Here is a 57,671-nt window from a genome sequence, read left to right on the forward strand (position 1 = left end):
CTGCTGCCTTGGTCCAATAACCTCTCTATAATTTCTCTCTTCTCTCGGTTAAGCTGTTTGTGTCCCATGTGGTGTTGTCCCTCCGTTGTGGAGTTTTAGTGATAGGACAACATTTTCATGGGACATTCATTTTGGGAACTCCCCCCCCGAAAGTGTTAAGTTTGAGATTACAATCTGCGGGGGCAAAAAAAGGGCCGAAAAAAAGCCCCTTACGGTGTTTTTCCGCCCGAAGATTGGGGGCAAGAATCTGATCCAATCGATTCGGCTCCACCCTGCCAAAAGTATCATGTGCGCCTCTCTTGAGAGGGATCAGTTTCTGATAAATTTCCCGATCCCCTTATGAGAGTCGCCTCTTCGATTGGTCAGCTTCTACGCTCCCAATCAAGGGCTGGTGGTCGTCTTCGCTTGAATGGAAGAAAAGGGTCCGTCTTCGGAGGAAGAGCGGTGTTGGGGTACGGTGCACCCCAAAGCCCTTTTGGGTGAGCGGAAAGCCGAAGAATGGGGAGACCATGACGGTGATTTACACGAAGCAGGGATAGACAGACCGCATTGAGATGTTTATCTTAAAGTACAGCGTAACCAAATGGAGGGAAAATATGAGCGACAATACCAATGCCTGCAAGCAATGGCTAAACGAAGTCAACTGGGACATGATCCACGAAGATGCCGTCACCCTGTATCTGGAATGGGGAAACAACAACTACCGTGACGCCATGCGGTCACCCGTGACCACCAGCGGCGAATATTCCATCTACTTTGCCATCGATACCTGGGAAGCTCCCAAGATCGTCCTGATGAAAATGGACAATTATGGTTCGACCATTCTCTGTTCAAAAAAACTTCCCGAGGACCTGGCCAAAGAACTCCTTGACGATATCCAAAACATCAAGGGTATCCTTGAATTGACACCACCCATCAAGGAATGGCTCATGAAAGAGCTTGACGCATAACGCGAAACCCCTTTCACCAATAAAAAGACGGCCCGACGCATCTGCTGCATCGGGCCGTCTTCATATCCATCGGAAAAAGCTATTCCATACCTTCGTCTACCCAAAGGTCACCGCCGGACGCAGCGTTGCGAGCAAGATCATCGACCCGTTCATTGAACATGTGACCGGAATGGCCCTTGACCCACTTGAACGTGACGTCATGCGTCTCGATCAACGGCATGAGCCGTCGCCACAAATCCTGATTCTTGACCGGCTTCTTGGCCGCAGTCTTCCAGCCGTTGCGCTGCCAATTGGTGAGCCAGCCCTTGGTGATGGCCTGCTGCACATATTTGGAATCCGTCCACAACTGGACAGAACTGGAGCGTTTCAACGCATCAAGCCCCACGATGACAGCCAACAACTCCATACGATTGTTGGTCGTCCGTTTGTAGCCCTGGGCGAACTCTTTATAGTTGTCCGCTCCCTGACCTTTATATTCGCCATATATCATCACCGCGCCATATCCGCCGGGACCGGGATTGCCCAGGCAGGAGCCATCGGTATACATGGTGACACGCTCATTCACGGGCGTTCTCCTCTGTGTTCAATTGTTCAAGTTTTCGATAAATCTCAATGAGCACTTCCTGAATGGCCATGGGCCAATCGCCCTCGGTAAAGGACGGCACAAGGAACGTCGTCTTGAGCGACTCGATAAAATCCACGCCAAGCGCTTTTCGCATCAACGGGGGAAAACGCAATTCCACCTCCCCGATCGCCGGAGCCAACCCCATGTACATGGTCTTGCCATCCAGTTCGGGAAGCACGAAATCACCACCAAAAATCTGAATCTTGCAATCCAGACCAAATTCTTCACGCAAGGATCGGGTGAACGAAACAATGAATTTCTTCTGACTTGCATCCAGGATGCCTGTCTCGTCATAGACCGCACCGTCCTGATTCAAAACCTCCACCACATGCTTGTTGTTCATGTAGAAGGCCCAGATAACCGCAGCAAAGACCACAATCAGGGCAACTGATCGAATGGCCTTTTCCTTCGGAGATTCTCCGTGGACTCTGGGGATCGTGATTCTCATGAGACGTCTCTACCGTGCGGTCGGTTTTCATGCAAGTACGGACAGCCTAGCCCTCGCCCCGGAGCGCTTGAATCGGATCAAGCCCGGCCGCCTGTCTCGCGGGTTTCAAACCAAAAATCAATCCAATAGCCTGAGAACCGGCCAAGGCCATGAGAAATGCCTTCCACGAGAACTGAATTGTCAGGATATCCAACCGTGAAAGGAATTGTCCCAATCCCAAGCCGAGGAAAAGGCCAAGTATCCCTCCGAGTAACGTCAGGGCGCAGGCTTCGACCAGGAACTGCCCCATGATCGCGGCATTTCGCGCTCCCATCGCTTTTTTCAAACCGATCTCTTCGGCCCGCTCACTGACGGAAATCGAAAAGAGATTAGCCAACACGAATCCGCCAACCAGCATGGCAATCCCGGCAGTCACCCCGAGGAAAATACTGAGTCCGCCCTTGAACATCGACAGGAATTGCAAAACTTCGTTGGCAGTCAGAATGGAAAAATCGTCATCATCCTCGGGAGCAAGCTGGTGCAGATGCCGCAAAAGCGACCGCAAATTTTCCGTATGTGCCTCCATATAATCCGGTTCATAAAATTTTACTCGGAGCGCACGAAAATACTTTCTATCCATATTGTATCGCTGCACCAATGTGGCCAGCGGGACAATAATACGGTTGTCGATGTCTCCGCCACCGCCAGAGGTGAATCCGCGATAGGAAAGCTTGCCCACCACCTGAAACGGAATGTCGCTGATGTAAATAACCTTGCCCACGGGTGATTCGTTGCCAAACAACTCCCGGGAAACCTTGTCGCCCAAAAGCGCGATCTTGGCACCATTGGTATCATCTTCAAGCGTGATGTCCCGGCCCTCGGACAATGGCCAGTTCCATGCCGTAGCATAATTCTCCGAAGTGCCGATGATACGAACATTCTGATAGTTCTTGTTGCCCACCTTGACGGTCTGACCAAACTTGGCCCGCATGGGCACGACCAGATATGTTCCAGGCAGGGATTCCCGAATGCGCTGCGCATCCTCACGACTCAGGGTCAATGTCCGCATTCCCACGGCGCGCTGCTTGAAATTGCCGCCAAAGACCAATGCCGAATCCGGACCAAACATCTCGACGATTTCCACGGCTTTTCTATTCGCACCGTCAACCGCAGTGACGATCAACGTCAAACTGGCGATGCCGAATGCGACACCTAGGATCACGAAAAAAGAACGCAGTTTGAACGCCCAGACCGCTTCAAACCCCATGCTCGCTATTCGTGCAATGCGTCGTATCATGAAAAATGCCTCCAGCCTCTCAAACTCGTCTGTCCTCCCAACATCAGGTGATTCCGCATCAGAATTCACCGACTCTCCCGGTCTGAGCAAAACGCTCGACACAACCGGCACACCACCATTCGAACACGTCTCCTAACCGGACACGTCCTCGACAATACACCCATCGTGCAACCGGATGATTCGCCCGGCCTCTTTGGCCACTTCCTCATCATGGGTAACCAGAACAATGGTCTGCCCGGCGTCATGCACCGCATGAAAGAGCTTCATGATCTCGGAGGATGTGGCGGAATCGAGCTGTCCCGTGGGTTCGTCGGCAAGAATGATCTGTGGTTTGTTCAGCAAGGCACGGGCCATGGCCACGCGCTGTTGCTGCCCTCCGGACAACCGGGATGGCTTGAAATTCATGCGATCCGCCAGCCCGACCTGTTCCATCAGGCTTTCTGCCCGGGCGATCAATTCGGACCGAGGTCTGCCGGAATACAACCCCGGCAAAATGACATTTTCCAAAGCCGAGGCATACGGGATAAGGTAAAAGGACTGAAAGACGAATCCCAGGGACAGATTACGCAAATCCGATTGAGCATCGTCATCCAGCGACGCGGCATCCCTGCCAAGCAGGGTATACGTCCCGGAAGTGGGACGATCGAGCAAACCAATAATATGCAATAACGTGGACTTTCCAGACCCGGACGTCCCCTGAAGCGCGATGAATTCACCGGATTCGACATCAAGAGAAATGGACTTGAGAACCTCGATACCTAACGCATCACCGCCATTCCCGCTCTCACCCTGCGGGAAAAAGGTCTTGTTGATCGCCTCCAGGCGGATCGCTAATTGATCCATGGCTACAGCCCCTTCTTGCCGACCTTGGCGCCGGGCAGGACCAACTGGGTGGCCACGGTATCGCCTTCGGACAGGCCTTCAAGAATTTCACTGGTCTGCAATCCCACCAACCCGAGTTTTGGCGCGACTTCCACCGGCTCGGTCGCCGGCCCGTCCACCCTGAAACAGACCTGTCGATTTCTGACCCACTTGAGCGCGGTGTTGGGCACTGTCAGCACATCCTTCTTGGTCTGGACGATGATCTTACACTGGGTCGTCATTTCTGGCCGCAACCATTTGGATTCTTCCGGAGAAACCGTCACAAGTGTCCGATAATATACAATATTGTCACGAATTTCCGGTTCAGGATAAATTCGATCAACCGTGCCTTTGAAAACCCGGTTGCGGAAGGCATCGACGGTATACAGGACAGGCAATCCGTCTTTGACCCGACCGACATCGGTTTCATCCACGTAAATCCACATTTCCAATTTGGTGGGATCGAGAACCGTGATCAGATTGGAAACAGACAGACCGGAAACAATGGTTTCGCCCTCTTGGGCCGCGACTTGACTGACCACCCCGTCGATGGGGGAATGAATTTTGGTGTAGGAAAGCTGCACTTCGAGAATTCGCAGTTTGGCCCGGGATGATGCGACAGTATGTCGAGCGATTTCAGCATCCTGATAGGCCACATCCAATGCGTCCTGCGCTTCAAGCTTTTGCGTGACCAAGGACCGCTTTCTCGGCAAATTCTTTTCCATATATTCGAGCTTGGCCTGAGCTAATCGCAAATTGGCCCGCCCCTCGGCGATACGAGCACGCAATTCCCGCGAATCGATTTCTGCAATGAGATCACCCTTCTTGACCCGATCACCGACCTTCACGGGAACGGATTCAAGGACACCCGTGGCCTGGGCACCGATCTTGACCTGCGCACCGACCTGGGCTTTCACAATACCCGTGGCTTCCAAGACCTTTGAAACATCCCCACGCTGGACGACAGACGTCTTGATGACCTTGATCTTCCCCGTGGATTGACCTGCATTGAAATACCAGACGCCTCCTCCGGTCAAGAGAACGGCGATGAGAATGAAGATGATTTTTTTCATAAAGTCCGCTTATCCTTGTCCTGTTCAATCTGTCCACGCAACACGTCGGCAAATTTGGGTTTTCTCCACGATTTACGACGCATGAAAACATCGCGAAAGGTCACTGCTTGAAATGAAAAGCCACAGTCGTCACGCAACCATCCGCCGTGGTAATATAGCGACTTGGTCGGATAATTACTACACAAAGCAGGACGAGATTCATACTCTGTGCAAATATTGTCCTTCCCGAGCCTGGCACATTCGAACAGCAAAAAGCCGGACGGATTTCGTCCCATGATCCGAAAACGAACGAGGAGCGGGTCTGCCTGACACAATTCAGTAAATTCCGTCTCCTTTTTCAGCCAATGGTCGTCACTTTTCAACAGAATTTTCCTGCAACATCTGCCACACATCCGACAGTGTCCAACAATTTCGACATCCCGGCCCAGAACGATAGCCCTGAAACGGCGAAAAGCACCTTTCAATCGATGAAATTCCGACATCCATTACACTCCCGCGACATGAAACAAGACACCCGGTTCAAAACTCATATTACATCCGACGCAAAATCAATCGATTTTGACCGGACCTCCTTGACCTGCTCTCTCAATACGCTTATTCGTAAAGTATTATGAATTGGGATTGGGAAAAATTACAAAAACAACAACAGGGGCGCCCTGGTGGGAAACCACCGAACTTTGATGACTTTCAGGAACAGTTTGATAAATTCAAAAAATTCAAACTGCCCGGTTGGAAACTCATCATACCAATTTTAATCGTCCTCTGGATTGCCAGCGGCTTCTACATTGTAGAACCCGATGAAGTGGGCGTGGTAAAACAATTTGGACAATTTAACCGCATTACGACTGCGGGTCCGAATTATCACGTTCCATTTCCTGTGGAAAGCGTGTTGACGCCCAAGGTCACCCAGATCAGACGCATTGAATTCGGTTTTCGCTCCGTGGGCACGGCGCGTAGCACCTTACAACAAAGTGTCAGCCGCGAGGTCACGGAAGAATCCCTGATGCTCACCGGCGACGAAAACATCGTGTCTGTTCAATTCATTGTTCAGTACATGATAAAAGACGCTGAAGAGTATCTCTTCAATGTCAATGATCCGGAAAAGACCTTGGCCCACGCCAGTGAAGCCGCCATGCGCGAAATCATCGGCAAAGGCAAAATTGACGATGCCCTGACCACCGGCAAACAGGAAATTCAGGCAGAAACCCGCGTCTTGATGCAGAACATCCTGGATCTCTATGAAACAGGTTTGTCCATCGTGGCCGTGCAAATGCAAAATGTCCATCCGCCGGCGGAAGTTGTGGACGCGTTCAAGGACGTGGCCAGTGCCCGCGAAGACAAAAGCCGCTTCATCAATGAAGCCGAAGCCTATCAGCGGGACATCCTGCCAAAGGCCCGAGGAGAAGCCGCGCATATTGTCAATACAGCTCAGGCATACAAGGAAGGAAAGATTCGCCAGGCACAGGGTGACGCTGCCCGGTTCCTGTCCGTCCTGACCGAATACAACAAAGCCAAGGACATCACGCGCAAGCGCATGTACCTTGAAACCGTTGAATCGATCCTGACCAACCCGGGAGTGGAAAAACTGATCATGTCCAACGAGGCACTCAAGCAATCCGTCCCCTACCTGCCCCTGGAGAGAATGCCGAAAAGGCAAGCCGCTCCCAAGGCACAGAATTAAGGCAGGTCCACCATGAAAAAAACTACGATTCTTTTCAGCATATTGATTATTGTCGGCGCCTTTGTTGTCACGTCAGCCGCCTTTACTGTTGACCAGACGCAAACCGCCATCGTCATTCAACTCGGCCGGCCGGTGGGCGATCAGGCCCTGGGACCCGGACTGCACTTCAAGATGCCCGTTGTCCAAAACGTGGTATTCTTTGACGCTCGGATTCTTGATTTCGACGCCAGACCCGAAGAAATCACCACGACCGACAAGAAGTACATGAATGTTGACTCCTACACCAAATGGCGCATCAGCGATCCGCTGACCTTCTATACCAAGGTCCGCACCATTCAGGGCGCACGAGCCAGGCTGGACGATATCGTCCGCTCTCAACTGCGTGTTGCCTTGGGACGCTACACGCTCATTGAAGTCGTTTCCCATAAACGTCAGGAAATCATGGCGGCCGTGACAAAAAGTTCCAAGGAACTGCTCACGCCGTATGGCATCGAAGTTCTTGATGTACGGATTAAACGGACTGACCTCCCGGCAGAAAACGCCCGTTCCATCTTCGGCAGAATGAAAGCTGAACGTGAACGTCAGGCCAAACAATACCGTTCGGAAGGGCAGGAAGCGTCGGCCAGGATCAAGGCTGAGGCTGACAAAGACCGGGCAATCATTCTGGCCGATGCGGACAAGCAAGCGGAAATAACTCGGGGTAAAGGTGACGCACAGGCAACGAAGATCTACGCCGATGCCTTGAGCCAGTCTCCCGACTTCTACGAGTTCGTCAGAAGCATGGAAGCATACCGAAAAAGTTTTACAAAAAACTCTCGGTTTATTTTAACACCAGAAAGTCCATTTTTGAAATACATTCAATAACCCACTGTTTTAGTCAATAATTTGAGAAGGAATGGTCATCAAAATGACCGTTCCTTCTCTTTTTTTGTCGAGAAACCATATAACACGGGGCTTGACAAAACCGGGACTTTCTCCCAATGTCTGCACGTATTTTTTGTTTAAAACAGTTAAGATATTGATTTTAAAGAAAAAGATAAAATGATGACACCAGGACGGATAATAGAGCACTCTATTTTCCGTTGATTATTGTTACCTAAACTGGTAGAAAAATACCATAAAATAGACGAGAAGGAGCTTTTATGCCCAAAAAGAAAAGGAGATGCGATGAGGCGCAGCTCAAATGGTTCGAGGAAGCCCTCGAACGCATTAAAAAGGCGACCGGCGCCCGCACTCAGGTGCAATTAGCTGAAGTCCTCGACGTTCGCCAATCCAGCATCTCGGATGCAAAACGTCGGTGTTCCATTCCGGCTGACTGGTTCCTCAAACTGTATCGCAGCCATGGTCTCGACCCTGACTGGTTGTCCGAAGGTGTGGAACCTGTCTACATCAATGCGGACAAGGCCAAAGTGCCGGCAGACACCCTGCTTCGAGAGACTCCGACCCCGTATGGTCGCATGAACTCCCGTGGCCGTGTCGTGCCTGTTTCCACCATGGCCGGTGCGGACAAGGAAGCCCCCGAATGGGAACCCAAGCCAATTGAAGAGCTGTCTGTTCCCGAATCGTATTGCCGCCCCAAACTTTTGGTGGTCAAAGTGGATTCGGCCAGCATGGAGCCGGTCATCGCACGCGGTGGTTTTGTTGGTATTGATCGCGACCAGAAGGAACATCCTGATGGTGATTTGTGCGCGGTTTACTTCCCGCATCAGGGCCTGACCATCCGCCGGGTTTTCCATCAGGGAGACTCTTTCCTGCTCAAGGCAGACAATGAGAAATATTCCGATCTGACCATTCCGGCATCCGAAATGAACGATCGTACCGTCGGACGAGTCATCTGGGTTCTTCAGAATCTCGCCCCAATGTAAAGAGCGGCACAACGCAGTTGAAAAGCCGATCAGGGACACCTGATCGGCTTTTTGTGTAAAAAAATAATGGCAACAGGCCATCGATGTTGTATCGTCTGAGGTATGGATAAAAGATTTAACGCCACCAGACCCGACGGAGACACACCGAAAATCCTCCTTGTCGAAGACAGCCAATTTTTCGCATCTATAGTGCTGCGAAGGATACAAGAGGATCTTGGTTTCCAGGTTGACTGGGAAAAAACGTATGCCGAAGCAACCGCTGCAATCGACTGCTGCAAACAATCCTACCTGCTCGCCCTGCTCGATCTGAATCTGCCCGATGCCCCCAACGGGGAAATCATTCAGTACGCCACCACCCACGCGATCCCCAGTCTCATCTTCACCGCCGGGATAGATAATGATTTTCGCTCCAACCTCATCACCTGGAGCGTGGCTGACTATGTTCTCAAAGACTCAGAAGACTGTGTGGATACCCTGCTACAGATCATCCGACGCATTGAAAAAAATCGCCACATCAAGGTGCTGGTCGCCGAGGATTCCAAATCCATGCGGCATGCTGTCGTCCGGCTTCTCGAAACACAACTCTTTCAGGTGTTCACCGCCAAAGACGGCATTGAAGCTCTTAAAACCCTCACCCAATATCCAGACATCAAACTCGTCATCACGGATTATGACATGCCCAGAATGGGAGGATTCGAACTCATCCAGACCCTCCGAAAGAGCCATTCGAAAAACGACCTGGGCGTCATCGCCATATCAGCCAGTGACGACCCGCTGCTTTCGGCCAAACTCATCAAAAGCGGAGCGGACGACTTCATCCCCAAACCCTTCCAGGTCGAAGAATTCCACTACCGAGTCCGGCATGTCGTTGAAATGCTGGAACACATCGAACTGATTCGCGACCTTTCATACAAAGACCCGTTGACCAAACTCTCCAACCGTCGATTCTTTTTTGAAAACGCGGATCAATTTGTTGATGAAGCTCGGCAAAAAGGGCTGGCGGTCACCGTGGCAATGCTCGATATCGACTTTTTCAAGCGGGTCAACGATACCTATGGGCATCACGGTGGCGATGTGGTTCTCCAACATCTTTCGGCCATGATTCGGGCAGAATTTGCCCACAACGCCCTGACATCCCGCTTTGGGGGCGAAGAATTCTGCATTCTGCTCTCTCACACCAAGGATGAAGATATCGGCACCCGGTTTGACGCATTCCGACTCGCTGTCGAGACAACGATGATTCAAGTTGACTCCCAAACGGTTCAAATCACGATTTCGACAGGACTCAGCTCTGAATCGGAAACAGTGGAGACCATGCTCAAACTTGCAGACACCCGGCTTTATACCGCCAAGGAAACCGGACGGAATCGTGTGATTGGCAAACCGCCATCAGCAAACGTGCGCGATTAGCATCCCTTTCCTCGGACATCCGCTTGACTCCCCGGTCAGGCATCAATACTCTTTCGACCATGACTGATACCAAAAAGAGAACTTCCGTGGATAAGGCCGCTCCCGTCACTGTTCCTGGTATCCAGGCAATGAAGGGGACCCGCAAAATATGTTGCATAACCGCCTATGATTACTCATCAGGCATCATCGCGGACACAGCCGGTATGGACCTCATACTGGTGGGCGATTCGCTGGCCATGGTCGTCCTTGGCCATGAAGACACCCTGTCCGTGACCGTTGATGAAATGATCCACCATATCCGGGCGACCAGCCGAGGTGCCAAACGCGCACTGGTGGTGGGTGACATGCCCTTCATGTCGTATTGCACAGTAGACCGCGCCCTTGAAACCGGCAGACGATTCATTGCCGAAGGTCATGCCCGGGCCGTCAAACTCGAAGGCGGCGCACCGGTTGCCCCACAGATCAAGGCCCTCACTGAGGCAGGCATACCGGTCATGGCCCATGTCGGCTTGACCCCGCAACACATCGCCAAATTCGGTGGTTTCAAGGCCCAGGGCAAATCGGCCGAAGCAACAAAAACACTCATTAAAGACGCCCAGGCAGTGGAAGCCGCTGGTGCGTTCTGCGTTGTGCTTGAAGCCATCCCAGTGGAAGCCGCTGAACTCATCACTGAAGCTGTCTCAATTCCCACCATCGGCATCGGAGCGGGCAATGTGACGGACGGACAAATCCTTGTCTACCACGACACACTGGGCCTGTTTGACCGATTCACCCCCAAATTCGTCCGCCGCTTTGCCGAACTCGGTGAAGCCGCAGGCTCCGCGTTGACCCGATATTGTGAAGACGTGCGACGAGGCACCTTTCCGGGGGACAAAAACACTCTGTACATGCCTGACGATCAATTAACCCAACTGCGTAAAATAAAAATAAAACACAAGAAGAAGTAAATGGAACTCGACATCTCGTGGCCCGTTCTCTGGAACGGGCTTTTTTGGCCTCTCATCAGACTGACCTTTTTCATTTCAGTCGGCCTGCTTGTGGGCAATCTCATCGAATCATTGAAATGGACCAGATATGCGGCCAAGCTCGCTGCTCCCCTGGCACGTCGGGCACGATTGCGCGATGTTTCGGCTGCCAGCTTCACCATGGCCTTTTTCTCCGGGGTAACGGCCAATACCATGCTCTCGGAAGCCCATGAAAAAGGAGAAATATCCGACCGGGAATTGGTGCTGTCCAACCTGTTCAACTCCCTGCCGACCTATTTTCTCCATTTGCCAACCCTTTTCTTCATCGCCGCGCCCTTTATCGGCTCAGCCGCCACGGTGTACGTAGCACTCACTGCCCTGGCCGCAATCATACGAACCATGGGGATCGTCTTTTCCGGCAAATTCCTGCTCCCTCCAATCGAGGAAGGCTGTCTTCCGTGTCGATTGGATGAAATGAAAGCGAAACAGGACACGAGTTCGGCCCTCCACAAAACCTGGGCCAGATTCAAAAAACGGCTACCAAAAGTCCTCTATCTCACCTGCCCGATCTACACCCTCTTCTTTGTACTGAAACAATTCGGCATGTTTGCCTGGCTTCAGGGATTTCTGTCCGAAGGCTCCTCCTTTTTCACCTTTCTGCCCCCGGAAGCCTTGGGTATCGTCGCCTTTCACATGGCAGCCGAATTCACTGCCGGACTGGCGGCCGCTGGTGCCATGATCGCTGACACCAGCCTCACGCAAACACAGGTTGTCCTGGCCCTGATGCTCGGGAATGTCCTGTCCTCGCCCATGCGCGCATTCCGCCATCAATTCCCGTACTACGCCGGCATCTTCAAACCACGCATGGCATTCAAACTGATTCTCTGTAATCAGGTCACCCGAGGACTGACAATCGCCCTGGTTGGCACCGTATACGCCCTGATCATGGTATAACACCCTCCCCCCTCCTTTCCCAAGGCTGCACATACCTTCTTCTTGTGCAGCCTTGCACACGATGTTGTGCAATTTGTTGCATTTTGCACAAGTGTTGCGTGTGCAACTTTTTCTTAACATATTGATTTTATGAGTAATCACACTTTGGCACGGCTCATGCTAATAGTCATTTCATGATTGATGCAATCACTGTCACTCTCATCATCCTGACCGTCGCGTTGTTGCGGCGGTCCCTCCTCACCGACCCGGACGCGGACACGCGCGTCCGGGAAGAGGAGAAGCCCGAAAACGGCATAAAGGCTCTTGTCCCGATTCCCGTCATGGCGAAAAGCCCCCATCCAGCCAGGCGGACTCGAACGAGATAACAGCCATACGCATAGACCATACCTCCTTGAAACCTTTGTTTCAAACCCCAAAACCCCCTCTCCTCGAGAAACAGACCTCTAACCCCAGAAAGGGCCGCGCAAGCGGCCCTTTCAAATGGCTGAGCACCTCCCGCCTACGGTTGGACCACCCGTCGCCAAACACCATCTTCAGACTGTAATATCCACTGGGCACACTCCGCTGGTTTTCGTTGGCACCGCCTTTCTCCGTCCCAGACACGGACCTTTCGAACAAAGAACCACGATACACAGGCTGCACCTTGTCACGAAGCTCTCAGGCAGGTATGGTACACACTCTTCACTTTCCATTTGCCGCAAGGAGTGAACATGACCGAACCTGATTGGACAGCCCCGGACGAAGCGTCGAATCTTCGTGATATGGATGACGCCAATCGCATGGAATACATGATTGCCCGTATTGAAGCGAAGCTTCACGACTATACGGCTTACGACTTTCCCATGGATCAGGTCCGGGCTTTGAACATCTTTTTCGATCTCGCACAGGAAGTCCGAGGTCGATCCATGTTCTACGCGATATGTATGGCCATTCCCCGGTTGCTCCTCAACATCGAATCCAGCATCTACATCCTTGAAGACGAAGAAACCTTCGTCCTGGCCGGATGTTCGACCGGCACCTGCGACCTGGACTCGACCAGAACATGGGATCACGAATTTTCGAACCAACCGATCTTGTCAAATGACCATCTTTTCATCCCCATTCAGAGCAACCCGGAATACAACGACATGTTGCCTTTTGAGCCACCTCACAACATTCTGGGCATGTTTGAAATGTTTCCTTGCGGTTCATTGACCAAACACAACCGTCTTTTTCTGGAAAAATTCATCAACAGAATAGGCTTTCAACTCCATCACCGGATCATCCGTGCAAAAAACCGCGAACATCTCAATTTCATCAAATCGCTGGTGCAGGACATCGGGCACAACGTCATTGTGCCAAACATGTATTTCAAACTCTATTTCAACCGACTAAAACGGCAGATCGAACAGCTTCACCTGACCACGTCCGACATATTGGCCCGCATGAATGAATGCGGCACCCAGGACTGCACAACACACGGCAACCGGCTTGCCAGAATTACCACGGGCATTGAAGCGCAGTATCAGGAAATCTACAGCCACTATGAAACCACTTCCATGTTTCTGGAAACCCTGCTTCGACGGCGGCACTTTGAAGAAGGCCGATATGTTCTGGACAAACGAGAAGTGAATCTTTCCCAAGCCGTGATGGTCCCGCTGCTCGAACGGTTCCGACAACGATTCGAAGAACGTGGCATTGAGGTTGATTTTTCACTCGGCGGCGCACCGGATCAAGTCATCAGACTCGTCATGGATCGAGGGCTGATCTCCCAGGTTTTTGACAACCTGTTTTCCAACGCGCTCAAATACACTGAAACAGCCACACTCCCGGATGGGCGACGCGGAAAATTCATTTCGTATGGGTGGAAAATCATCAAGGATTATTACGCTCCCGGCAGTCCGGGTATCCGCATGTGGGTAGCCTCGACCGGCGACCCATTAGAACTCAAGAACTCCATGGAAGTCTTCAAACCAGGATTTCGCGCCGACAACGTTACCCATCAAAGCGGCTCTGGGCGTGGGCTGTACTTTGTCAGGCAAGTGGTGGAACTGCACAACGGACAAGTTGGCTACTCGCACACCGACAACAGCAACCAGTTCTACTTGATTCTGCCGTTTGAACAGGAATAACCGATTCGGTCATCACCGTTCAAAACACGCGAACATCCACCCGCAAAAATACAGGCCACCGAAGAGTCGAGGATGAACCTCTACTCGCGGCTGGCGAGCATCCGTCGATAGTACGACAGGCACAGGCAGGTCATGGGTAACGCGATAAGCAGACCGAGGAAGCCAAGAAGTTTTCCCCAAACCGACAGGGAAAGCAGAATGAGCCAGGGAGACAGGCCAAGGCTTTCGCCCTGAATCTTGGGGACGAGAAAGCCATCCTGAATGATCTGAACAACTGTCATGACAAGCACCACAAGCCCGATACCCACCCAAACGGATTCACCGGATTCCAACGAGTCAAGTGCCCCCAGCAGCACGGCAGGGACCGCCCCGGCCACTCCGAGATAGGGTGCAATATTCAAGACACCGATGAGCATTCCCAGCACCAGTCCCAACGGCAGCCCGATGAGCATGAATCCCCCGGACATGAGCACGCCAACAATGAGGCACACCAGAATCTGTCCTCGAAAATACTGACTCATGGTCTTTTCGAATTCACTGAGAAAGCCCGTGATTCCCTGGCGATACTGTTTCGGGAGGTAGGTCTGCCAGGATTCCTTGATCTTTCCAAAATCAGCCAGCAAAAAGATCAAGTACAAAACAATGACGAAAAGGCCGATCAGGCCGAGCACCGCATTCAATGCGCCCATGGCAACGCCGGTGATGCCCGGCACCACGGTTTGAAGCGCGCTTTTGGCAACTTTTGTTGCCCCCGCAGACGTAAACAGGTCCTTGATATCCGGGTTTTCCAGGGTTTCCCGCACCCAATTCCACAAATCCGGCGGCAGATGTTCTGCAACCTTGTTGGCAAATTCGGAATCAGAAAGCAGCTGTGAAAGCACCGTGCCCATCTGGACGAACTCATTGATCATCATGGGCACAATCAGCACCACGATTCCGGCAAACGCACCAATCAGCGTCACCATGGTCAACAAGACGGCTACACCGCGATTTTTCACGTATTTTTCATAGAAACAGGTCAATGGATTCAACAAATACGCCATGAGCAAAGCCGCGACAAACGGCACCAGCGCGCTTGACAAAAATCCGAGAAGCCAGACCAGTCCTATAAAAAAACCGACTCCAAGAATAAGACGAACAACCCTGTCCAACGTATAGGGCGTATTGGAATCAAACATGTGGAGGCCTCCTGAAATCATTGATAATCATGATATCCATTACCAGTCCTTCATGTTTTATTCAACGCCCCTCAATAAATGTGAACGGAATCCTACAGGACTTCGTGATCTCGAACGCCAATAAGGTACAAGATCGCATCCAGTCCGAGAGTCGAAATGGATTGTCGCGCACCTTTCTTTACTTTCGGTTTGGCGTGATACGCAATGCCCAGCCCTGCCAGATTCAACATCGGCAAATCATTGGCCCCATCGCCGACCGCAATGACCTGTTGCAGGGCAATGCCTTCCTGATCCGCAATGGTCTGGAGCAACGTCGCCTTTCTCTCGGCGTCCACGATGTCCCCGACGGCCTTGCCGGTCAACATGCCGTCCTTGATTTCAAGCTCGTTGGCGTACACGTAATCGATGCCGAAACGTTTTTTGAGAATGTCCCCGAAATACGTGAAACCACCTGACAAAATCGCAATCTTATATCCCACGTTTTTCAGGTTTGATATAAGCTTTTCCGCGCCCTCGGTCATAGGCAACCGAGCCGCGACCTTTTCAAGCACGGACTCGTCCAGTCCCTTGAGAAGCGATAACCGTTTGCGCAAGCTCTGTTTGAAATCCAATTCGCCACGCATGGCAGATTCCGTGATCGCTGCGACCTCAGCACCCACTCCGGCCTCTTTGGCCAACTCGTCGATGACCTCGGCCTGAATCAGTGTTGAATCCATATCGAAACAGACCAACCGTCGGTTCCGACGAAAAATATTGTCTTCCTGAAACGCGATATCCACCATCAATTCCGAAGAAATTTCAAGAAACCGAGACCGAATAGTCCCGATATCCGCTGGCGTGCCGCGCACGGTAAATTCGACACACCCACGAGCACATTCATAATCATTACAATCCAGTGGAACCCGTCCGGACAGTCGATGGATAGTATCGATATTCATGCCGGAATCGTGAACGACCCGGGTAATGGCTGCGACCTGTTCCGACGAAACCGACCGGGCCAGCAGCGTAATGATATGCCGGGGTTTATGCGCTTCGCCCACCCAATCCGAATAGTCTTTCTCAGACTGCGGGTGCAATTTCATGGTCACCCCCATCTCATGGGCCTTGAACAACAGATCCTTCAGCACGGGCTGAGAATTTGCCGGAAGCCGAATCAGGATTCCAAGTGTCAAAAAATTATGAATGACGACCTGGCCGATATCCAGCACATCGACATTATACCCGGCCAGAACGTCAGACAATTCCGACGTCAATCCGGGCCGATCGCCACCTGTCACATGAATCAAGATGATTTTTTCCATCATATACCTCGCACCGCGGACCTTCTCACAAAAAAGACGCCCAGTAAATCGACCAAAGACGACTGTAAAAAACACCCATTCATCCATAAACAAAACGGCGAACCACATGAAATCCATGGATCGCCGTACAATGCTTCTCTCTGAACGTCACATCACGTTCAGCACACATATGTGCTATTTCTTTTCCTTTTCCTTATCCTTCACTTCACGCACCATGGCAAAGCCATCAGCCAGTGAACGAACATGAAGTTGAGCAGCCAATTCCACTTCCCTTTTTCTTTCAGCAGAAAAAGTGACAGACTCCACACCATTATTTTCTATTACCAATTCGTACATTTGCTCACTCCGTTATGCTTTGGAATCATCTGATCCGGTTTTGCCGACAACAGGTTCGGACTCGACTTCATGCGATGTGTGGCCGCCAAAATCTCCAGCCACAACCTTGGGATTGACCGCTGTCACCGCAGCCGTGCCCATGGCCACCGATCCTTCAACCACCGCGCCCTTTTCCACAACCAACACGGTCGTGGAGAGACTGCCGTTCAAAACAGACGTCTTTTCCAGCACGGTTCGTTCCTGGACCACAACATCACCAGTAATATGCCCGCAAGACGTCAATTTCCCAACACGAATAGTGCCAGTGACAACCGCCTTCCGGCCCAAAACCAAATCACCGTCAGTGGAAATTTCGCCCTCGAAACGACCGTCGATACGAACCGTTCCTACAAAATCGAGTTTTCCATGATATTCGGTGCCAACACCCAAAAAGGCGTTCAACTCAGAATGATTTGTCGTTTTCTTTGAAAAAAAACCCATAATTAAAACTCCATATATGAAAGCAAGCAGTATATGCCGCCTTCAAAAGCCTTGAAAACAGCTAAGCAGACACTTCCTATACCTCCCGCTTGCTCCAAATGCCACCACTTTTTCACCCCGCTCGCCAGACAGGACACCCGTCAGACTCCCGCTCTCCCCTTGACGCAGTTGCGCACCTCACCTAAAATAACACCATGAAACGAAGCGAAATAAATGCACTGATTGCCGATGCCAAGGAATTCTTCACCTCCTTTCAATTCCAGCTTCCACCATGGGCCACATGGACCCCGGATCAGTGGAAAGGAACCGGCCACAGCGATGTGGTCGCCAACCAGCTCGGCTGGGATCTCACCGACTACGGTGCAGGCGATTTCGAAAAACGGGGACTCATCCTCTTTACCATCCGAAACGGCAACCTCGCGACCAATCATCCCAAAAAATACGCCGAAAAAATCATGATCGTCCGCGAAAACCAGATCTGCCCCATGCACTTCCACTGGTCAAAAACAGAAGACATCATCAACCGGGGCGGTGGCAATCTCGTCATCGAGCTTTATGGCTCCACCCCCGACGAAACATTCGACGAGGCACCGCTCACCGTGTCCGTGGATGGCTTCAACCAAACAGTCCAACCCGGTGGCAAAATCATCCTTACTCCCGGCGAATCCATCTTTCTCCAACAAGGCATGTACCATCGATTCTACGGCGAATCCGGCAAAGGTCACGTCCTCGTCGGCGAAGTCTCATCCGTCAACGATGACAATACCGACAACCGTTTTCACAAATCACAAGCACGCTTCCCGGATATCATCGAAGACACCCCCCCGCTCCACCTCCTCTGTACCGATTACCCCAACTACATCTAGCCCTACCGGGGGTCGCCTTCAGCGTGACCAGGACGCTGTCCTGGACCTGCCAAAGGCCCCTTTGAAAAGGGGCCTCTGGACTCCCCGAAACTTTTTGTCGCTCGCTTCGCTCGAAGCTGTCGAAAGCCGTTGTTCGTGTGGCTCAAGAGAATACGGTGTAAAAAATTGAATTTTTACAGCCTCTATTGGAAAAATTGAAACATATTCTCTTTGTAAACCCTTCTTGCTTCTTGAATTATCTCTTCTTTTATCCCTCTTCCTTCTTCAATCCCACTCCACAGATGTCGTAGAACCTCGCCAAAGGCGCGCTAAAAAGTTCTGGAAGGGAGTCCAGAGGGGAACCTCTTCCAAGAGGTTCCCCTCTGGCCGTCGGAGACGCCACCCGGCGAGGGGCCGCCGGAGGCATCCTCGAGACCACTTCACACACAAAGAAAGCCGCTTTGGAAGCGGCTTTCTTGAGAGATGTTTGTGAGAAAGGATCGACTATTTGCCAAACGGGCACTTGGGGAAGGAGCAGGACTTGCAGCCCATGCAGAATCCACCTTCGCCGAGATTGGCAAGCATTTTCCGAGTGATAGTTTGTCCGGTAAGCACACGAGGCAACAGAATATCGAAGGCCGTGGTCTTGTAGAACAATGCGCAGGCGGGCACACCGAGAACGGAGGCACTGTGCATTTTCCCGACAAGCGACATGGTTCCGGGCAGCACGGGCACACCGTAGAGATCGTCGGTCAATCCGGCATCGACCAATCCGGCGCGGGTCACATCGTCGGGATCAACCGACATACCGGCTGTGGTGACGATAAGGTCACAACCGGCATCCAACATGGACGTGGCGGCTGCGGTGATGGCATCTCGTTCGTCGGGAGCGATTTCCGTCTTGATGACTTCGCATCCGAATTGCACAACCTTGGAAGTAATGATGGGAATGAATTTGTCTTCGATCAAGCCTTGAAAGACCTCGGTACCAGTGACCAAAATACCAACTTTGGCAGCCTTCATCGGCAGGATTTCAAGCACCGGCTCATGACCAAGCGCAGTCAATGCACGGCTGAATTTGTCACGGGAAATGTAGAGCGGGATGGCACGAGAACCACCAACGCCTTTGCCTTTTGGCATGACAGACCCATCGTGACGCGTGGCAAGCATGACATCAGGCGACAGGTTGAAACGGGACAACGCTTCACGATCAATGGAGAGCATTCCAGGCTCTTCGGCAAAAAAGTTGATCTTGCCTTCCTGCGGATTGGGATCATAGGAGATACCCTTTCCGGCAATACGCTTGGCAAAGGCCTTGACCGCATCGTTTTCATGCACCCATTCGTCGCTGGGCAGGTCTTCTTCGAGATAGACATTGAACTTGCCGATGCGCTGCAACCGACACACATCGCCGATGTCGAGGGTCTCACCGGCCTTCATGATGGGGCCTTTTGATTCGCCGGGGACAATACCGGTCATATCGTGCGCGGCCTTTTTGCCAACGGCTTCTTCAACGGGCACCGCATGCAGGTCGGGAGCGTCATCAAGACAAGACAGCTCGCCCATGGTTTCATAAGGGGCTTCACCCTGACAACCGCGACAGATGGAACCGTCGGAACCAGGATAGGCTTCACCGCAGACCGGACAGGTTTCGATGGTGGACATATGACCGTGGCCAATATATTTCTTATCAATGACAATCGGCTGGATGGAACAAATGGTATCGCCAGCCTCTTCGATTTCCTGAAAAAGCTTTTCGGTATTCTGCTCGGCTTTGGGTTTTTCCTTCATGAACCAGCCACGAATCTCGGGCCATTTGTCGAGTTTTTTCTGATCCACAGCCACCCGCACGCCCTCACCAGTGAATTTGTCGTACAAGGCAACCGCATAGCGTCCCAGCAACGTGATTTTCATCCAGTTGTTTCCGGTACTGCATGGCGTCTGCATCTGCACGGCATCCGGGAGACATTTGCCGGTCTCGACCATTGCCTCATACAGCGTGCCTTCGGGAATGCGCGCCTTGGCCGCCTCGACCATGTATCCACCGATCAACAGTCCCGGAGCCGGGTAGCCGTGAAACTGCTTTGCCTTTTTCTTGAACTCTTCAAATGTGTATTCACCGATATTCATATGTTCCTCGATTCTCTTTGCAACCCGGTAGCTGGGTCAATTATGAGTAGCCATGACCATTTCACCCGTTTCCGGGGGACAGGACTATGCCATTATGCGAAGACGGAAGCAATGTCGGGAAGTGTTTAACGAGAATTCACATTCATCAAGTGGGAAAATACACCTAAAAAATCGACAACAAAGGCTTTTTCCAAAGACATCAAGCATCCACTGTTTGCCAAAAGCCCCTATCTTCTTCGCTTTCTTCAAAAACGACACCCAATTTGTACAAAAATTGGGTGTCGTTGAACACTGCATATCTCTCTAACCGAGCATGAGTTTAGCGTCTACCGGGCCGGACAGGGGGAGACGCTGGCCGAGAAGGCAGTGGCTTGGGCCGTGGTTTCGGCTTGACTGCGGGCGGTTTTCCCGGCTTCTGATTTGGCGGAGGTCTATGGTGATGATATCGATAGTCGTCATGATAGCCCCAACTGGTGCCATAGGAATAGGTCATGCCATAGCCCACGGTACAGGCGGTCATGAAGGCCGCTAGAAGACAACACATTCCCGCCAGAGCGATATATTTGAAAAAGTGCATATCAATCCTCCTCCGGCTCCAGTTCCTGAATACCCACGATTGCCCCTGTCGGATCGGCAAACAAGGCCACTCGTCCGGATTTGACGTCCATCTGCGGGGCAATCAAAATGCGACCGCCATTGTCCTCAATGAGGGTGACTGTTGCCTGAATGTCTTCCACGGCCACATAGGGCACCCATTGCGGATCAACATCGTTCCATGGAATGGACACCACACCGGCACGAGGTTGGTCATTGGTGTACAGCACGGTGTAGCTGACTGCGTCATGGACATCGACCTGTTCGCTCTGATACCCGCCTAAAGGCGTATAAAACCGCACGGCACCGTCAACATCCGTAGTCCACAATTCCGCACCGAACCACAGATTGGCACGAGGTTTTCTATCCGGAGGATCGCCTACCGGAGAATTCAGCAGGGCCACCGGTGCTTTTTGTGGGTCCAGGACAACGGCAATTCTTCCGCGATTCGGCAGGTCTTTTGGTGGAACATGTCCCGTACCTCCCGAACGAAGAGCGGCTTCATACGCATGATCAGTATCGGTCACGGACATATATGACAGCCACTGGGAATCGCCCGGTTCTCCATCGCGTCCAATCATCGTGCCAATAATTCGTCCGCTCGAAAAAATGGTTTTGACCTGCGCATTCCCAGCATTGGTGCGTTCGAAATTCCAATCAAACACCCGATCATAAAAATTCTGGGCAGCAGTCATGTCGGTCGTAAACAGGTCGAACCAGACGAATTTCCCATCCAAATGAAGTTGTGCCGCGTCAAGTGTCACAGGCGGCACAACGACTTTTGTCGAGCAGCCGCCCATCCACATCAGCAGGAACAAGCTCACAATAATAAGTCTTGTCGTACAACGTGTCATGCCTCTCATCCTCTATCCCTTGCTGAAAATTGTTTGGACCCGGGTGACGTTCCCGATCTTTTTTGAATGTAGCACAGCACAGCTCCAAAAGGGAACCGGGCTCGACAGTTCATAAAAAAGAAGCCGCTGGCAGCCCCTCGCCGGGGGGGCGTCTTCGACGACCAGAGAGGGAACCTCTTGGAAGAGGTTCCCTCTCTGGACTCTCCTTCCAGAACTTTTTGTCGCTCGCTTCGCTCGAAGGTGGACGGCGACGAAGTGGTGGAAGGAATGAAGAGGTGATTTTTTAGATAGGCATAAAAAAGGGACCGTTCCGATACCGGAACGGTCCCTGTATAAGCCTGAGAACCTCACGAGGTGACGTTACGAGACGAGGCTTTCGGAGCAATCAGCTTTATGCTTCGGCAAGGACTTCTTCAGTCTTTTCCTCGGCTTCAGCACAATTACACCCATCTTCGGTAGAGCAACCACACGGCAGTTTCTGAGAATGACCCACTTCTTGTTTCACTTCTGTAGCGATCTTGAAAAGAATCGTCACAATAAGAGCACCAATGGCATAAATCATCATAGAAACCAAAAGCTCTTTGCCGGTCGGCCAATACGGAGTGATGGTCCCGAACGGAGTCGGGTTAAAACCACCAATCAACAAGGCCAATCCTTTGTCAATCCAAGTGGCAATCACGAGGAGGACAAGAGTCCAGGGCAACAGCTTCATGTTGTTACGGAACTTCGGCGTCACCAACAACGTGATGGAGATAGCCGCAAGACCGATAAAGGTCCACATGAGACCGACCAATTCATGATGACCGTGGGCACCTGCGAACAGGTAAACCAACGGATGCATATGGCCAGGCATATTGGAGTAGAAAGCGGTGAAAACTTCAAGCGCAAAGAAGAACATGTTCACGCACATGGCGTAAGCAATAATCTTGACCAAAGTTTTCAAAGCATTTTTGGGCATCTTGAAGGTGGTGACCCTCTCGGTGACCAACATGACGAGCGTCAAGATCGCGGGACCGGCGCAGAACGCGGAAGCAAGGAAGCGAGCAGCCAAAATGGCAGTCAGCCAATAATGGCGGCCAGGCAGGCCCTGATACAAGAACGCAGTCACGGTATGGATCGAGAAAGCCCAAATGATGGATATATAGATGAACGGCTTGAGCCACTTCGGATGCGACAAATGCGCACGGTCAGCAGTCAGGCAGGTCCAACCCACAAACAGATTCAGGAACAGATAGCCATTAATGACCAACGCATCCCAGAACAGTACAGAGTTCGGAGTGGGGTGAAGGAACATGTTCATCATGCGGCTCGGCTGACCGATATCGACAACGACGAACAGAAGGCACATTATACAGGCAGCAATTGCCATGAACTCACCAAAAATGACCATGTGTTTGTTGGCCTTATACCCATGAAAGTAATTCGGCAACACGATCATGACACCGGAAGCGGCCAGACCGACAAGATAGGTGAGCTGAGAGATATAAAATCCCCAAGATATGTCACGGCTCATGCCGGTCGTCTCCAGCCCCACCATGAGCTGATTGACATACGCCAGAGCGCCAATGCCGATCAGAACGATGAGGAAGCTGATCCACATCCAATATCTTTTGGAACCTTTGAGAGCTAATTCAAGCATTCTGATTCCTCCTAAATGATGTAGTAAACACTGGGCTCAGTGCCAGCAGTTGGTTTACGACGAATAGTGAACCGTTCGCGGAGGACCTGACGGACTTCGGAATCGGGATCTCTCAAATCACCGAACACGATGGCGCCTTCCGAGGCTTCCACACACGCAGGCTGCTTGCCGATGGCAAGGCGTTCGACACAGAAGTTGCACTTCTCGACGACACCACGCATACGGGTGGGGAATTCAGGGTTCAATTTCTCAAGGTCCAGATTCTTCCGAGGCTCGCCCCAGTTGAATGACCGTGAACCGTAAGGACAACCGGCCATGCAGTACCGACAACCGATGCAGCGATGATAATCCATGGCCACGATACCGTCGGGACGCTGATATGTTGCCTTCGTCGGGCAAACACGAACACAGGGCGGATTCTCACAATGGTTGCACAGCAACGGGAAGGTGCGCTGATGCACTTCTTCGGACAGATGCGGGTTCTCCTGTTCGGGGAACGTATGGGCATAAGCGTCCGACCAGAGCCACTTCACTTCCTTGTTGCCTTCGACATTCGGGACATTGTGGATGGCGTGGCACACTTCGGCCAACTTGGCTATTTTCTCTTCAGTATGCAGCTTGGTGGTATCAATAACCATGGCCCAATGCTTTGCATGAACGGCGTTGGCATTGACCTTGACCGGAGACTGTCCACTGGAGGCCATGGCCTTGGGAGCCACGGCGATCCCGGCTGCAGCGATACCGGCAAGCTTGATGAAGGTTCTTCTGTCATTCTTCATTATTTCAAACCCTCCGGCTGAATGTGGCAATCCCAGCAGTAGGGAGAGACACCAGCGTCATCATGACACTTGTCACAGAACTCGGCCTTATTGGTGTGGCACTTCATACACGTGTTCTGCAAGGAGATGGTGAATTCTTTGCCCTTGTGGTTTGTATAGGTCCGCTTACCGTCGCGCAAAGCCCAGTCACGCCAGTCGTTGAGAAGCTGCATGTGCTTTTCGCGCATGAACTCCTTGGACTCGATGCATTCCTTTTCGCCTGCGGGGAGTTTCAGCTCGGGCTGTTTATACTCCTTGGTCACGGCTGTGCCCATCGCGAACGGGGCGCACAGCAAGGCGATAAAGATGAGCAGACCAGCGATGATCGGAAATCCGTAGTGCATCTTCATTTATGCATCCTCCATGTTCGGGGGAGTCCAATCGTCTTCCTCATCCTCATATCCAGGCAGGTATTCCTGACGCAGATTCATCTTGCGCTCGGATTCACCTTCCATGACCAGTGCGTTGGCAACCAGTTCATGGACGCCGGCAATGGTCACACCAGGTGCCCAGTAATCGGCCAGCGGGATCAGGGTCGCACGGTCAATGGCGCAGATACAGGCCATGGTGTTGACACCATGTTTTTCCTGCACATACCGAAGCGCGTTACCGCGAGGCAGACCGCCACGAAGACGAATTTCCATAATCTCGTCAGTATTCAAACCGGAACCACCTGCGCAACAGAAAGTCTGCTCGCGAGTGGTGCCATCGGGCATTTCAAAGTAGTTGTTACAAACATGCTTAATGACATAACGCGGCTCTTCCAGCAGTCCCATGCCCCGTGCGGGGTTGCAGGAATCGTGGAAGGTGACACGCAAATGGTCATTGCGGCTGGGATCGAGTTTCAGCTTGTTGTGCTTCATCAAGTCAGCCGTGAATTCGGTAATGTGCAACATCTTGGTTGCGGCAGATGTCTCGAACACGGTTCCGGTAATCGGGGACCGAGGAGTCGTCATGCCTGCGTGCTGGGTGTCACCTGTCATGGTATCCATGTACTGATGCACAACACGCCACATATGGCCACACTCACCACCAAGAATCCACTTACAACCAAGGCGTTCCGCTTCGGCGTACATCTTGGCGTTCAGCTTCTTCATGACTTCGTTATTGGTAAACGAGCCGAAGTTACCGCCTTCAGATGCGTAGGTGGACATGGTGTAATCAAGACCAATTTCATCAAACAGCATCAGATACCCCATGAAGGTATAGATGCCCGGGTCGGCGAACACATCGCCGGACGGGGTGATGAACAGAATCTCGTGGCCCTTTTCATTCAAGGGAGCCTTGACGCGCTTGCCAGTCACTTCCTCGATATCATCAACCATGAAATCCACGATATCCTTGAAGGCGTGGGGCTGAATTCCGAGGTGGTTTCCGGTGACGTTACAGTTGGCGACCGGTTCCATGATCCAGTTGATGTTCAAACCAACCAGGTGCATGAGTTCGCGGGCCATCATGGTCATTTCCGCTGTATCAATACCATATGGGCAATACAGGGAACAACGGCGGCACTGAGTGCACTGGTAGAAATAGATGAACCATTCTTTCAGGACATCCTCTTCCATGACACGAGAGCCGGTCAGCTTGCCCAGGATCTTGCCTGCCACGGTGAATTCACCACGGTACACGGAGCGCATCAGCTCGGCGCGCAATACGGGCATGTTCTTGGGATCGCCGGAACCGATGAAGAAGTGGCACTTATCGGCACAGGCTCCACACCGCACACAGATGTCCATGAACACCTGAAGGGTACGGAATTTCTTCAGTCTTTCGCGGAAGCCCTTGACCACGATTTCCTTCCAGTTGGGAGGCAGCTTCCAATCGGCTTCACCCGGATTCCACTGACGGGCCGGACCCCACAGACCGGGAAGCTTGGATTCCATATATTCCATCTTCTCGGGCTTGGCGGGGTAACACCAGTGACCCGGCGAAAAATCCACCGGGGTATCCATCCAGCCTGTGGCCGGCGGATTGTAATCTATGCTCTTGAAGAGCTCATCTGCTTTTGGGATGTCGGACATATCTTTTATCTCCTCAGATAAAGAAGTATCACCTCTTGGTGAACCCTGGGCCTAAGCCTTTTCCTCTGGGGCCTTGCCGTTTTCCGGATTGTCAAGCGGCAGACCGGCCTCAGCCATGGGGACACCGAATTGCTTTTCGTAGTCCGCGTATGGGTGGGCCTTGATGTTGGGATCGTTCCAGGGGTTCACGTGATGCTTGGCACGCGTATCGTTCGGCATGTTGCGCGTCGGAGACAGGAAGACTCCGGGGAAGTGCATCAATTTGCTGAACGGGAAGTATGCCATCAGGCAACTGACCAGGAAAACGTGAATGAAGAAGGAAACGCCGATGGTTTCAGGGACGACATAATTGAACGTCACCAGTCCCATGGCCAATTCCTTGATCGCGATCACATCTACCTTGGCATAGTACCGCATGTAGATGCCCGACAGGGCAATGGACAGGATCAAGAACAGCGGGAAGAAATCCGAAACATAGGAAATGTAGTTGATCCGGGGGTTAATCAATCTGCGACCCATGAGCAGCAGGATACCGGCAACAAGTCCGACGTCGGTCAGGTACATTGTCGGCGCGCCGATCTGCAAAAGTCCATCCACGAACTCGAGACCATTCACGAAGAAGGGAACCGGTTCCAGGAACAGACGAAGATGCCGCAGGGCAATGATAAAAAAGGAATAGTGGAAAACGATCGCAAAAAGCCACAACCACTTACTGGATTTGTAAGCGACTATGGGATGATCTTTTCCCTGATGCAGGGACACAGCGGTGTTCCTGAACAAAGACCGGAACGCAAAGACTTCCAAAACCATACGAAAAAATGTCTGTGCGCCGGTTTGGGGACAGTCCAGCTTGTTCTGTGGGAACAGCTTGGGGTCAAAAGACCGGAACTGACCACCGGTTGTGGGAATACGGAACGGCACGGCCGACCGGGCCCAGGTTATGACTTTATAAACAAAGCCAACAATAAAGATGATGAAAGCCGTTGCTGGGATGCAGACACCGAAGAAAGTCCTCATGTGTGCCGCATCAACCCCAAACAACGGGATCAACACCAGGAGAAAGACGAACAGAAGTGAGTAAAGAGCATTCATCTACCGTCACCTCGCTTGAAGGTTGGACCCACCGGTTGCCACCGGAGGCCTGCCACATTCGGTACACGCTCTCAAGGATTCGCCAAGATCTATACGACGACGTATGCAAAAAAAGAATTCACGGTAGTCCGTCAACCCCACCCCTCTGCACACTTCGGCCCGGTTCGCACACCGGAACCAACCCCCTAGAACGCGTCCCTAATCGACCGAATCTTCGGTCGTAACGTCCACTACCAATCCGGCTTTCCTGAGCAAGCTGCTCTGGGAGCGTTTAACCTCTTCAACGCGAAACCGGAAAACCTCATCGCGACTTTTTGTGTAGATGTCGAAAGACATCATGGCCAAGTTGTCTATCTTGGCCTCGAACCTCAACAATTCATTGAGGGTTCCATCTTTTTCCATGGACTTGAAGAACTCGTCGCGAAGCAATTTCTTCAAGAGAAAAACAAAGCTGAGGGCTTGCGAAGGGGTCAGATCCTGTACAGCCCGGATACGTATGAGTCTATCAAGACTCTTGGCGATCTTCCCCGCGTCCTGCCAATCAATCAGTTGCTCGACCAGCTCCCCTGTCGTCTCGATGATGGCGGCCCCGACGGGATTCTGAAATCGGTCTCTTTGCCGAGTCCAAACTTTCTGAGTTTCCAATGGATAGGTCTTGAGGACCATCTCCGCCCACTTCTTCGAGAGTTCGGCCTTTCGCTCGGCCAGCACGGATTCAAATGTCATTATTTGCTCGCAATACCTTGCAAAACATCAAATTCCAACCGCCTGATCAAAGCGGAGAATTCTCAGTTTCACAAGCGTGCATTGAAAAGTTGTGAAAAACATCACGTAAAGCTCAGAAACATATTCCAAACCCCTTTGAAAACGTCAAGGCTTTTTCCAGGAAAAACCGGCTATGAGAAAGGATATCAGGACTCGATCAAGCCTGATTTCACCGGCGAAAAACTCACCCCTGCTCCACCCTATTCCGTCCCATCCGCTTGGCCTTGTACAGGGCCTCATCAGCACGGTTCAGGACTTCTTCGATATTCCGATCGGATGGTCGCGCCGCCGTGACTCCAAAAGAGACGGTAAAGGGGATACGCTCACCTCCGGCCACTGTTTCAAGCGACGCATAGATGGTGCGAAGGCGTTCAGCCACTTCAATTCCCTTTTGCAACGGGGTTTCCGGAAGCACCACGGCAAATTCTTCGCCACCGAGTCTGCCAAAGATGTCGTTTTCCCGCAAGGTCTCAACGGACGCGACAGACAATCCCTTGAGGACCTGATCGCCAGCCTGATGACCATGGGTGTCATTGATGGACTTAAAGTAGTCGATATCCAGCATGAACACGGTCAACGGGTTATCGTACCGTTTGGCCCGGGCCAATTCCTTTGACGCAAGGATCAGGAAATGGTGCCGGTTACTCGCCCCAGTCAGACTGTCGATCGTGGCCAACTGTTTCAATTCCTGCTCAAGACGAATGCGTTGGGTGACATCATGAATGACTGAGTACAACCGCTGTTGCCCCTGCACCATGATCGGACCGGAATACACCTCCACATCCCGGACATCGCCCCCCTTGAGAGCGTGCTTCATGATAAAATAGGCTCTGGACTCCTCTCGTGAAAGCTGCATCTCCCGGAAGACGTCTTCCTGGGACAACACATTGATCTGGTCCATGGTCATAGCTCGCATTGCATCAACGGAGTACCCGTAAAAATCACTGGCCGCCGGGTTCGCGTCGATGATCCTTTCAGTCCGGGGGTCCACCAGCAGCATGATGGCGTGGTTATTTTCAAAAAAGGCCCGATATTGCTTTTCCCGTTCCAAAAGGACTTTCTCCGCCTCGATTCGATTGGTGATATCGCGGAAAGTCCCCTCAAAGGCCTCGACATTGCCCTGTTCATTTCGAATCAGATGGGCGTTGGCCTCGATCACGATGACAGCCCCATCCTTGCGCTGAATCTGAATCTGAAACCCTCGGGTCACGCCTTTCTCGACAAGCTGCCGTCGCAGACCGGCCCGCTCGTCCTTGATGAGGTACAGGCTATCAATACTTTTCCCCAGCAGCGCACTCTCTTTCTCGCCCAACAGTCGGCAGGTCGCCGGGTTCACCATCTGGATCGTTCCATCCAGGTCCGTCACCATGTACCCTTCTTCAATGGATTCGAAAATACGCCGAAATTTCTCTTCGCTTTCCAACAACACCCGCTCCGCCTTTTTTCGGGCGGACTCGTCGCGAATGACATTGACGATCCCAAGCGGCAGATTGTCATCACCAAGAATAAGCGATGCGGAATAATCTGCGGGGAATTCCTCACCGTCACTCCGTCGCAAGGGCATTTCGAAACGGGCTTTTTCTCCCTTGTCAAAGGCGGTCCTGGACTTGACCAGAAAGGCCTCATACTGAGCCGCATCGGTATGTAGGGAGGCCACCGGGGTTCCGCTCAATTCCTCATTGGACAGACCAAACATGGTTTCAGCCGCTGGATTGGCGTCCAGAATAATCTGATCCGGCGTCACGATAAGGACTGCTTCGCCCAAGGCCACGAAAGTATTCCGCAGCCACAGTTCCTTTTCGGCGAGAGCGTCTTCCATGGCCCGCTGTTCCGTGATATCCATCCCGGAACTGAGCACGCCGACAATCATGCCGCTCTCATTGGTCAACACCCTGTTTCGCCAATGAATCAATCGACGGGCACCATTTTTATCGACAATATAATTGATATGTTCGTCTTCGATTTCCGTCTGACCGGAAAAGATCATGTACAGGTAGTCACGCACTTCATCCCGCAGCGAATCGGGAATGAACAGGTCAACCCAATTCTTTCCGAGCAATTCATGTTTTTCATACCCAAGGTGTTCACACCCGGTCCGATTCATCATGGTGATCGCCCCGGACGCATCCTGCGCCACGACAATGGACCCGACCACATCGAGATAATGCGCCACTCGGTTCCGTTCCCGACTCAACTGCCGTTCGGTCTCCACACGGAAGGAGATATCATCCACAGTCACGGCATACCCCGGACATCCGACACAGACATCGCCCAACCGCACGACCGAAAGTGTCAGGTGTTTTTCACCATACCGCGTCGGAACCACGACATCGGTTCGGTTGCCGCCGGATTTCTCCATGCCCGTCAGACAAATTTTCCGAATCCCGGATGCCAACCACGGCACCGCTTCTTCAAGCGACAGCGATTGTCTGGTTTCAAAAAGAACGGTATCGAGAGAAAGGACCGCACCGGCCCGTGCGTTGACATTCAGAATATCCATGCTTTCATCAAGGATGAAAGCAGGCGTATCAAGCTGTTGAAACAGCGTCAGAATGGCTTCCTTTTCCCGCTCCCAGTCAGGATCAATGGACGCAGACACCCCCCGAGGCAACGTGTCCACCAACTCGGAAAAAAAGCTGTCCCACGCGGTTCCTGCGACATCCGAACCTTTTTCATGGGCTTGGATATACGCCAAAACACGCTTTTTCAGCCATTCTTCGTTATCTTGAATATATTGTTCCAAACGGTCCATTTTCATTCCCGACCAAAACATGCACGACGGTCAACAGGAGAGAACATATCAAAAACCCCCTCCTGACGGTAGTGAAATTCCGAAATTTACCACAATTCTCCCAAGCAGACACCGCTCTCGCGCCCCGCATCAGGGAGAAATAAAAGGGACACCTTTTGCTCCACAGGGGCCTTTCAACCGACATCAATCCGGTCAGCCCGACGGGTTTTGCCATAAAAAACACCCTGAAAGGTCATACTTTCAGGGTGTCTCAATCTCTCAAAACAAGGGAAACCAAACGTACTGTTGCTCCCTTTCTCAAAAAGCGCGTTATGCGTCCGAAGTCGGTACATCCGGTGTTTCGGCCAAAGGTTCGGCTTCTGCCACAGTCTCGGTTTCGTCCATATCAAGCTCGGGACGGGGCGCAGCCTGAGGCGGTTCCATGTAGCGCGCAAAGACCAAAAATCCGGTGTGCGCCACCATGCGATCATCGGGCCTGAGTCGATCAGGCACCGGTTTCCAATGACGAATCAGGATTTCCAACACTTCCTGATCGGCAAAAGGCCCGTCTTCCAATCCTCTCAGCAATTCGGAAACCTGATTGACCGTGGGCAGCAAAAAGCCACACATGGCCCCCGGAATCACGGCTTCTGGGATGGAATGAAGGTATTCCCACGGGGTTCGCACATCCAGAAAGAGTGCATCCGCACCGGAATGTTTGAACCCGTCTTCAATATTTTGATTGACCTGTTCGACGCGATTGGCCAGGCCGACACGCTCCAGGTTCTTGCCCGCCAGTTTATAAAAATCAGCGCGTCGTTCGTAGGTGATAACCTTACCGGTATCGCCCACAAACCAGGCCAAAGCCGTGGTCAAGCCACCGGACCCTGTGCCGGATTCGATAACGGTCGATCCTGGACCAATGCCCAGTTTCATCATCAAGTACCCGATTTCTTTTGGATACATGATCTGCGTCTGTCGTTTCACGCCTTTGATGAGGTCATGCAGGGTGGGTTTCAAGACCAGATACGGCCTGCCCAGATGCGTTTTTACATACTGGCCGAAACCGGCCTCAGCAACCTCGTCCATAAGCAACTTGCCATCATGGGTGTGAACTTCACCGCCAGCTTCAAGCTTGCGAAGGTATCGTTTGCCCTTGTGGCTGATAAGTAAAATGAGTTGTCCGGATTCAATCATTGGTTCGGCCTCCTAGAATAATGGCCTTGAGGTACGGTCAGGTTGAAGGGAAGTCAAGAAAAACGGTTCAATCAGGCACACGGCACAGTCACGACCACCGAGGTTTGATTCTCTGTATCCGACGTATTCACCTGAATGTCGCCGCCAACGGTCTTGACCACGAGCCGGGCAGAATACGTCCCAAGCCCGGTTCCGGTAACCTTTCCTGATGTGACATATTTTTCAAAAAAGGTCTCCCTGATCTCGAGAGGAATCACGCCAGCATTGCGAATACAAAGCCGCACGATTCCGGCGTCACATTCGCCCACATCCACAGTGACCGTTCCTTTTCTGGGGGAGGCTTCAATGGCATTCTTCAACAAGTTGGCAAACATGGATTCATAGAGCATTTCCTGTCCCAGGACATGCAATCCGTGATGTGACGTCGTGCGTTCGTCGCCAGAATCAACGTCCACGGTCACTTCAAGGCTTGCCGCCACATCCTGCAATTCCGCGAGCACGTTCGTGACAACCATCATGAAATTCACTGGAGTCGGCGTATGTTCATAGGTCCCGGCCTCCATCTTGTACACGGTCATGGCCATACCAGCCATACGCAGCACCTTCCGGCCTTGTTGCTCAATGGTCTTCAATATTTCTCGCAAATCGCCTTGGACAATTTCTTCATCCATGAGCAGCACATTGCACGCGTTGATCATTCCCAAAATAGGGGCCTTGAGGTCGTGTGCCACGATTCGATCCACATCTTCCTTGAGATGTTCCAACCGCTTTTGTTCGGAAATATCGACAAAGGCTTCCAGCAAACAGGGCCCATTGTCCACCATCACCCGGGACACGGACTGAAGCACGGGCAAAGAAGAGCCATCGGCCATGAGAAGATCACATTCTCCACTCATGAAATCCCGCCCGTCGTCCTCGTCCAGAGACAGACACACAGACGCATCACCTTTACACAGGAAATCACAACAAACCTGCCCGATCAATTTTTTACGGGTAAACCCGGTCATGGAGAGTATGGGCGTATTGACATCCACAATTTCCCGCGTTTTTTCATCCAGCAATACCAGCCCGACCGGCATGGCATCCATGATCGCCCGAAGTTTGCGCTCATTGTGTGCAAGGCTCTTTGTCGCGATTCGCCGATCCGTCACGTCGTCGGCAAAACAATAAAAGAGACGCCCCCCTTCCGCATCCGACGTGGTCATGCAGTCCATTCGAACCCAAAGAGGAGCCCCGTCCTTGCTCACAAGACGAGTTTCATAGCCCAGAATGGGTCTTTCTACCTGGAGTCCGGCAAACAATTCTTCGGCATCAATCCGGTATTGCCAGATGGAGTGCGGGCCACCCGACTTCCGGGCCAATTCAACCATTTCCTGGAGCGACGCATACCCAAGCATCTCGGCAAACGCCGAATTCCATTCAATGGGCAACCGCCCTGAACTGCCCCGCATAATGGGAATGGGCGCATCCTTGTACATCGTCAGCCAGTGTTCCCTGAGACGAAGCAATTCGGCCTCGACAGTCTTTCGTTGCCGAATCTCACGTTCAATAACCCGGGTCAGACCAGCCTTTTCCCGCCCCAACGAATGGACCTCATCATCTAAATGCTCCAAAGAACTTTCCGCGACATGGAAAGACGAAAGCCAGAACCACAACCCTATTCCCAACAGGGTAAACCCACCTGTATATCCCACTCCCTGCTCAAGGAAAAAATACAAATCAATGGGGTGGCGATCCGTGGCCCGTGTAAAAAGGCTCAGCGTTCCAGCCATATTCATGAAAGCACCAAAGAGAACAAGCATTACGCCGATCTTGAGGCACAGGTATCCACGACGGGCACGTATCACGTCCCTGTCGGCACGAATAAGCACCAACAGGATGCCACCGAGGACACCCATTTGCGCCATTCCGAAAAGACTCTCGACCATGCACAACCTCCTGAGACTCATTCCCGACACTACACGAAAAAAAACGCCACCTCCAATTATTAACTGAAAAAGGACCATCTTCTGCTTGCATAAAACCCGCACGAACTGTAGCACAAATCGAATCACACCTTGACAGCCGTGAACCAGTTCTTAATAAACTCCCATAGATTTTGATTTCTCCATTTCAAGATATAGAGTATAGCATGGCATATAAATATATTTTCGGACCAGTGATGAGCGGTCGATTAGGTCGCTCCCTTGGACTCGATCTGCTTGGGGACCGAATTTGTTCCATGGATTGTGTGTATTGCGAAGTTGGAGCCACCAGGGTGTTGACCGTTGAACGGAAACCCTATGTCCCGGCAAACGCCATTCTTGAAGAATTGGCCGCCTGGAAAGCCGAAGGGCTGACCATGCCCGATGTGGTGACACTGGGAGGATTGGGAGAACCCTGCCTGAATTCCGAGATGGGTGCGGTCATCACCGGAGCACGAAAGCTGTTTCCGGACACGGATATTGCCGTGTTGACCAATGCCAGTCTCATGGGTGACCCGGATGTTCGCCGCGAATTGGCACTGGCAGACAGTATTCTGCCCAGCCTGGATTCGTTGATGGAGGATGAATTCACCCGGGTGAATCGTCCCTGTAAAGGATTTTCGCCCGCAGGCATCGCCGACGGGTTGCTTGAGTTCAAAAAAGAATTCAAGGGAAAAATATTTTTGGAGATTTTGCTTGCCGAAGGAATCAATGACACAGACGAGAACCTCGGCAGGTTAAAGAATTTTTGCGAACGACTTGCTCCCGACCGTGTTGACGTGGTCACATTGACCCGTCCAGGAACGGTCAAGGGAGTCCGCCCCGTGGACGGGGAGGTTCTAAGTCGTTGGCGCATGACGCTTGAGAGCGGAAAGACCGGCGTTCAGACGCACCAGGTGACCGACAGGACAACGATCAGCACGAAACATGTGACAGAGTTCGTCATCGCATCCCTGACCCGCAGACCGCAAACCGTCTCTCAACTGGCACAGGCCCTGAATGTGGACCCAAAACAGGTTCAATTCGCCGTGGAAGCCCTTCTGAAAAAGGGCGAAATACTCCCCCGGGATGACCGGGGAGAAACGTATTACCACGGGACACGGCCAGCCCCTGAATAATGAAAGGCGTCATGAGAAACATCACACATTTCTCGTCACGAGGTTAGAATGCCCAACAAGAAAAAACGGCAGAAAATGTTCATTTCGGTGCTTCCAGGTGAACAAGTTGAAGTCGTGATTGCCGAAGAAGGCAAAGTCAACGAATACTATGTAGAAATGGTGCACCAGGCAAAGACCAAGGGCAACATCTACAAAGGTTACATTCACAACATCGATAACGGCTTGCAAGCCGCCTTCATCAATTACGGAGCCGAACGAAACGGATTTCTCCAGATTGATGAAGTCCACCCGGAATACTACACGGGCAACTTCACCCAAAAAAAAGGCTCGCGCTATCCGCTCATGCAGAAAGTGCTCAAGCCCGGCCAGGAAATTCTGGTCCAGGTCGTCAAGGAACCCACTGGCAAGAAAGGGGCGTTTCTCACGTCCTATCTGTCCTTGCCCGGACGGAGCTTTGTCTACACGGTCGGACGCTCTCAAATGGGCGTTTCCCGCAAGATTGAAAATGAAAAAGAACGCACCCGTCTCAAAAAGGCCCTGGAATCCTTTGAAACCACCGAAGGCGTGGGCCTTATCGCCCGCACCGCCGCCGTGGGACAATCCAAGGCCGCCCTGGAACGGGATTACAAATATCTGAATCGTCTCTGGACCGACATCCGCTCCAATGCACAAAAAGAGAAAGCCCCTGTCCGAGTCTATAAGGAACTGGGACTGGCTGAACGCGCCGTGCGCGATTACCTGACCTCTGATGTCACGGAAGTCTGGGTGGACGATCAGGAAACCTATGACCAGATCAGCAAATTCGTCAAACTGGCCTTTCCCCGGAAAAACAATCTGGTCCGCCTCCACGACGAAAACGATCTGTCCCTGCTGGAACGGTTCAATCTTCTCAAACAAGTGGAAGAAATCTATTCCCGTGAAGCATCCATGCCGTCCGGAGGTCGTCTGGTCTTTGACGCGACCGAGGCCCTGACCGCCGTGGATATCAACTCCGGCAAAATCGGCGGCGAACGGAATTTCCAGAAAATGGCGCTCAAGACCAATGTGGAAGCCGCCCGGGAAATCGCCCGACAGCTCAGGCTGCGCGACATCGGCGGACAAGTGGTCATCGACTTCATTGAGATGAAAAATCCCAAGGACTGCCGTGAAGTCGAAAAAGTCATGCGTGCCGAACTGAAAAACGACCGCGCTCGGACAGACGTCAATCGCATTTCCTCTTTCGGACTGATGGAGCTGGTTCGCCAACGCCTCGGTTCCTCGGCCATCGCCATTTCAACAGAACCGTGTCCCTGCTGCAAAGGCACCGGGATCCGTCGTAACATGGAATGGCAGGCCCTTCAGGCACTCAAGGAAATCCATCGGGCACTGCGAACCTCCGACGAAGACCAGATCGAGCACACCTGTGAAGAGGAACTCGCCATTTATCTGCTCAACAGTAAACGTGGTATTCTGGCGAACTTGGAAAAACGGTACGGCAAGACCGTTCACATCGACTTGGAATATGAATACGACGAATAGCCATTCGTCCGATCTGAAAATCAAAAAAAACGCCCCGAAGCCATGGCTTCGGGGCGTTTCTCCATTAAAACATGATTCCTTCAAGACAAAAAAGGACATCAGCCGTTCTCTCGCCTGCACACTTCTCAGTCCTCACACCACTGCGGGCAGAGTGAAGATAAAGGATGATCCGACCCCGACTTCCGACTCGACCCAAATCCGACCACCATAATGCTCGACAATCTCTCGGCAGATAGTCAGACCAAGACCTGTTCCCCGGGGTTTGTTGACCATGGTGTCCGAACGGGTCTGATGAAATTTCTCGAAAATCTGCGCCTGATCGTCGGCATGAATCCCGGTTCCGGTATCCACAACCTCCACGCGCAACTGACCGAAACGGGGAAATGCCCGCAAAGTGACGGTCCCTTCTTCAGTAAACTTCGCTGCGTTGTTCAGCAAATTAATCAGCACCTGCTGGACACGGTCTGGATCTGCGACCACCGTGGGCAACCCGGATTCCACTTCCGTGATGAGTTGCAGATCGGTCTGGGAAAACATGCCACTGACAGAATTGGCGGCCACATCAATCACTTCATCCATGCTCAACCGCATGTCACGCCAGCCCATGGACCCGGATTCGATCTTGTTGAGATCCAGCACATCATTGATGAGCCGGGTCAACCGTTCGCCCTCATGACTGATAATCAACAGATTACTCTGAATTCGTTCGCCTTTTCTGACAAGACGGTCTTCCTCGACCAAAGGCATGAAATTCCTTGAAAATTCCTTATTCAACAACTTGGCGAATCCCAGAATGGACGTCAACGGAGTCCGCAATTCATGTGATACTGACGAAAGAAAAGCCGACTTCATCTCATCGAGTTCCCGCAAACGCTGGTTGGCCTCTTCCAACTCCTGGGCCTTCAACACCAAATCTTCTGTCCGATCCCGAACCAGTTGTTCCAAATGCCGATTCAGATCGGCCAGGTCCTGCTCGGCCTGCTTTCGCTCGGAAATATCTTCAAGAATACCATCAATGAAAACCAGCGTCCCTGTCTCGTCATAAATGGCCCGCGCGTTCAACGACCCCCACATGGTCTTGCCGTCCCGGCGATAGTACTCGGCTTCAAACCGTTTGACTTCCCCCTCAGTACGCACCTTTTCGAAAAAATTCTGCATGTGTTCCGGATTCACCATGATCCGGGAACTCAGACTTCGCACATTGGCGAGAAATTCTTCGACCGACTCATACCCGAATATCCGGGCCATGGCCGGATTCGCCCGACGCAACACCCCGTCCGGCGTGGCCTGAAAAATCCCTTCCACGGCGTTCTCGAAAATGCCACGGAACTTTTCTTCAGCCTCCTGCAACGTCTTGTTCATTGTTTGCAGTTTATTTTCACGCCCTTCAATCTCAATGGACATACGCCGGAACCGCTTGGCAATATCCAGCAATTCCGCGTGATAGACTTCGCCAAAATCATAGGAAAAGTCACCTTTCGCAACTCGGGCAATCCCGGATTGAAGCACCATGAGCGGTTTATTCAAAAACACCCGCAAGAGCAGCCCCGTGATGGCCAGAATAACGGAAATGGACACAACGATAATGATGATCGAGACAAGCATCTGCTCGTCCAGACGCTTTTTGTCCCGCGCCAAAGTGAAATCGATCTCGGCCCGACCAATCTTTCGTCCTTCAAACACGATGGCGCGGACCTTGCTGAAATCGGCCTGCGAACCGGAAAACTTCTCATGGGCGAACACGACTTCATCCCGCGAACCATAGATGCGGATTCCCTGAACCATGTCATCATGGGTATACACCGACCCGATCAGCCGCGCGTTGTCGTAATCCAGATTCCAGATGGGTACGGCCAGTATTTCGGCCACGCTGGTGATGGTGTCCTCACCCTTTTCATCGGCGGTGGCCCACATTTCCTCGGATTGTTGCCAATAGATATAGCTCCCCATGGCCGTGGCAATGAGCATGACAATCACCACAAGACTAAATGTCAGGTCGCGTGAGATCGACCGACTTGTCATGAGTGGTTTTGATTTTCTTGCTGTTTTTGCGCTCATGGGTGCTCGTAAAAAACGGACGTTTTCATTCCTCTCTGACGGAATATATTGTCAGATAAGGAACGTACATCACTCATAGACTGCTGTCATCCGTCTTATAAAGCATACTTGGCCCGAATGGCTTCAACCGTTCCGTTCGCAATGAGCCGTTGAACCGCTCCGCGAACCTTTTCAATCAAGACCGACGATGCGTGTCTGGAGACATACACGGTTATCGGAACGGAAACGATTTCATACGGTTCGGAAAAGGCTTTTCTGGGCACATCATGAGAATTCAAGGCGTATTCCACCCCAAGACGTGGTCCATAAACCGCATCCACCCGTCCCCCAATCAACAATTTGAGACTGTGGACAAAGCTCCGTGTCGAGCAGGGGACCATCTCCTTTTCCCGGGAAATACGGGCACCACCTCGGGCACCGCGAAGGGCGGCCACCCTTTTCCCCTCCAACGCATCCAGCGAATGGAAATGAGTCCCGGCCAGGCCAACCACCACCGACTGTTCCTGAAACACCACCCCGAGATTATGGCCTACGGTCTCGGCCTCGGGCGATGCGAACAGGACAATCATATCCGCCCGCCCCATCTTCATTTCCTCAAGTCCACGGCACAGACGGGCCGAAATATCGACCACTTCAAGCCCGGCCTCTTTGGCAATGGCCGTCCCGAGTTCACTGCACAGCCCACACTGCTCCCCCTGCTCCCAATACCAGTATGGCGGCAAGTCCAGCGAAACAATACGCAATTCTTCCGCTCTCCCGACACCGACCGTCAGCAGAAGCATCCCGAAAACACATCCCAAAAGACACTGTTTGAACATGGCCTATCCCCGTAACACGAATAATTGGACTCCTTGTATCATAAAACACTTTTAATTTTAAGACCTCCTTGCCTAAAATGAATGACCAAATCGTTCTTGCCTTCACTCGGCCCCTCCTTTATTGAACGGCCTATCATCATGATAAAAAAATTGTCCGCACTTTGCACTCTTTGCCTGCTCGTCCTGCTCCTGACTCCCGGTCAGGGCCGATGTCATCCCCATGTCTTTGTGGATGTTTCCTTGTCCTTTTCCATTGGAAAAACAGGACTGGACGGAATCGGGGAACACTGGGTCTTTGACGAAATGTTCACTCAGGCCATCCTCAGCGACCTCGGATTGGACGCCGAAACCCTCCCCACAACATTGGGTCAGGAAAAAATCCGGGACGGCGCGTTCGCCTATCTGGTCAACTTCGGGTATTTCACCTTCATCGAATCCGCAGGCAAACGGATATCCGTCACCGAAACCAGGGACTTCAGGGCATCACTGGACGAGGGGCGACTGGTCTATACCTTTTTTATCCCGTTGGATCTTCCATTCGAACATATCAAAAACTTTCGTATCGCGGTTTTCGACAAGGAATATTATTCCGATATCGTACTGGTCAAAGACGATATTTCCTTTGAAATTGATGGCATGGCCCAGGTCAGCCACTCTTTCAAACCAGCCAAGGATCAAACCTATTGGAAATTCATCGTTCCGGAAGCAGTGCACCTCTCCATCACCAACGCCGGAAATACGACAAAAACGCCGACTCCCGCCCCTGTTCAGCTTGAAGAAGTCGAAGGTCCCGGCCCGATCGAACGCATCATGACTCTGGTCCGCTCCACGCAACGGGAGCTGACCCAACACCTCAACGATTTTGGAATGCAGCTCAAGGACAACCCCCTTGGCTCGGCACTCTGGATGTTCCTCGGCCTGTCTTTTGTCTATGGCATTGTTCATGCGGTAGGCCCTGGACACGGTAAAGCCGTTGTCTGTTCGTATTTTCTCAGCAATCCCGGATCACTGCTCAACGGAGCGATCATGGGCAACGCCATCACGTTCATCCACATGAGTTCGGCGGCCCTGGCCGTGGGCGCAGCCTATCTCATTTTTTCCACCGGCATGGGAGGCTTTGCCGCAGCCAGCCGAACCCTGCAACCGGCCAGTTACGCCCTGCTTGGTCTGATGGGACTTTTCCTGCTAGGCAAGGCTATACGTGACATCCTCAAAGGCGGCATGTTGTCCGCTTCTTCTTGCGATCACGACCACGACGAACCAACCGGCGGCACCTTGAAATCCATCCTGTCCGTGTCCTTTGTCACCGGACTCGTGCCCTGCCCCGGTGCCGCCGTCATCCTCGCCTTTGCCATCGGCCTGAATATCTTCTGGATCGGCATCCTCGCCTTGATCTGCATGGCCGCAGGCATGGGGCTGACCACCACTCTATTCGCCTGGGTGGCCGTCACCGCCAGATCAGCGACACTCAAACTCTCCGGTGCCAATAGAAAGCTCTTCAATGTCCTCTACGCGGCCCTGTCCATCTGCGGAGCCGCTGCCATCGCCATCTTTGGCGCGGCCCTCTTCTTCGGAAGCCTGACAGGATAACCCCCCGATTTCCGGGCGTTCACACACCGCCCTCCAAATCCGTCTTTCCCTGCTTGCTCTATTCCTGACTCAAGAAAAGAATTGACATTTTTTTTCTCTATTTGATAAAAAAAGCTCATCAAAACTTCAAAAAAGAAAACAATACATTAATTTATCATGAAAAAAACACTTGATACCCAAGACAAAAAACTGGTTGCCGCTCTCACACAGGATGGACAGTTGTCCCCGTGCAAAATCGGAACAGGTATGGGCGTCACGGCTCCCACGGTCCGATCTCGCCTGAAAAATCTGATCGCAGCGGGCGCGCTCAAGGTCGCTGGACTGGTGAACCCCATGGCGGCCAAGGGATTGACCGTTGCCATGGTGGGGCTGACGATCCACAGCCACGAGCAGCTCGACGAAAAGCTGGACCAAATCGGTGCGCTGCCCCGGGTCAACTGGTGCGCGGTAGTGACCGGACGCTATGACATTATCGTGGAAATCATCTGTATGGATGAAATGAGCGATCTGTATAATTTTCTGGATCAGGACCTGTCCAAAATTGGCGGGGTCAACTCCAGTGAATCGTTTGTCGTCATGAAATCCCGACGAAAATGGCTCCTGTTACCGGATGCCGTTACTGACAGATTCGACGCATAACCCCTGCTCGAAAAGCGGGACTTCTTCAAAGGAGAGAGCATTTATGATTGTAGGAATTCCAAAAGAAATCAAAACATTGGAAAATCGGGTGTCCATGACTCCCGGTGCTGTCGAATCACTGGTCCGTCACGGCCACACCGTTCTCGTGGAAAGTGGAGCCGGTCTCGGAAGCGGACTGACTGATGCGGAATACGAAGCCACCGGAGCGTCCATGGTCTCGGCCAAAGAGGCCTGGGACGCCGAAATGGTCATCAAGGTCAAAGAGCCGCTGGACTCCGAATTTCAATACCTTCGCGACGGTCTGATTCTCTTCACCTATCTGCATCTGGCAGCCGCAGAAAAGCTGACCCACGCCCTGCTGGAGTCCGGCACCACCGGCATTGCCTATGAAACCGTAGAATCCCCCGACCACACCCGGCCCCTGCTGACACCTATGTCCGAAGTGGCTGGTCGCATGGCCACGCAGGTGGGCGCGCATTATCTTGAAAAGACCCAGGGCGGCCAGGGCATTCTGCTCGGCGGCGTGCCCGGCGTCTCCCCGGCTGAAGTGCTGGTGATCGGCGGTGGCATCGTGGGCACCAACGCGGCCCGTATCGCCATGGGCATGGGTGCTCGCGTCACCATTCTCGATCTCTCGCACCAACGGTTGCAGTATCTTGACGAAATTTTTCAGGGACGGATCACCACCATGATGTCCACGGAACCCAATATCCGCCAGATGGTAGCCAAGGCGGACCTGATCGTGGGCGCGGTCCTTCTCCCCGGTGCAAAAGCACCCAATCTCATCACGCGGGACATGCTTCCCCTGATGAAAAAGGGATCAGTCATCGTGGATGTCGCGGTGGATCAAGGCGGTTGTGTCGAGACCATCAAGCCCACCACCCATGACAATCCCACGTATATCGTGGACGACGTGGTCCACTACGGCGTGGCCAACATGCCCGGCGCAGTTCCCCGCACCTCGACCTTCGCTCTGGTCAACCAGACCACCCCGTATGCCCTGCGCCTGGCGGCACAGGGTTTGGACGCCCTCAAAAACGATCCCGGTCTGGCCCTCGGCCTGAACACCTACAAAGGGCACCTCACCTGTCCGGCCGTCGGCGAAGCCTTTGACCTCCAATCCCTGACCCCCGAAGAGGCCCTCGCTCTCTAGACACGAACACGTCACCATTCCAACAAGAAACAGGCCCCGGTCAATTGACCGGGGCCTGTTTCTTGTTCAGGTCTCCATTGCAAATTATCCATTGAAAAGCATCACACACCGTCTCCATCAACGGACAACAAGTTTCTGGCCCGGTCGGATGGTCGCTTTGGTGGACAGCTTGTTCAGTTTGCACAACTGCCACAACGTCATGTCGTGTGTATGGGCGATGGCGGTCAGGGAGTCTCCTCGCCTGACCACGTAGGTTCTGGGGGCAAGTGTCTTGCGGTATTTGGCGATGAGTGGATGATACCGTTTGGCAAACCCTTCGGCCGCACCCTGTGGCAAATACAAGATATGCTCACCTTGCGGGATGGTATCGCGCAACAATTGCGGATTCAAGTCCCGAATCGTCTTGTAATACGTCTTGGCCGCCTTGGCCACGATGGTCACCGGCGTGGGGTATTTGGCCTTGAGCTTGATCCGATCAAACGCCATCGGCGAATAATATTCCTCGGGGCGCACATCAAATCCATATCGGACCGGATCGGACAAAAGGAGTTTGGCGGCAATGGCGCGCACGATGTACCGTTGCGTCTCCATGGGCAAATGCAGGCGGTAGTAGTCCTTGACCTCCTGCTTCTCTATCTGTTTTTTCAGCCCCTGCTCGCCCATGTTGTATCCGGCACACGCCAATGTCCACGAATTGAACATCTCGTGCAGTTCCCCCAGATACCGCACCGCCGCCCGGGTCGCGAGATAAAAATTGCGCCGTTCATCCAACGACCGGTTCACCACAAGGCCATAATTCCGCGCCGTGGAGGGAATGAACTGCCACACGCCACGCGCACCCTTGCTCGAACCGGCATGGGGTTTGAGCGCACTCTCGATCACCGCGATATATTTCAAATCATCAGGCATTCCCGCACGTTCAAGTTCGGCCTCAACATACGGAAAATATCGCCCGGTCCGTTTCAACCACAGAATCACCTGCGCACGGTCCCACAGCATGAGCAACAGCTCCTTTTCCAACCGTTCCCGCACTTCGGGCAGATGAATGGGGACATATTCACCACAAAAATCAAGCGGACCACGGAGACGGATAGCGGATTCCAAGGACGGAAAAACCGCCACTTTCATGGGCTGAGTCTGGGCCGGAGACCGAGCGAATCCAGGAACCGTCCAAAACACAAGCAAAAAAACCACCAACAGCGGAAAACCAACATGCCGAGTGGACACAATTTCTCTCCATAAAACCCGCACCAAGACGTGCCCGGTGCGGACTGTTTTCTTACAGTTTCGATTTCAGCACGATGTCCGTAATGGGACCGCGTGAACGGTCGCCCTTGAGGACCATGTGTGCATAATTCTTGTATCCTTTGAGTTTGCGGACTGTCCAGTTGAGTCCGTTGTTCGACTCATTCAGATAGGGATTATCCACCTGCCGGGTATCGCCGAGGCAGAAGCATTTCACCCCATCGCCCATGCGGGTCAACAAGGCACGGGTCTCCCCCCGGGACAAATTCTGCATCTCATCCACAATGACCACCGCGTTCTCAATGTTCATTCCGCGAAGAAATGCCACAGGTTGAACTTCAAACCGCTTTGTATTGAATTTGAAAGACTCCCCGGCCGGGTCCTGAAACAGCCGATTGGCTGGTCGGATATCGTGCAGCTTGACGAGCAGATCCTGGATGTACTTGACATACGGCAACATTTTTTCTTCAATATCACCGGGTAGATATCCCATCTTTGCCCCGATCTCCACAACCGGTTTGACCAAATAGATCTTGCGGTATGGGTTGTCTTTGCGCTCCAACGTCAGATACAGGGCTGCGGCCAGAGACAAAAAGGTCTTGCCGTAACCGGCCTCGGACTGGATGGACACCAGATCAATGCCGTCCTGCACCATCAACTCCAGTGCAAGATTCTGATACACCGAACGAGGCTTCACGCCCCAGATTTCATGGGTATACCCGATCTCGCGAGGGCCGTCAGGGCCGTAAAACACCGGGATGCCGTTCTCCCATTTGAAACAGTTACGAACCGAGTCCTCTCCTTCGTCCACAAACCCGGTATATCGTTGAGATTCCGAACGAAACGGATCAGAATCTCGATATTCTTCGCTGGGAATACCGTAGCACCTGGCCTTGATCTGAAGAATACGGTCATTGGTGATGAGCGTAGCCTCTTCCGGGCCGACGTGCATGATCTCCTTGAGAATACGATCATCCATCACGGGATCGGTCAATGTCTGAGCAAAATCTGGCGGGAAGATGTTGACGGCGTCATCGTGCAGGATGGCACGCACGGCCTGGGCCACCACATGGCCAATACGCGGGTCCTTTTTGAGACCATCCAATTCGGCAAGGACAGTATACGGTATATATATCTGGTTTTCCGCCCCGTTTCGCAGGGCGATGATGCATTTGGGATTTTCAATGAGGACGTTGGTATCGAGGACAAAATGCTTCTGGGCCATACTCCCCCGTCCATATGTTTGAAAGTTGATTCATGGGCTTCATCTCGCCATGTCCCCGAGGTCGGGTCTCAGTGAATCAATTTCATCGGCACCTCCATACTTTTTCCATTCCTATCTTGAACCATGACGACTTTTTAAGAAAAAGTCTAGACGCAAAGTGCCGCAGCATTCGATCGACACCATGACGAACAGGTGACAATCACCACATATTCATCTCGCGCTCCACCTCACGCTGTCAGGGCCGCCAGAATCAACCCTGAAGGATCCTGTTCCATAAGCGTATGCCAAAATTCGGTCTCCTGTCCCTGACTCACAGCACACTCCAGCCCGAGGCGCAGCTCCTCCAACCCGGACTGCCGCCGATACGCCCCCAGATTCGCCAAGCCCAACGCCAGGTCGAGCCGCCAGTCATCCCGCTGAGACAAGGTCAGGGAGGACAACAGGCCCACCCGGGTCTGCTCAAACCCCGGCAAAGGACGGAGGAGTGACTCCAGCAACCGATTCGCCGGTTGATCGTCCGGATTCCGGGCCAAAATCACCAGAAGACACTCTGCCGCAGATCCCGGGATATGCCGATCCGCGTCAAATGACAGCCCCTGTCTGACCACGCGGCCCTGACATACGAATTCCCGCGCCCACCGCATCAAGACATCCCGCATTGAATGCAGTCCCTCGCACGGCTCGTCCTGCCCGGCAAAAAATCGAAAAGCACAGGCTCGGGCCGCGTCCACATCATCCATCTGAACAGCGGCCAAAGAAGCGGTTCGGCACACGATCGGATCACTCTTCGAAGCCGGACGTGCCAGCACTGTCGCAATATTCCGTCGGAGCGCGGCCCGATCTCCAAACAGGGCCTGCATCCGAAAAGCCATGGCCACCACATCCACATCCTGCGGCACCGCCGCAAGTTTGGAAAAAAGAGTGGCAGACCCAACGCGCACCACACCAGCTTCGACCATGGCGCAAGCCGTCAAGGCCGTCCACTTGGCCGCATCATGCCCGGTCGCCCTGTTTTTGGAGGCATTCGCCCCATATTCCAACAGCTGAACCACCCGATGATCGGGCAAATGTTCCGCGGCAATCCGGGCATGGGCCGCCCGTCCCATGATCCCGGCCAATCGCGGATTGGTATGATATATGGCGACTTTCTCTCCCAACTCAAGGACATGCGAATACGTGTCCATCTCTCGACCCGGCTCGAACAATTCCGCTTGTTCCTCGATCGTTTGGCCAAGCACGAGGCAACCGCAGGAGGCCCCTTCAAACAGCCGAAAGTTGACCTCGCCAAAAATGGACTCATTGGGAATCACCCGGCTGTCGCGATACAGGGCCATCATGTCGGGAAAGGCCAACGCCTGTTTCAGCGTCAACCCTTGCCCGGCAACCGCCTTTTGCAAAAATTCGATCATCCATTTGCGGGTGGGCCGCTGATCATTGACCCGCCCGACAAAGGACACATCGTGCCCCCGTCCGGTCCAGTCGACAAACGGCTCCCGATGGCCGTACCACGGCAGCCAACGCACATCCGACGCACCGTGTTCCGCAAGCCGAGGTATCCAGGCCTTTTGCGTGGAACAGACCACATCGAAACACCGGGCGTACACACTGTGCCAATGGGCGTTGAGATGCGGATCAATGCACCAGAACAGCAACGGTACATCCAACTGATCCAATCCGGTCAGAATCGTGCGGCCCGCCATATGCTCAACCTGAAGCACCATGTCAGGCGATGTTCCAGAGCGATCAAGCGCGGCCGGAAGATCAAAAAACGGCGTCCCGGGCGTCCGAAAAGACACCACTTCGATCCCCGCCCGAACAAAGGCCTGTTCAAGCTCGGGCTGTCCATCCACAAGACACAAGGTATGAATATCGCTCATCATGATCGGTATATACACTGTTCCAAACGCATTTGCCACGGTTCTCCCTCCCCAAATCAACCCGCTGAATCACCAGACTCCCCCTCACAAGTTTTCCACAGGCTACATTCTTTTGTTGTGGATAACATCCTGAAAATACCAAAAAATCTCCATCTCCCCCCTAATCATTTTATTGGTGTGTCCGATAAGAAAGGCATCGGAGAAACAGTCTGGCTGTCAGACACGCATCGCATCATTTCAGCAAGGGCGAGAGCACATGGCCACACGGATGCGGCCACGGCTATCGGCCCGAAATGAAGAGAGACTTGGAGGGACACGAAACGCCTTCAGCTGGCTTCAATAACCCAGGGAGGGGTTAATGAAGGAGTATACCAAACCCCACGTATCGAGTGAAAAACACTCAAGGACCGGGCAGGTCTTTGAATGTTTTGACGCACCCGAAATCGACTATCCTCACACAGACGGCAAAAAAGACGAACGCGCCCGAAAAATAGCCCGTCTCAAGGCCATGATAAACGCCGGAGAATACGAACCGGACATCATGGACATCGCCAAGCTGTTAACATCGGCCATGGACCCGACGTTGTAATTTTTCACAAAAAAACGGCATGAACACTCAAGCGTGTCCATGCCGTTCATTTCATCTGTGAGAGAATCTTCCTATTTCTTGGAATCCACGTACCATCCACTGGACTGCGTCAGCAATTCCTGTACCCGACCCACCAAAGCGTGGGGATCAGTCAAATATCCTTCAAGCAACAAGGCAGACTCGAAAAGCTGATTGGCGGCCTGATCGATAAATGGATCGGCCTCGTTCTTTTCAAAAATAGTCAGCATGTTGCGCACCAACACATGATCCGGGTTGATTTCCAGAATCTTTTTGGGAATGGACGCATCCTTGCTCATGACACGCATGATTTTATCCATGGAAGACGTCACGTTGCCGTCCGGATTGGACAGGCAGACCGGAGAATCCGACAGACGAGAAGAGGCCTTGACCTCGGTCACGCCATCGCCAAGCACATCCTTGATCCGCACAAGCAACTTGTCGAGCGAGGATTTCTGCTCATCGGACAGGGCCTCGGGTTTCTCTTCCTTTTCCAGCGACTCGAACTGATCGAGCTTGGAAACATCCGCGTGTTCTGCGGAAATCAAGGTGAATCCATCGAAATCACGCTGGGCATCCATGACGAATTCATCGATCGGTTCATACAGATACAGGACTTCAAGCCCCTTCTTGCGGAACACTTCAAGATACGGAGACAGGCCCAAAGCTTCGCGGCTGGGACCATAGGCGTAGTAAATTTCCTTCTGTCCTTCCTTGGCCCGAGAGATGTACTCGGCAAAAGAGGACAAGCCCTTGTCGTCATCGGACGCGGAGGAATTGAACCGCACCAGATTGGCAAATTTATCCTTGTTCAGGAAATCCATGTACCCGGCCTTGAACAATTCGCCGTGAGCGCGCCAGAATTCCGTGTACCGATCAGCGTTGTCCTTGGCCATTTTCTCAAGATGATTCAAAACCTGTTTGACCAGCGTGGAGCTGATTTTTCGCATGAGGATATTGTCCTGCAAGGTCTCACGCGAGATGTTCAGGGGCAGGTCCTCGGTGTCCACCACGCCCTTGACAAAGGACAGGTATTCCGGGAGCAAGTCCTTGTTCTGCTTCTCGATGAGCACACGGCGGACATACAGATCGAGTCCGTGATTGTCCCGGCCCATGCCAAAGGGATCGCCGCCTTCCTTGGGGATGAACATCAGTGCGTTGAACTGCACCGGCGCATCCACGGAGGTATGCAGAGTGTCAAAGGGATCTTCGGCGTCAAAGGTCAGAAACTTGTAAAACTCGGCGTATTGTTCCGGCTTGATCTGGAACTTGGGTTCACGCCAAAGGGCCTGAATCGTATTGACCCGTTCCTCGCCCACGAAAATGGGGAAATTGATGAAGTTGGAATGGGTGTTGACGATGTGTTTGAGGTGCGCTTCATTCGTGAATTGCGAGGCAAGGTCTTCCTTGAGTGAAACCGTAATCTCGGTCCCGTGGGGACGGTCTTCATCCAATTCCTGCAATTTGTAATCAGTCCGACCATCAGAGGTCCAAGCAATAGTCTTGGCATCCGGCTCGATGGACCGCGTGGTCACGGTCACTTCATCGGCAACCATGTACACGGAGTAGAATCCCACGCCGAAACGGCCGATCAGGGAATCCAGCGATTCCGAGCCTTCTTCGGCCAGACGGGCCAGTTCGGCGGTGCCGGAATGGGCAATGGTTCCGATATTGCGCATGAGTTCGTCGCGGGTCATGCCGACACCCGAATCCCTGACAGTCAGGGTCTTGGCGTCCGCATCCGCAGTGACATGAATTTCCGGAGCGATCTCGGGTTCGCCATTGTCGGACTGGGCCTTGAAGCGGACCTTTTCCAACGCGTCTGATGCATTGGAAATCAACTCGCGAAGGAATATTTCCTTATTCGTGTACAATGAATGAACCAGTATCTCGAGAAGCTGGCTGACCTCAGCCTTGAACTTGTGTGTGGTTTTTTGACCCATGATATTCCTCCAATCAAATGATATGAACGCCCGCCGAACGAGCCGTGTGACTCATTCGGCGGGACGTGGTGTACAAATAGGCATTCGGAGACGCGTCCCCGGAACAGGGACTAGGTAGATACTGATTGTATCTTGTCAAGAAGGTACTTTTCCATTTCTCGTCGATCTTTTCTCAGACGGACCATTTCCGCTTCCATGACCGCAAGCTTTTGCCGAAGCTCCTGATTTTCATGCTTCAAGGTCTCGGTCTCTTCCATGGTGTCGGTAATCCGCCCGGCGGCCTCTTCCAGTCCCACACGGATATCCAACATATCGGGTGCCTCGCGGGTACCCGCGTCAAGGACGGAACGAATCCCCTCGCCAACGGACTTGGCTATTTCAAGGCCAATGGCCGCAGCCATTTTCATGGCCGGTTCCGGGGCAGTGGTTACCAGCATGGCCGGTGTTTCAGCCCCTTGGTTCGGGACAGGCATGGCATCGGCCTGAAGGGGGTAAGTCTGCGAAAGCTGCTCCATGACGTCTCGGGCCGTGTGACCTTCCTTGAGCATTCGGGAAATCGTGGCGAAAATCTCGACGGCTTCGGGCTTGAACCGCTTCTGTCGTCCCCGCCCCACTGACGGCAAATGTTGGGCGAATCGATTCTTCCAATAATGTACAGTGGATTCGGGCAACTCCAATTCACGAGCGATTTCTGCCACGGAAAGCACCTTCCTGCCTGTCATGTCACACTCCCTTGCAGTCCTTGTTGTTCTTCATTGGAGTACCTGAATTCACAGAACTCGACAAGAAAAATGCAAGCCCATCCACTTCATATTAAAACGCTTTTATGCAAACGCACCAGACTGGCGTTGGTTGTTACTGATATGCTTGATTTTTTCTAGACTATTCATAGACTGTCTATTCTCACGGAATTGGCCGTGCGCAAAGACCAAAACGGAAGGATTTGCACTCACCACAATATCACTTTATGGTCTTGCGGTCGTTCCACGTTGACAAGACCAAAGGACTGTATCGACCATGAATTTCCGCATCTCGTCACGCACCGCGTCTCTGGCTCTCAGACTCCTCCTCGGAGGGCTGTTCGTCTACGCCGGAATACTCAAGATTTCACACCCATACGACTTTGCCATGACTATCAATCAATACGGTTTGGTAACATGGCGCATGGCCACGGCCCTGTCCTCCATCATTCCAAGCATTGAAATCATCAGTGGTCTCGGGTTGATACTCAACATCCGGGGCGCATTGGCTCTTGTTGTGGCACAGTTGTTGGGGTTCATGGTCATCCTGCTCTATGCCCTGTCCATCGGACTGGACGCGGATTGCGGCTGTTTCGGTACCCCGAGTCATCCGGACGCTGAGCCGACAGGACCGATCGAGGCCCTTATCCGGGACGCCCTCATGGTTTTAGGCTGTGTCATCCTGTATTGGCACCGCAGAACCGGCACCCACGTTCCCAAGCCACTTTCCAAATTGCTCTCCCGTCAGGTCTGACCCACTCCATACACTCGTCCGAAACGAGCAACCATATACATAAAACGACCAGGCCCGAGCGAATATTCATTCGCTCGGGCCTGATCGTTTTCACGCACACAGCGTGAACAGTCATCGGTCGGTCACAGAGACTATATTTCGAGCAATGCGGCCTTGATGTTCTTCTTGCCAAACTGTCTGGCCTGGCCTTCATCCCACATGAAGATGTCGATACGCTGAGTGAAGCGTTTATTCATGAGGTCGTTTATTTCAAAGATGCCATATCCTTCGATACGGACCTTTCGACCAAAAACCCAACCCTGATCAAACAGATCGCGGGAAACCGCAATGGTCCCGGAACGAACTTTACGCATGGAGGCCGCAATAAGCGGGTCAGCATCACATTGTTCGGTGGTCGGATTATAGGCCGTCACGGTCACTGTTCGGACCGGCGACATATTCATGGCCTTTTGCAACAGTCGAGCTTCTTCGACAAGCTGTTTGCGCGCAGTGGCGGTCTTTTGGGCCAGATCAAGCCGATGGCTGAGATCGTCGATGCGTTGTTGTTTGACGACGACAACCACAGCCAGGACAGTAATGGCCGCACACAGGGTCGCTGTCATGATGTAGTTGAACAATATTTTCATGGATAGATGTCTCCCGTTATTTTTTGACTTGCTGCATATAATGATCCGATATGCTCTTGTCAATGTCTATCTTTTCAGGATTCAAACGTGTGCCAAAAACTTGATATCTATCTGTAATATATAGAGTAAAAGAGGAATACAATGAAAATAGAATTCGTTACAAACACCCCATGCTCCGAAAATTAAAGAGCTTTTCAGGAATGATACCTATTTAAAAAAACAGGGGCAATCAATATAGATTGACATATTTATTACATTGTGCACTAATCATATTCTCCTATAGAACGTTTTCAAGGATTATAGTGGTTTGACGCAATTCAGAATGCTTCCAGTTCGGTGTGGTGACGCGTATCTCCTCAAAAGTGGTCGCGGAGCGTATCTGGTGGATGGTGGATCACTCGCCGGTTTTTTGCCGGAAATGCTCCATGAACGAACCATCGGGAAACTCCGTGCCGCCATTTGCACGTATCCCAGCCCGGAACGGCTGGGCGGGATTCTGGATCTGATGGAAGAACGATACCGGGTTTCGGAGTACTGGCTCCCGGACTGGCTGGGGATCATGCCCATGCTGGCCCAGGTGTTCAATCATGACTGGGAAAAATGGTTTGAACTCTGTGATTGGCCACTTCCTGAAGAGCTGATCGTGGGCGGCGTGGCCGTTCCCTCGTCTCAACAGGGGGCATGGGCAGAAAACGCGGCCATTCTCGTAGCTCTCGGCGTCGTGGCCTGTTCAGGACGGTTCACCATGGGCGGTTCAACCCAACATATCCTTGAAAAATCGCTGGACGTTCTGGCCGAACAGGCTTCAGGACGGGTTGTCGGAACGCCTGGCGGCGTTCGGCAGACCCTCCAAATTTTAGGACGGGGTTTCCGGGACTGGGGCAGTACGGAAGAAAACGTGCTTTTGTGTGGCCGACTCCTCTACCATGCGGCCATGGCCATGACCGGCAACGAGACAAAACCGCAAAAAAACGTGACCATGGGTCTTGCCATGGCCGTGATGGGCATAGCCCTGACAGCCGGGGTCGAAACGAAAATTCGATATTTCCGACAAACAGGCCAACTCGAAAATTCGCTGGTCGCCCGTCACCCCTTCAAAATCGTGAATGGCATTGAAATCACGTCATGGGAGACAGTGCCGAAAACCGTCTCGCCAGAAACACTTTTCTCAGCAGCCAGCCGTCCCTTTGGGCGGGGAAAAGGACTGGTTCTACGATATGGCGACGCGGAATGTGGTGCGCTTTTCTGCGGCGACACCACCCTTTCTTTCTTGAACAAGAACAACGCCCTGCTTCTCAACCAACCAACAGTCATTGCCGCGCCCAGACAGGGAGGAATATCCGCAGACCATGCCTACAAATATATTCTTTCCGTGAATCCGGAAAACAACATCTGGGTTCGTTCGCACTATTCATACGCGTGCAAGGTTTCAAATTCATTCAAAAAAAGCCCAAACAAAATGTGCCTCAACAACTGCGTCCACCGCACAGTACAGGAGGTGCTCCTCGCCTTTTCCGACACGAGGTGGGACTGGTTGGCCGGAGGCGGCTGCATCTGCGATTAGATACCGGAAAAACTTTCCAAGCTGTTTTAATTTTTTCAGAAGGTGTGCTATCTGTTGCTTCCCAATTTAGAACAATACCCGATAAGTCGGAATTTTTTCACGGAAGGAGAGAGGCATATGGTCCAAGATTTATTCAACAAGGACGCATTCTTGGCGAGCCTGGCCAACGACAGGGAATTGGCGTGCGAGCTGATAGCCGCCTTCATGGAAGACTGTCCCACCAGAAACGCCTCCCTGACAAAAGCGCTCACAGCAAACGACGCTCTCACGGCATCAAAAATGGCGCATTCCCTGAAAGGCATGTGTGGCGTTGTCCGTGCAAACGAGCTGGCCGAACTTGCGTTGGACATGGAATTGACTGCCAAGGAAGGACGATTGGATCTGGTTCGAGAACAACACGCACGATTTTTGGAGATGCTCCAGCACGTCATTCCGCTCTTGAATGCCTTCAAGGCCGACAAGTAAAACTGTTCCGCAAAAAAATACGGCCTGTCCACGAGGTGGACAGGCCATTTTCTATTCCGTAAAAAAAGCCGTTATTCTGCGGTCTTTTCCGCTGCTGACTCTTCGGCCTTCGGGGCCTCGGGAGCGGCTTCCTCAGTCTGAACCTTTTCCGGAGCTGCCGGGGCTTCAGGCTTGGAGAAATCCACCGTCATGCCGTCCATGGCAACCACGATATCATTCGTGATGTCAATGGCGTCACTGGCAGCAATAACCGACTGTTTGCTCAAAATGACATCCAGTCCTTTCTCGGCACGGTAGGCTTCCAGAGCCTTACTGAATTCCGCTTCCACCAAACCAACAACGCGTTGCTGCTCGGCACCCATGACGCTCTGCAATTCGCCCATGGCCAATTTGTACGCAGCCACGGTGTCTTCAGTCTGGTTTTCCTGCATGGCCTTGTATGCGGCTTCCGCCTTGGTCTGCAACGGTGTCCCGACTTCCTTGAGATAGTCCATGGCTCCTTGGGCAACCTTGTTATCCTTGAAGGCAGCGGCTTCATCCACAATGCCAATCTTGTTGACCGGGGCTTGCTGTTGGTTGCAGGCCACCAGGCCAAGGCAAAGCAGTGCCGCCACAAGCAGGGTACTCATCCGTTTCATATCATTTGTCTCCAGTGTTTGGTTGATGTCACTCTTTTACAAAGTCGAACCAGACTACGCGGGAGGTGTGCCTGTGGCAAGGAGAAAACCGTTCCCCTGCACGCGAAACGCCGCGTTCCAACCGTACCGGGCAGGATATTCCCAGGCAGATATCGCCTTTCTGTTTGAAATCGTAAACAAATTCATCTGGCACACACCTTGCTGTTCTCTTCGGTGAGAAGGAATCGGGAATTTTTTTCCGGGAATGGGTCTCCCGGAGGTTCCCACCATATCCGGCACAGACCGGATTGGAGGAAGTATGAGTTTCAGCAGTATGTATATCGGAGCGACAGGGGTTGTCGCTCACAATGCCAGTATGCAGGTGGTCGCCAACAATCTGGCGAACGTCAGCACCACAGGCTACAAACGGGCCGATGCCCAATTCGGCACGCTCATGAGCCAGCAGCTCGGGACCAGTGGGGTCCAGTATCAGTCTGGAAGTCATGGCATGAGTCAGATGGGCAAAGGTGTGGCGGTCTCTGAAATCAGGACCATCTTCAAGGATGGGCCGTTGGCAAGCACCAACACGGCCACAGATCTCGCCATTTCCGGACAAGGATTTTTCGGCACTCGCAACGTCTCCGATTCTCCGGCTGGAGCGAGTCACTACACCCGCGCCGGGGCCTTTCGTTTCAATAACGATTCATTCCTTGTGGACGCCAACGACTATCGCCTGCAAGGGTATGCCATCAATCGCGGAACCGGAGAAGTGGCCACCACTATTTCCGACATTCATCTACCGTATGAAGACGTGAACGTCGATGGACAGATCACACGCCTCGTCCGATCGGAACCACTCGCAACGTCATCCGTGGAAATGGTCACGAATCTGGACCACTCCGCCGCCGATCTCTTTGCCGACACCGACAATCCCATGTTTTCCATGCTTCAGGCATACTCGGCCAACCAGAGCAACGCATCCACGCCCTTTGGGGCCACGTTGCCGGAATATTCATCAGGCATCACTGTCTATGATGAAAACGGTGACGATCACGAGATGACGGTTTATTTCGACCCCATCAGCACCAACACCCTCTCCAATGCCGTTCCGGGCTACACGTACTGGGAATATCTGGTGGCCATGCCGCCTGAATCAGATGGGTCCAGCGCCTACGGCACTTCAGGTGCGGGACTGGCTGGTGTCGGTGTACTGACCTTCAACGATCAAGGACATCTGGTCGGTCAAGCCGCGTATTCGCTGGATTCGGCATTGTCGAGCAACGCCGCAGGCACCAATCTGGACTCATGGGTGCCAAGTACTTTCAACGAGGATGGATTGCCCGAGATTTCCTACACCTTTGGCAGCAATGGTGGCACGGTCGGCGCATCCAAGACCATTTCCTATGACTTCGGCATCAATTCCGATTCCGCCACATGGCTTTCCGGAGCAGGCTCACCCGCCACTATCGGAACGGACGTGAAGGCACTTGCCCAGATGGATGACATGAACCGGGACGCGCGCGTTTCCACCAGTTACGATTCACCCTCGGCCACCATGTACCACATTCAGGACGGCTACAGTTGGGGGTATCTCAGAAATGTCAGCGTGAATGACGAAGGCATCCTGACCGGCTATTTTTCGAACAACAAGAGTGAGGCCCTATATCAGGTGGCAGTGTATCGATTCAACAGTCCATGGGGCCTGGATCGGGCCGGACAGACCAACTTCACGGCCAGCCCCGACTCGGGTGCGGCCATTGACGGCGTTGCCAAGGACAAGGGACGCGGCACCATCCTGGACAGCTCACTGGAAGAAAGTAATGTGGACATGGCGCAGGAATTCGCCAACATGATCCTCACGCAACGAGGATTTCAGGCAAACACCAAAGTCATCTCAACCAGTGATTCCCTGTTGAACACACTCATCAGCATCAAACGCTAATCTCAGTACACCACGCCTTTCCAACGCTGCCCGACAAATGCCGGGCAGCATTTTTTGTCACAAACCATGCCCGATACTCTTTCCAACATATCTTGAATTCCCCGTACAAACGGGATAGTGATCCGAGAGTCAAATAACCAAGGAGCTACCCGTGACCAAACAGAGTGAGCCTCGAACCAGTCAGGCCATACATGCAGCCATCGACATTGTGGAAAAAGAGGCCCCGGGGGGCGCAGAAGTCCTTTTCATGGCCGCCATGCTTGCCAATGCACCATTGCCCTACGATTATGCCCTGTCCATGGACGGGACCCCGCACAATCCGGCACTCATCAATCCGGCGGCAGCATTTTTCGCAGCCACGGCACTCATCGACCCACTCGTGGCCCATGAGCTGATCGACGTCGATGCGGACCGACAAATTTTCATTCTCAAACCCGATGTCCGGACCGTCCTTCTGGACAGCATGGACGCTGAACACAAAGCCTCCTGGGCGAGCCGGGCCATCTACGGTCTCAATCTCTCCTTGCCGGACGCGGAGCCACAGAACTGGCCCATGGTTCAATGGCTCATGCCGCACATTCTGGCCTGTCGAGATCTCATCAAAAAGCTGGATGTGAACACCGCCGCCGCCAATCGGGTTTTGCACCAGACAGGTTTTTCCTTCTATCACCAGCAACGGTTTGACGAAGCTCTTGAGTTCCTGAACGCCGCCATGGCAGTGGATGTGGCCCTGAAAGGTCGTCAGCACCCGGATATTGTCGCCGACCTTGAAGGACTGGCAACCGTGCACCGGGCCGCAAAACATGACGAACATGCCGAAACCTTTTTCCTGCGATGTCTTGGCCTGCAAAAGGAAATTTTTACGGATGGCAACATCGCGACCGCCCCGACCCTCAACAGTCTCGGAGTGATCCGACACGAAACAGGACGACTGGATGAAGCCGAAGCCTCATTTGAAGCGTGCCTGACTGTGCTACGAGATGCGTCGGATGCCCCGCATCCGACCAT

At 52.6% G+C, this 57,671-nt stretch carries 52 protein-coding genes (1 of these 52 running past the window's edge); 21 read left to right on the top strand and 31 right to left on the bottom strand.

Annotated elements, in window-relative coordinates; genetic code table 11:
* Positions 1-596: 596 nt before the first annotated feature.
* Positions 597-950, top strand: a complete 354-nt coding sequence (locus GO013_RS01290; RefSeq protein ID WP_163808238.1) for a DVU0772 family protein — start codon at positions 597-599, stop codon at positions 948-950.
* 79 nt (positions 951-1,029) lie between these two features.
* On the opposite strand, the gene rnhA is transcribed toward GO013_RS01290, so the two are convergent.
* The 6 genes from rnhA to GO013_RS01320 all read right to left on the bottom strand — a co-directional run bounded on the left by rnhA (position 1,030) and on the right by GO013_RS01320 (position 5,715).
* Positions 1,030-1,515 (bottom strand): ribonuclease HI, encoded by a 486-nt coding sequence (rnhA, locus tag GO013_RS01295; protein ID WP_343219516.1) that lies wholly within the window; start codon positions 1,513-1,515, stop codon positions 1,030-1,032.
* Positions 1,508-2,023 carry a hypothetical protein gene (locus GO013_RS01300; protein ID WP_163808239.1) on the bottom strand — a complete coding sequence of 172 codons (516 nt, stop codon included), beginning with the start codon at positions 2,021-2,023 and terminating at the stop codon, positions 1,508-1,510. The genes rnhA and GO013_RS01300 overlap by 8 nt, the downstream gene beginning before the upstream one ends.
* A gap of 46 nt (positions 2,024-2,069) precedes the next feature.
* On the bottom strand, positions 2,070-3,299 hold the full coding sequence (locus tag GO013_RS01305) for an ABC transporter permease (protein WP_163808240.1): 1,230 nt from the start codon (positions 3,297-3,299) through the stop codon (positions 2,070-2,072).
* 132 nt (positions 3,300-3,431) lie between these two features.
* The gene (locus GO013_RS01310; RefSeq protein WP_163808241.1) at positions 3,432-4,142 is read right to left on the bottom strand and encodes an ABC transporter ATP-binding protein; all 711 of its coding nucleotides are present in this window, start codon (positions 4,140-4,142) and stop codon (positions 3,432-3,434) included.
* Between the two features lie 2 nt (positions 4,143-4,144).
* Positions 4,145-5,233, bottom strand: a complete 1,089-nt coding sequence (locus GO013_RS01315; RefSeq protein ID WP_163808242.1) for an efflux RND transporter periplasmic adaptor subunit — start codon at positions 5,231-5,233, stop codon at positions 4,145-4,147.
* On the bottom strand, positions 5,230-5,715 hold the full coding sequence (locus tag GO013_RS01320) for a YkgJ family cysteine cluster protein (RefSeq protein ID WP_163808243.1): 486 nt from the start codon (positions 5,713-5,715) through the stop codon (positions 5,230-5,232). The genes GO013_RS01315 and GO013_RS01320 overlap by 4 nt, the downstream gene beginning before the upstream one ends.
* Positions 5,716-5,843: 128 nt before the next feature.
* On the opposite strand from GO013_RS01320, the gene hflK reads away from it, so the two are divergent.
* From hflK to GO013_RS01360, 8 genes are all read left to right on the top strand, one after another.
* Positions 5,844-6,914, top strand: coding sequence for an FtsH protease activity modulator HflK (gene hflK / locus GO013_RS01325; protein ID WP_163808244.1), 1,071 nt, complete (start codon positions 5,844-5,846; stop codon positions 6,912-6,914).
* Positions 6,915-6,926: 12 nt separating this feature from the next.
* Positions 6,927-7,778: a protease modulator HflC gene (gene hflC / locus GO013_RS01330; protein ID WP_163808245.1), complete on the top strand. Its 852-nt coding sequence runs from the start codon at positions 6,927-6,929 to the stop codon at positions 7,776-7,778.
* A 278-nt stretch (positions 7,779-8,056) separates the two neighbouring features.
* Positions 8,057-8,779 (top strand): S24 family peptidase, encoded by a 723-nt coding sequence (locus GO013_RS01335; RefSeq protein WP_163808246.1) that lies wholly within the window; start codon positions 8,057-8,059, stop codon positions 8,777-8,779.
* Positions 8,780-8,881: 102 nt separating this feature from the next.
* Positions 8,882-10,189: a diguanylate cyclase gene (locus GO013_RS01340; RefSeq protein ID WP_163808247.1), complete on the top strand. Its 1,308-nt coding sequence runs from the start codon at positions 8,882-8,884 to the stop codon at positions 10,187-10,189.
* Between the two features lie 59 nt (positions 10,190-10,248).
* Positions 10,249-11,136, top strand: a complete 888-nt coding sequence (gene panB, locus GO013_RS01345) for a 3-methyl-2-oxobutanoate hydroxymethyltransferase (protein WP_163808435.1) — start codon at positions 10,249-10,251, stop codon at positions 11,134-11,136.
* Entirely contained in the window at positions 11,137-12,108 is a 972-nt protein-coding gene (locus tag GO013_RS01350) for a hypothetical protein (protein ID WP_163808248.1), read from the top strand.
* Positions 12,109-12,281: 173 nt separating this feature from the next.
* Positions 12,282-12,473: a hypothetical protein gene (locus tag GO013_RS01355; RefSeq protein ID WP_163808249.1), complete on the top strand. Its 192-nt coding sequence runs from the start codon at positions 12,282-12,284 to the stop codon at positions 12,471-12,473.
* 345 nt (positions 12,474-12,818) lie between these two features.
* Entirely contained in the window at positions 12,819-14,219 is a 1,401-nt protein-coding gene (locus GO013_RS01360) for a HAMP domain-containing sensor histidine kinase (RefSeq protein ID WP_163808250.1), read from the top strand.
* A gap of 80 nt (positions 14,220-14,299) precedes the next feature.
* Here the strand turns inward: GO013_RS01360 and GO013_RS01365 are convergent, their stop codons facing one another.
* The 4 genes from GO013_RS01365 to GO013_RS01375 all read right to left on the bottom strand — a co-directional run bounded on the left by GO013_RS01365 (position 14,300) and on the right by GO013_RS01375 (position 17,514).
* Complete coding sequence (locus tag GO013_RS01365; RefSeq protein ID WP_163808251.1) at positions 14,300-15,397, bottom strand: AI-2E family transporter; 1,098 nt, start codon at positions 15,395-15,397, stop codon at positions 14,300-14,302.
* 92 nt (positions 15,398-15,489) lie between these two features.
* Positions 15,490-16,698, bottom strand: a complete 1,209-nt coding sequence (gene serB, locus GO013_RS01370; protein ID WP_203529325.1) for a phosphoserine phosphatase SerB — start codon at positions 16,696-16,698, stop codon at positions 15,490-15,492.
* Between the two features lie 174 nt (positions 16,699-16,872).
* A complete protein-coding gene (locus tag GO013_RS16960) occupies positions 16,873-17,034 on the bottom strand; it encodes a hypothetical protein (RefSeq protein ID WP_203529327.1) in 162 nt (53 codons plus the stop codon).
* A 12-nt stretch (positions 17,035-17,046) separates the two neighbouring features.
* Positions 17,047-17,514, bottom strand: coding sequence for a polymer-forming cytoskeletal protein (locus GO013_RS01375; RefSeq protein ID WP_163808253.1), 468 nt, complete (start codon positions 17,512-17,514; stop codon positions 17,047-17,049).
* A gap of 194 nt (positions 17,515-17,708) precedes the next feature.
* Here GO013_RS01375 and GO013_RS01380 point away from each other — a divergent pair, with 194 nt between their 5' ends.
* Positions 17,709-18,380, top strand: coding sequence for a D-lyxose/D-mannose family sugar isomerase (locus GO013_RS01380; protein WP_163808254.1), 672 nt, complete (start codon positions 17,709-17,711; stop codon positions 18,378-18,380).
* A gap of 483 nt (positions 18,381-18,863) precedes the next feature.
* Here the strand turns inward: GO013_RS01380 and GO013_RS01385 are convergent, their stop codons facing one another.
* The 12 genes from GO013_RS01385 to GO013_RS01440 all read right to left on the bottom strand — a co-directional run bounded on the left by GO013_RS01385 (position 18,864) and on the right by GO013_RS01440 (position 34,128).
* Positions 18,864-20,489, bottom strand: coding sequence for an FmdE family protein (locus GO013_RS01385; RefSeq protein ID WP_163808255.1), 1,626 nt, complete (start codon positions 20,487-20,489; stop codon positions 18,864-18,866).
* A 319-nt stretch (positions 20,490-20,808) separates the two neighbouring features.
* A complete protein-coding gene (locus tag GO013_RS01390; RefSeq protein ID WP_163808256.1) occupies positions 20,809-21,066 on the bottom strand; it encodes a hypothetical protein in 258 nt (85 codons plus the stop codon).
* A gap of 1 nt (position 21,067) precedes the next feature.
* On the bottom strand, positions 21,068-21,937 hold the full coding sequence (locus GO013_RS01395; protein ID WP_163808257.1) for a VOC family protein: 870 nt from the start codon (positions 21,935-21,937) through the stop codon (positions 21,068-21,070).
* 391 nt (positions 21,938-22,328) lie between these two features.
* Positions 22,329-23,576, bottom strand: coding sequence for a sulfate reduction electron transfer complex DsrMKJOP subunit DsrP (gene dsrP / locus GO013_RS01400; RefSeq protein WP_163808258.1), 1,248 nt, complete (start codon positions 23,574-23,576; stop codon positions 22,329-22,331).
* Positions 23,577-23,587: 11 nt separating this feature from the next.
* Entirely contained in the window at positions 23,588-24,355 is a 768-nt protein-coding gene (dsrO, locus tag GO013_RS01405; protein WP_163808259.1) for a sulfate reduction electron transfer complex DsrMKJOP subunit DsrO, read from the bottom strand.
* Positions 24,355-24,744, bottom strand: a complete 390-nt coding sequence (dsrJ, locus tag GO013_RS01410) for a sulfate reduction electron transfer complex DsrMKJOP subunit DsrJ (protein ID WP_163808260.1) — start codon at positions 24,742-24,744, stop codon at positions 24,355-24,357. Before dsrJ ends, dsrO begins: the two co-directional genes overlap by 1 nt.
* Positions 24,745-26,415: a sulfate reduction electron transfer complex DsrMKJOP subunit DsrK gene (gene dsrK, locus GO013_RS01415; RefSeq protein WP_163808261.1), complete on the bottom strand. Its 1,671-nt coding sequence runs from the start codon at positions 26,413-26,415 to the stop codon at positions 24,745-24,747.
* A 51-nt stretch (positions 26,416-26,466) separates the two neighbouring features.
* Positions 26,467-27,507: a sulfate reduction electron transfer complex DsrMKJOP subunit DsrM gene (dsrM, locus tag GO013_RS01420; protein ID WP_163808262.1), complete on the bottom strand. Its 1,041-nt coding sequence runs from the start codon at positions 27,505-27,507 to the stop codon at positions 26,467-26,469.
* Positions 27,508-27,705: 198 nt separating this feature from the next.
* Positions 27,706-28,233, bottom strand: coding sequence for an RsbRD N-terminal domain-containing protein (locus GO013_RS01425; protein WP_163808263.1), 528 nt, complete (start codon positions 28,231-28,233; stop codon positions 27,706-27,708).
* 223 nt (positions 28,234-28,456) lie between these two features.
* Complete coding sequence (locus GO013_RS01430) at positions 28,457-31,024, bottom strand: sensor domain-containing diguanylate cyclase (protein WP_163808264.1); 2,568 nt, start codon at positions 31,022-31,024, stop codon at positions 28,457-28,459.
* A gap of 309 nt (positions 31,025-31,333) precedes the next feature.
* The gene (locus GO013_RS01435) at positions 31,334-32,200 is read right to left on the bottom strand and encodes a tRNA (adenine-N1)-methyltransferase (protein WP_163808265.1); all 867 of its coding nucleotides are present in this window, start codon (positions 32,198-32,200) and stop codon (positions 31,334-31,336) included.
* Between the two features lie 71 nt (positions 32,201-32,271).
* Positions 32,272-34,128 carry a PAS domain-containing sensor histidine kinase gene (locus GO013_RS01440; protein WP_163808266.1) on the bottom strand — a complete coding sequence of 619 codons (1,857 nt, stop codon included), beginning with the start codon at positions 34,126-34,128 and terminating at the stop codon, positions 32,272-32,274.
* 203 nt (positions 34,129-34,331) lie between these two features.
* Between GO013_RS01440 and GO013_RS01445 the strand changes: the two genes are divergently transcribed.
* The gene (locus tag GO013_RS01445; protein WP_163808267.1) at positions 34,332-35,282 is read left to right on the top strand and encodes a radical SAM protein; all 951 of its coding nucleotides are present in this window, start codon (positions 34,332-34,334) and stop codon (positions 35,280-35,282) included.
* Positions 35,283-35,330: 48 nt separating this feature from the next.
* Complete coding sequence (locus tag GO013_RS01450) at positions 35,331-36,800, top strand: Rne/Rng family ribonuclease (protein ID WP_163808268.1); 1,470 nt, start codon at positions 35,331-35,333, stop codon at positions 36,798-36,800.
* Positions 36,801-36,932: 132 nt separating this feature from the next.
* Here GO013_RS01450 and GO013_RS01455 read toward each other — a convergent pair whose 3' ends face one another.
* Positions 36,933-38,858, bottom strand: coding sequence for an ATP-binding protein (locus GO013_RS01455; protein WP_163808269.1), 1,926 nt, complete (start codon positions 38,856-38,858; stop codon positions 36,933-36,935).
* 95 nt (positions 38,859-38,953) lie between these two features.
* On the bottom strand, positions 38,954-39,676 hold the full coding sequence (locus tag GO013_RS01460; protein WP_163808270.1) for a transporter substrate-binding domain-containing protein: 723 nt from the start codon (positions 39,674-39,676) through the stop codon (positions 38,954-38,956).
* Between the two features lie 81 nt (positions 39,677-39,757).
* Between GO013_RS01460 and GO013_RS01465 the strand changes: the two genes are divergently transcribed.
* The 3 genes from GO013_RS01465 (at position 39,758) to ald (ending at position 43,058) form a co-directional block, all read left to right on the top strand.
* Entirely contained in the window at positions 39,758-41,266 is a 1,509-nt protein-coding gene (locus GO013_RS01465) for a DUF1007 family protein (RefSeq protein ID WP_239057696.1), read from the top strand.
* A gap of 156 nt (positions 41,267-41,422) precedes the next feature.
* Positions 41,423-41,905: an Lrp/AsnC family transcriptional regulator gene (locus tag GO013_RS01470; protein WP_163808271.1), complete on the top strand. Its 483-nt coding sequence runs from the start codon at positions 41,423-41,425 to the stop codon at positions 41,903-41,905.
* A 43-nt stretch (positions 41,906-41,948) separates the two neighbouring features.
* Positions 41,949-43,058 (top strand): alanine dehydrogenase, encoded by a 1,110-nt coding sequence (gene ald / locus GO013_RS01475; protein WP_163808272.1) that lies wholly within the window; start codon positions 41,949-41,951, stop codon positions 43,056-43,058.
* Positions 43,059-43,175: 117 nt separating this feature from the next.
* On the opposite strand, the gene GO013_RS01480 is transcribed toward ald, so the two are convergent.
* The 3 genes from GO013_RS01480 to GO013_RS01490 form a co-directional block, all read right to left on the bottom strand.
* On the bottom strand, positions 43,176-44,285 hold the full coding sequence (locus GO013_RS01480; RefSeq protein ID WP_343219517.1) for a transglycosylase SLT domain-containing protein: 1,110 nt from the start codon (positions 44,283-44,285) through the stop codon (positions 43,176-43,178).
* 52 nt (positions 44,286-44,337) lie between these two features.
* A complete protein-coding gene (locus GO013_RS01485; RefSeq protein ID WP_163808273.1) occupies positions 44,338-45,528 on the bottom strand; it encodes a PhoH family protein in 1,191 nt (396 codons plus the stop codon).
* Between the two features lie 227 nt (positions 45,529-45,755).
* The gene (locus GO013_RS01490; RefSeq protein WP_163808274.1) at positions 45,756-47,444 is read right to left on the bottom strand and encodes a glycosyltransferase; all 1,689 of its coding nucleotides are present in this window, start codon (positions 47,442-47,444) and stop codon (positions 45,756-45,758) included.
* Positions 47,445-47,763: 319 nt separating this feature from the next.
* Here GO013_RS01490 and GO013_RS01495 point away from each other — a divergent pair, with 319 nt between their 5' ends.
* Positions 47,764-47,994, top strand: a complete 231-nt coding sequence (locus tag GO013_RS01495) for a flagellar biosynthesis anti-sigma factor FlgM (RefSeq protein ID WP_163808275.1) — start codon at positions 47,764-47,766, stop codon at positions 47,992-47,994.
* A 71-nt stretch (positions 47,995-48,065) separates the two neighbouring features.
* Here GO013_RS01495 and htpG read toward each other — a convergent pair whose 3' ends face one another.
* Positions 48,066-49,955 carry a molecular chaperone HtpG gene (gene htpG / locus GO013_RS01500; protein ID WP_163808276.1) on the bottom strand — a complete coding sequence of 630 codons (1,890 nt, stop codon included), beginning with the start codon at positions 49,953-49,955 and terminating at the stop codon, positions 48,066-48,068.
* 110 nt (positions 49,956-50,065) lie between these two features.
* A complete protein-coding gene (locus GO013_RS01505) occupies positions 50,066-50,677 on the bottom strand; it encodes a MerR family transcriptional regulator (RefSeq protein ID WP_163808277.1) in 612 nt (203 codons plus the stop codon).
* A 295-nt stretch (positions 50,678-50,972) separates the two neighbouring features.
* Here GO013_RS01505 and GO013_RS01510 point away from each other — a divergent pair, with 295 nt between their 5' ends.
* The gene (locus GO013_RS01510) at positions 50,973-51,449 is read left to right on the top strand and encodes a MauE/DoxX family redox-associated membrane protein (RefSeq protein WP_163808278.1); all 477 of its coding nucleotides are present in this window, start codon (positions 50,973-50,975) and stop codon (positions 51,447-51,449) included.
* A 131-nt stretch (positions 51,450-51,580) separates the two neighbouring features.
* Here GO013_RS01510 and GO013_RS01515 read toward each other — a convergent pair whose 3' ends face one another.
* Entirely contained in the window at positions 51,581-52,075 is a 495-nt protein-coding gene (locus tag GO013_RS01515) for a 3D domain-containing protein (protein ID WP_163808279.1), read from the bottom strand.
* A 307-nt stretch (positions 52,076-52,382) separates the two neighbouring features.
* Between GO013_RS01515 and GO013_RS01520 the strand changes: the two genes are divergently transcribed.
* Both GO013_RS01520 and GO013_RS01525 read left to right on the top strand, forming a co-directional pair.
* Positions 52,383-53,639 (top strand): hypothetical protein, encoded by a 1,257-nt coding sequence (locus GO013_RS01520; protein WP_163808280.1) that lies wholly within the window; start codon positions 52,383-52,385, stop codon positions 53,637-53,639.
* A 117-nt stretch (positions 53,640-53,756) separates the two neighbouring features.
* Complete coding sequence (locus GO013_RS01525) at positions 53,757-54,104, top strand: Hpt domain-containing protein (RefSeq protein WP_163808281.1); 348 nt, start codon at positions 53,757-53,759, stop codon at positions 54,102-54,104.
* 71 nt (positions 54,105-54,175) lie between these two features.
* Here GO013_RS01525 and GO013_RS01530 read toward each other — a convergent pair whose 3' ends face one another.
* Positions 54,176-54,742, bottom strand: coding sequence for an OmpH family outer membrane protein (locus GO013_RS01530; protein ID WP_163808282.1), 567 nt, complete (start codon positions 54,740-54,742; stop codon positions 54,176-54,178).
* A 298-nt stretch (positions 54,743-55,040) separates the two neighbouring features.
* Here GO013_RS01530 and GO013_RS01535 point away from each other — a divergent pair, with 298 nt between their 5' ends.
* Together GO013_RS01535 and GO013_RS01540 are read left to right on the top strand one after the other, a co-directional pair.
* A complete protein-coding gene (locus GO013_RS01535) occupies positions 55,041-56,663 on the top strand; it encodes a flagellar hook-basal body complex protein (RefSeq protein WP_163808283.1) in 1,623 nt (540 codons plus the stop codon).
* A gap of 151 nt (positions 56,664-56,814) precedes the next feature.
* Positions 56,815-57,671, top strand: the 5' portion of a protein-coding gene (locus GO013_RS01540) for a tetratricopeptide repeat protein (protein WP_163808284.1). The gene runs 502 nt beyond the window's last position; only the first 857 of its 1,359 coding nucleotides appear in the window; the start codon lies at positions 56,815-56,817; its stop codon lies beyond the right edge, outside the window.

It is taken from the genome of Pseudodesulfovibrio sp. JC047 (assembly GCF_010468615.1).
Lineage (GTDB): Bacteria > Desulfobacterota > Desulfovibrionia > Desulfovibrionales > Desulfovibrionaceae > Pseudodesulfovibrio.

What these genes read in the sequence shown, in the direction of transcription:
- GO013_RS01425 (WP_163808263.1), bottom strand. Translation starts at nt 28,233, where the DNA reads ATGACATTTGAATCCGTGCTGGCCGAGCGAAAGGCCGAACTCTCGAAG.
- GO013_RS01455 (WP_163808269.1), bottom strand. Translation starts at nt 38,858, where the DNA reads ATGAGCGCAAAAACAGCAAGAAAATCAAAACCACTCATGACAAGTCGG.
- dsrO (WP_163808259.1), bottom strand. Translation starts at nt 24,355, where the DNA reads ATGAAGAATGACAGAAGAACCTTCATCAAGCTTGCCGGTATCGCTGCA.
- GO013_RS01360 (WP_163808250.1), top strand. Translation starts at nt 12,819, where the DNA reads ATGACCGAACCTGATTGGACAGCCCCGGACGAAGCGTCGAATCTTCGT.
- GO013_RS01430 (WP_163808264.1), bottom strand. Translation starts at nt 31,024, where the DNA reads ATGGACCGTTTGGAACAATATATTCAAGATAACGAAGAATGGCTGAAA.
- GO013_RS01435 (WP_163808265.1), bottom strand. Translation starts at nt 32,200, where the DNA reads ATGATTGAATCCGGACAACTCATTTTACTTATCAGCCACAAGGGCAAA.
- GO013_RS01355 (WP_163808249.1), top strand. Translation starts at nt 12,282, where the DNA reads ATGATTGATGCAATCACTGTCACTCTCATCATCCTGACCGTCGCGTTG.
- GO013_RS01450 (WP_163808268.1), top strand. Translation starts at nt 35,331, where the DNA reads ATGCCCAACAAGAAAAAACGGCAGAAAATGTTCATTTCGGTGCTTCCA.
- dsrK (WP_163808261.1), bottom strand. Translation starts at nt 26,415, where the DNA reads ATGTCCGACATCCCAAAAGCAGATGAGCTCTTCAAGAGCATAGATTAC.
- GO013_RS01445 (WP_163808267.1), top strand. Translation starts at nt 34,332, where the DNA reads ATGGCATATAAATATATTTTCGGACCAGTGATGAGCGGTCGATTAGGT.
- hflC (WP_163808245.1), top strand. Translation starts at nt 6,927, where the DNA reads ATGAAAAAAACTACGATTCTTTTCAGCATATTGATTATTGTCGGCGCC.
- GO013_RS01515 (WP_163808279.1), bottom strand. Translation starts at nt 52,075, where the DNA reads ATGAAAATATTGTTCAACTACATCATGACAGCGACCCTGTGTGCGGCC.
- GO013_RS01380 (WP_163808254.1), top strand. Translation starts at nt 17,709, where the DNA reads ATGAAACGAAGCGAAATAAATGCACTGATTGCCGATGCCAAGGAATTC.
- dsrJ (WP_163808260.1), bottom strand. Translation starts at nt 24,744, where the DNA reads ATGAAGATGCACTACGGATTTCCGATCATCGCTGGTCTGCTCATCTTT.
- GO013_RS01525 (WP_163808281.1), top strand. Translation starts at nt 53,757, where the DNA reads ATGGTCCAAGATTTATTCAACAAGGACGCATTCTTGGCGAGCCTGGCC.
- serB (WP_203529325.1), bottom strand. Translation starts at nt 16,698, where the DNA reads ATGGAAAAAATCATCTTGATTCATGTGACAGGTGGCGATCGGCCCGGA.
- GO013_RS01305 (WP_163808240.1), bottom strand. Translation starts at nt 3,299, where the DNA reads ATGATACGACGCATTGCACGAATAGCGAGCATGGGGTTTGAAGCGGTC.
- htpG (WP_163808276.1), bottom strand. Translation starts at nt 49,955, where the DNA reads ATGGGTCAAAAAACCACACACAAGTTCAAGGCTGAGGTCAGCCAGCTT.
- GO013_RS01390 (WP_163808256.1), bottom strand. Translation starts at nt 21,066, where the DNA reads ATGCACTTTTTCAAATATATCGCTCTGGCGGGAATGTGTTGTCTTCTA.
- GO013_RS01300 (WP_163808239.1), bottom strand. Translation starts at nt 2,023, where the DNA reads ATGAGAATCACGATCCCCAGAGTCCACGGAGAATCTCCGAAGGAAAAG.
- GO013_RS01535 (WP_163808283.1), top strand. Translation starts at nt 55,041, where the DNA reads ATGAGTTTCAGCAGTATGTATATCGGAGCGACAGGGGTTGTCGCTCAC.
- hflK (WP_163808244.1), top strand. Translation starts at nt 5,844, where the DNA reads ATGAATTGGGATTGGGAAAAATTACAAAAACAACAACAGGGGCGCCCT.
- GO013_RS01465 (WP_239057696.1), top strand. Translation starts at nt 39,758, where the DNA reads ATGACCAAATCGTTCTTGCCTTCACTCGGCCCCTCCTTTATTGAACGG.
- ald (WP_163808272.1), top strand. Translation starts at nt 41,949, where the DNA reads ATGATTGTAGGAATTCCAAAAGAAATCAAAACATTGGAAAATCGGGTG.
- GO013_RS01460 (WP_163808270.1), bottom strand. Translation starts at nt 39,676, where the DNA reads ATGTTCAAACAGTGTCTTTTGGGATGTGTTTTCGGGATGCTTCTGCTG.
- GO013_RS01320 (WP_163808243.1), bottom strand. Translation starts at nt 5,715, where the DNA reads ATGTCGGAATTTCATCGATTGAAAGGTGCTTTTCGCCGTTTCAGGGCT.
- GO013_RS16960 (WP_203529327.1), bottom strand. Translation starts at nt 17,034, where the DNA reads ATGTACGAATTGGTAATAGAAAATAATGGTGTGGAGTCTGTCACTTTT.
- dsrM (WP_163808262.1), bottom strand. Translation starts at nt 27,507, where the DNA reads ATGAATGCTCTTTACTCACTTCTGTTCGTCTTTCTCCTGGTGTTGATC.
- GO013_RS01440 (WP_163808266.1), bottom strand. Translation starts at nt 34,128, where the DNA reads ATGGTCGAGAGTCTTTTCGGAATGGCGCAAATGGGTGTCCTCGGTGGC.
- GO013_RS01395 (WP_163808257.1), bottom strand. Translation starts at nt 21,937, where the DNA reads ATGACACGTTGTACGACAAGACTTATTATTGTGAGCTTGTTCCTGCTG.
- GO013_RS01310 (WP_163808241.1), bottom strand. Translation starts at nt 4,142, where the DNA reads ATGGATCAATTAGCGATCCGCCTGGAGGCGATCAACAAGACCTTTTTC.
- GO013_RS01350 (WP_163808248.1), top strand. Translation starts at nt 11,137, where the DNA reads ATGGAACTCGACATCTCGTGGCCCGTTCTCTGGAACGGGCTTTTTTGG.
- GO013_RS01470 (WP_163808271.1), top strand. Translation starts at nt 41,423, where the DNA reads ATGAAAAAAACACTTGATACCCAAGACAAAAAACTGGTTGCCGCTCTC.
- GO013_RS01375 (WP_163808253.1), bottom strand. Translation starts at nt 17,514, where the DNA reads ATGGGTTTTTTTTCAAAGAAAACGACAAATCATTCTGAGTTGAACGCC.
- GO013_RS01340 (WP_163808247.1), top strand. Translation starts at nt 8,882, where the DNA reads ATGGATAAAAGATTTAACGCCACCAGACCCGACGGAGACACACCGAAA.
- GO013_RS01495 (WP_163808275.1), top strand. Translation starts at nt 47,764, where the DNA reads ATGAAGGAGTATACCAAACCCCACGTATCGAGTGAAAAACACTCAAGG.
- GO013_RS01505 (WP_163808277.1), bottom strand. Translation starts at nt 50,677, where the DNA reads ATGACAGGCAGGAAGGTGCTTTCCGTGGCAGAAATCGCTCGTGAATTG.
- GO013_RS01510 (WP_163808278.1), top strand. Translation starts at nt 50,973, where the DNA reads ATGAATTTCCGCATCTCGTCACGCACCGCGTCTCTGGCTCTCAGACTC.
- GO013_RS01485 (WP_163808273.1), bottom strand. Translation starts at nt 45,528, where the DNA reads ATGGCCCAGAAGCATTTTGTCCTCGATACCAACGTCCTCATTGAAAAT.
- GO013_RS01335 (WP_163808246.1), top strand. Translation starts at nt 8,057, where the DNA reads ATGCCCAAAAAGAAAAGGAGATGCGATGAGGCGCAGCTCAAATGGTTC.
- GO013_RS01385 (WP_163808255.1), bottom strand. Translation starts at nt 20,489, where the DNA reads ATGAATATCGGTGAATACACATTTGAAGAGTTCAAGAAAAAGGCAAAG.
- dsrP (WP_163808258.1), bottom strand. Translation starts at nt 23,576, where the DNA reads ATGCTTGAATTAGCTCTCAAAGGTTCCAAAAGATATTGGATGTGGATC.
- GO013_RS01365 (WP_163808251.1), bottom strand. Translation starts at nt 15,397, where the DNA reads ATGTTTGATTCCAATACGCCCTATACGTTGGACAGGGTTGTTCGTCTT.
- panB (WP_163808435.1), top strand. Translation starts at nt 10,249, where the DNA reads ATGACTGATACCAAAAAGAGAACTTCCGTGGATAAGGCCGCTCCCGTC.
- GO013_RS01530 (WP_163808282.1), bottom strand. Translation starts at nt 54,742, where the DNA reads ATGAAACGGATGAGTACCCTGCTTGTGGCGGCACTGCTTTGCCTTGGC.
- GO013_RS01290 (WP_163808238.1), top strand. Translation starts at nt 597, where the DNA reads ATGAGCGACAATACCAATGCCTGCAAGCAATGGCTAAACGAAGTCAAC.
- GO013_RS01315 (WP_163808242.1), bottom strand. Translation starts at nt 5,233, where the DNA reads ATGAAAAAAATCATCTTCATTCTCATCGCCGTTCTCTTGACCGGAGGA.